This window comes from Nonomuraea sp. NPDC051191 (assembly GCF_044455665.1).
Taxonomy (GTDB): Bacteria; Actinomycetota; Actinomycetes; order Streptosporangiales; family Streptosporangiaceae; genus Nonomuraea.
Window position 1 is genome coordinate 111702 of record NZ_JBITEZ010000005.1, and the last position, 54962, is coordinate 166663.

54 protein-coding genes (1 of these 54 only partly in view) are annotated in these 54962 nt (G+C 73.0%); 25 read left to right on the top strand and 29 right to left on the bottom strand.

The features are described 5' to 3' along the window. Positions 1-388 precede the first annotated feature (388 nt). From ACIA8R_RS15360 to ACIA8R_RS15375, 4 genes are all read left to right on the top strand, one after another. Positions 389-1672, top strand: coding sequence for a helix-turn-helix transcriptional regulator (locus tag ACIA8R_RS15360; RefSeq protein ID WP_364104342.1), 1284 nt, complete (start codon positions 389-391; stop codon positions 1670-1672). Between the two features lie 44 nt (positions 1673-1716). Beyond that, on the top strand, positions 1717-2316 hold the full coding sequence (locus ACIA8R_RS15365; protein ID WP_397038810.1) for a copper resistance protein CopC: 600 nt from the start codon (positions 1717-1719) through the stop codon (positions 2314-2316). After that, on the top strand, positions 2313-4289 hold the full coding sequence (locus tag ACIA8R_RS15370; protein WP_357700812.1) for a cytochrome c oxidase assembly protein: 1977 nt from the start codon (positions 2313-2315) through the stop codon (positions 4287-4289). Before ACIA8R_RS15365 ends, ACIA8R_RS15370 begins: the two co-directional genes overlap by 4 nt. 205 nt (positions 4290-4494) lie before the next feature. Beyond that, positions 4495-4884 (top strand): sensor histidine kinase, encoded by a 390-nt coding sequence (locus ACIA8R_RS15375; RefSeq protein ID WP_397038812.1) that lies wholly within the window; start codon positions 4495-4497, stop codon positions 4882-4884. A gap of 33 nt (positions 4885-4917) precedes the next feature. Here the strand turns inward: ACIA8R_RS15375 and map are convergent, their stop codons facing one another. Then, complete coding sequence (gene map, locus ACIA8R_RS15380) at positions 4918-5766, bottom strand: type I methionyl aminopeptidase (RefSeq protein ID WP_397038814.1); 849 nt, start codon at positions 5764-5766, stop codon at positions 4918-4920. A 32-nt stretch (positions 5767-5798) separates the two neighbouring features. Between map and ACIA8R_RS15385 the strand changes: the two genes are divergently transcribed. Then, a complete protein-coding gene (locus tag ACIA8R_RS15385; protein ID WP_357700991.1) occupies positions 5799-5975 on the top strand; it encodes a hypothetical protein in 177 nt (58 codons plus the stop codon). Positions 5976-5982: 7 nt separating this feature from the next. On the opposite strand, the gene ACIA8R_RS15390 is transcribed toward ACIA8R_RS15385, so the two are convergent. Together ACIA8R_RS15390 and ACIA8R_RS15395 are read right to left on the bottom strand one after the other, a co-directional pair. Then, positions 5983-6630 (bottom strand): cyclase family protein, encoded by a 648-nt coding sequence (locus ACIA8R_RS15390; protein ID WP_364104330.1) that lies wholly within the window; start codon positions 6628-6630, stop codon positions 5983-5985. After that, a complete protein-coding gene (locus ACIA8R_RS15395; RefSeq protein WP_357700804.1) occupies positions 6627-6878 on the bottom strand; it encodes a hypothetical protein in 252 nt (83 codons plus the stop codon). Before ACIA8R_RS15395 ends, ACIA8R_RS15390 begins: the two co-directional genes overlap by 4 nt. A 73-nt stretch (positions 6879-6951) precedes the next feature. On the opposite strand from ACIA8R_RS15395, the gene ACIA8R_RS15400 reads away from it, so the two are divergent. After that, on the top strand, positions 6952-7725 hold the full coding sequence (locus tag ACIA8R_RS15400; RefSeq protein ID WP_397038817.1) for a LysR family transcriptional regulator: 774 nt from the start codon (positions 6952-6954) through the stop codon (positions 7723-7725). Beyond that, a complete protein-coding gene (locus ACIA8R_RS15405) occupies positions 7677-7892 on the top strand; it encodes a hypothetical protein (protein ID WP_397038819.1) in 216 nt (71 codons plus the stop codon). The genes ACIA8R_RS15400 and ACIA8R_RS15405 overlap by 49 nt, the downstream gene beginning before the upstream one ends. 46 nt (positions 7893-7938) lie before the next feature. On the opposite strand, the gene ACIA8R_RS15410 is transcribed toward ACIA8R_RS15405, so the two are convergent. Continuing rightward, positions 7939-8517 carry a hypothetical protein gene (locus tag ACIA8R_RS15410; RefSeq protein ID WP_357700800.1) on the bottom strand — a complete coding sequence of 193 codons (579 nt, stop codon included), beginning with the start codon at positions 8515-8517 and terminating at the stop codon, positions 7939-7941. Between the two features lie 111 nt (positions 8518-8628). Here ACIA8R_RS15410 and npdG point away from each other — a divergent pair, with 111 nt between their 5' ends. Continuing rightward, entirely contained in the window at positions 8629-9282 is a 654-nt protein-coding gene (npdG, locus tag ACIA8R_RS15415) for an NADPH-dependent F420 reductase (protein ID WP_221761998.1), read from the top strand. On the opposite strand, the gene ACIA8R_RS15420 is transcribed toward npdG, so the two are convergent. Genes ACIA8R_RS15420 through ACIA8R_RS15445 form a run of 6 tightly spaced genes read right to left on the bottom strand, consistent with a single transcriptional unit; the run spans position 9279 to position 14819 of the window. Continuing rightward, the gene (locus ACIA8R_RS15420; RefSeq protein ID WP_357700798.1) at positions 9279-9884 is read right to left on the bottom strand and encodes a response regulator transcription factor; all 606 of its coding nucleotides are present in this window, start codon (positions 9882-9884) and stop codon (positions 9279-9281) included. The two genes, npdG and ACIA8R_RS15420, sit on opposite strands and share 4 nt — an antisense overlap. Before the next feature lie 43 nt (positions 9885-9927). Continuing rightward, complete coding sequence (locus ACIA8R_RS15425) at positions 9928-10980, bottom strand: sensor histidine kinase (RefSeq protein WP_397038822.1); 1053 nt, start codon at positions 10978-10980, stop codon at positions 9928-9930. Between the two features lie 55 nt (positions 10981-11035). After that, on the bottom strand, positions 11036-11755 hold the full coding sequence (locus ACIA8R_RS15430) for an ABC transporter permease (protein WP_357700794.1): 720 nt from the start codon (positions 11753-11755) through the stop codon (positions 11036-11038). After that, positions 11752-12633, bottom strand: a complete 882-nt coding sequence (locus ACIA8R_RS15435) for an ABC transporter ATP-binding protein (RefSeq protein ID WP_397038824.1) — start codon at positions 12631-12633, stop codon at positions 11752-11754. The genes ACIA8R_RS15430 and ACIA8R_RS15435 overlap by 4 nt, the downstream gene beginning before the upstream one ends. Before the next feature lie 46 nt (positions 12634-12679). Further along, positions 12680-13369: an alpha/beta hydrolase gene (locus ACIA8R_RS15440; protein ID WP_357700790.1), complete on the bottom strand. Its 690-nt coding sequence runs from the start codon at positions 13367-13369 to the stop codon at positions 12680-12682. 13 nt (positions 13370-13382) lie between these two features. Further along, positions 13383-14819, bottom strand: a complete 1437-nt coding sequence (locus ACIA8R_RS15445; RefSeq protein ID WP_397038826.1) for a PLP-dependent aminotransferase family protein — start codon at positions 14817-14819, stop codon at positions 13383-13385. A 60-nt stretch (positions 14820-14879) separates the two neighbouring features. On the opposite strand from ACIA8R_RS15445, the gene ACIA8R_RS15450 reads away from it, so the two are divergent. Together ACIA8R_RS15450 and ACIA8R_RS15455 are read left to right on the top strand one after the other, a co-directional pair. Next, a complete protein-coding gene (locus ACIA8R_RS15450; protein ID WP_397038828.1) occupies positions 14880-16052 on the top strand; it encodes a trans-sulfuration enzyme family protein in 1173 nt (390 codons plus the stop codon). 47 nt (positions 16053-16099) lie between these two features. Continuing rightward, the gene (locus ACIA8R_RS15455) at positions 16100-17035 is read left to right on the top strand and encodes a serine/threonine dehydratase (protein WP_397038830.1); all 936 of its coding nucleotides are present in this window, start codon (positions 16100-16102) and stop codon (positions 17033-17035) included. Between the two features lie 13 nt (positions 17036-17048). Here the strand turns inward: ACIA8R_RS15455 and panB are convergent, their stop codons facing one another. After that, positions 17049-17876: a 3-methyl-2-oxobutanoate hydroxymethyltransferase gene (panB, locus tag ACIA8R_RS15460; RefSeq protein ID WP_357700782.1), complete on the bottom strand. Its 828-nt coding sequence runs from the start codon at positions 17874-17876 to the stop codon at positions 17049-17051. A gap of 133 nt (positions 17877-18009) precedes the next feature. Between panB and ACIA8R_RS15465 the strand changes: the two genes are divergently transcribed. The 3 genes from ACIA8R_RS15465 (at position 18010) to ACIA8R_RS15475 (ending at position 21656) form a co-directional block, all read left to right on the top strand. After that, positions 18010-19236 carry an MFS transporter gene (locus tag ACIA8R_RS15465; protein ID WP_397038832.1) on the top strand — a complete coding sequence of 409 codons (1227 nt, stop codon included), beginning with the start codon at positions 18010-18012 and terminating at the stop codon, positions 19234-19236. A 253-nt stretch (positions 19237-19489) separates the two neighbouring features. Beyond that, positions 19490-21031: an MFS transporter gene (locus tag ACIA8R_RS15470; RefSeq protein WP_364091474.1), complete on the top strand. Its 1542-nt coding sequence runs from the start codon at positions 19490-19492 to the stop codon at positions 21029-21031. Positions 21032-21038: 7 nt separating this feature from the next. Continuing rightward, positions 21039-21656, top strand: coding sequence for a TetR/AcrR family transcriptional regulator (locus tag ACIA8R_RS15475; RefSeq protein ID WP_397038835.1), 618 nt, complete (start codon positions 21039-21041; stop codon positions 21654-21656). Between the two features lie 37 nt (positions 21657-21693). On the opposite strand, the gene ACIA8R_RS15480 is transcribed toward ACIA8R_RS15475, so the two are convergent. The 5 genes from ACIA8R_RS15480 to ACIA8R_RS15500 all read right to left on the bottom strand — a co-directional run bounded on the left by ACIA8R_RS15480 (position 21694) and on the right by ACIA8R_RS15500 (position 29394). Further along, positions 21694-22803 carry a DNA alkylation repair protein gene (locus tag ACIA8R_RS15480; RefSeq protein WP_397038837.1) on the bottom strand — a complete coding sequence of 370 codons (1110 nt, stop codon included), beginning with the start codon at positions 22801-22803 and terminating at the stop codon, positions 21694-21696. An 84-nt stretch (positions 22804-22887) separates the two neighbouring features. Then, a complete protein-coding gene (locus ACIA8R_RS15485) occupies positions 22888-24657 on the bottom strand; it encodes an NAD+ synthase (protein ID WP_397038839.1) in 1770 nt (589 codons plus the stop codon). 32 nt (positions 24658-24689) lie between these two features. Further along, positions 24690-26156 carry a BTAD domain-containing putative transcriptional regulator gene (locus ACIA8R_RS15490; RefSeq protein ID WP_357700770.1) on the bottom strand — a complete coding sequence of 489 codons (1467 nt, stop codon included), beginning with the start codon at positions 26154-26156 and terminating at the stop codon, positions 24690-24692. Positions 26157-26205: 49 nt separating this feature from the next. After that, positions 26206-28086, bottom strand: coding sequence for an ATP-binding protein (locus tag ACIA8R_RS15495; protein ID WP_397038841.1), 1881 nt, complete (start codon positions 28084-28086; stop codon positions 26206-26208). A 105-nt stretch (positions 28087-28191) separates the two neighbouring features. Further along, positions 28192-29394, bottom strand: a complete 1203-nt coding sequence (locus ACIA8R_RS15500; RefSeq protein WP_397038843.1) for an MDR family MFS transporter — start codon at positions 29392-29394, stop codon at positions 28192-28194. A 58-nt stretch (positions 29395-29452) separates the two neighbouring features. On the opposite strand from ACIA8R_RS15500, the gene ACIA8R_RS15505 reads away from it, so the two are divergent. After that, the gene (locus ACIA8R_RS15505; RefSeq protein WP_364091462.1) at positions 29453-30418 is read left to right on the top strand and encodes a DUF5937 family protein; all 966 of its coding nucleotides are present in this window, start codon (positions 29453-29455) and stop codon (positions 30416-30418) included. A 16-nt stretch (positions 30419-30434) separates the two neighbouring features. On the opposite strand, the gene ACIA8R_RS15510 is transcribed toward ACIA8R_RS15505, so the two are convergent. Continuing rightward, positions 30435-31415, bottom strand: a complete 981-nt coding sequence (locus ACIA8R_RS15510) for a terpene synthase family protein (protein ID WP_397038845.1) — start codon at positions 31413-31415, stop codon at positions 30435-30437. Positions 31416-31423: 8 nt separating this feature from the next. After that, a complete protein-coding gene (locus ACIA8R_RS15515; RefSeq protein WP_364091460.1) occupies positions 31424-31969 on the bottom strand; it encodes a hypothetical protein in 546 nt (181 codons plus the stop codon). Positions 31970-32121: 152 nt separating this feature from the next. On the opposite strand from ACIA8R_RS15515, the gene ACIA8R_RS15520 reads away from it, so the two are divergent. Continuing rightward, complete coding sequence (locus ACIA8R_RS15520) at positions 32122-33483, top strand: glutamine synthetase family protein (RefSeq protein WP_357700758.1); 1362 nt, start codon at positions 32122-32124, stop codon at positions 33481-33483. A gap of 23 nt (positions 33484-33506) precedes the next feature. On the opposite strand, the gene ACIA8R_RS15525 is transcribed toward ACIA8R_RS15520, so the two are convergent. After that, positions 33507-33851, bottom strand: a complete 345-nt coding sequence (locus ACIA8R_RS15525) for a YciI family protein (RefSeq protein WP_357700756.1) — start codon at positions 33849-33851, stop codon at positions 33507-33509. A gap of 74 nt (positions 33852-33925) precedes the next feature. Continuing rightward, positions 33926-34519, bottom strand: a complete 594-nt coding sequence (locus ACIA8R_RS15530; RefSeq protein WP_397038848.1) for an AAA family ATPase — start codon at positions 34517-34519, stop codon at positions 33926-33928. Between the two features lie 464 nt (positions 34520-34983). Between ACIA8R_RS15530 and ACIA8R_RS15535 the strand changes: the two genes are divergently transcribed. Further along, positions 34984-35697 (top strand): hypothetical protein, encoded by a 714-nt coding sequence (locus ACIA8R_RS15535; RefSeq protein ID WP_364091454.1) that lies wholly within the window; start codon positions 34984-34986, stop codon positions 35695-35697. 82 nt (positions 35698-35779) lie between these two features. Here the strand turns inward: ACIA8R_RS15535 and ACIA8R_RS15540 are convergent, their stop codons facing one another. Further along, positions 35780-36628, bottom strand: a complete 849-nt coding sequence (locus tag ACIA8R_RS15540; protein WP_397038850.1) for an alpha/beta fold hydrolase — start codon at positions 36626-36628, stop codon at positions 35780-35782. A gap of 106 nt (positions 36629-36734) precedes the next feature. On the opposite strand from ACIA8R_RS15540, the gene ACIA8R_RS15545 reads away from it, so the two are divergent. After that, positions 36735-37421, top strand: coding sequence for a type 1 glutamine amidotransferase (locus tag ACIA8R_RS15545; protein WP_397038852.1), 687 nt, complete (start codon positions 36735-36737; stop codon positions 37419-37421). Positions 37422-37516: 95 nt separating this feature from the next. Here ACIA8R_RS15545 and ACIA8R_RS15550 read toward each other — a convergent pair whose 3' ends face one another. Further along, complete coding sequence (locus ACIA8R_RS15550) at positions 37517-38095, bottom strand: HXXEE domain-containing protein (RefSeq protein WP_397038854.1); 579 nt, start codon at positions 38093-38095, stop codon at positions 37517-37519. Positions 38096-38177: 82 nt separating this feature from the next. Between ACIA8R_RS15550 and ACIA8R_RS15555 the strand changes: the two genes are divergently transcribed. Further along, positions 38178-41099 carry a bifunctional [glutamine synthetase] adenylyltransferase/[glutamine synthetase]-adenylyl-L-tyrosine phosphorylase gene (locus ACIA8R_RS15555; protein WP_397038856.1) on the top strand — a complete coding sequence of 974 codons (2922 nt, stop codon included), beginning with the start codon at positions 38178-38180 and terminating at the stop codon, positions 41097-41099. A gap of 33 nt (positions 41100-41132) precedes the next feature. Next, a complete protein-coding gene (locus ACIA8R_RS15560) occupies positions 41133-42176 on the top strand; it encodes a hypothetical protein (RefSeq protein ID WP_397038858.1) in 1044 nt (347 codons plus the stop codon). Between the two features lie 13 nt (positions 42177-42189). On the opposite strand, the gene ACIA8R_RS15565 is transcribed toward ACIA8R_RS15560, so the two are convergent. Further along, on the bottom strand, positions 42190-43017 hold the full coding sequence (locus ACIA8R_RS15565) for a LysR family transcriptional regulator (protein WP_364091445.1): 828 nt from the start codon (positions 43015-43017) through the stop codon (positions 42190-42192). Between the two features lie 83 nt (positions 43018-43100). On the opposite strand from ACIA8R_RS15565, the gene ACIA8R_RS15570 reads away from it, so the two are divergent. Then, positions 43101-44375 (top strand): MFS transporter, encoded by a 1275-nt coding sequence (locus tag ACIA8R_RS15570; RefSeq protein ID WP_397038860.1) that lies wholly within the window; start codon positions 43101-43103, stop codon positions 44373-44375. 43 nt (positions 44376-44418) lie between these two features. Continuing rightward, entirely contained in the window at positions 44419-45105 is a 687-nt protein-coding gene (locus ACIA8R_RS15575; RefSeq protein WP_397038862.1) for a B3/4 domain-containing protein, read from the top strand. A gap of 30 nt (positions 45106-45135) precedes the next feature. Here the strand turns inward: ACIA8R_RS15575 and ACIA8R_RS15580 are convergent, their stop codons facing one another. The 3 genes from ACIA8R_RS15580 to ACIA8R_RS15590 all read right to left on the bottom strand — a co-directional run bounded on the left by ACIA8R_RS15580 (position 45136) and on the right by ACIA8R_RS15590 (position 48087). Then, the gene (locus ACIA8R_RS15580; RefSeq protein WP_357700734.1) at positions 45136-45369 is read right to left on the bottom strand and encodes a hypothetical protein; all 234 of its coding nucleotides are present in this window, start codon (positions 45367-45369) and stop codon (positions 45136-45138) included. Positions 45370-45550: 181 nt separating this feature from the next. Then, positions 45551-46975: a type I glutamate--ammonia ligase gene (glnA, locus tag ACIA8R_RS15585; RefSeq protein ID WP_357700733.1), complete on the bottom strand. Its 1425-nt coding sequence runs from the start codon at positions 46973-46975 to the stop codon at positions 45551-45553. A 95-nt stretch (positions 46976-47070) separates the two neighbouring features. After that, on the bottom strand, positions 47071-48087 hold the full coding sequence (locus ACIA8R_RS15590) for a hypothetical protein (protein WP_397038864.1): 1017 nt from the start codon (positions 48085-48087) through the stop codon (positions 47071-47073). A 77-nt stretch (positions 48088-48164) separates the two neighbouring features. On the opposite strand from ACIA8R_RS15590, the gene ACIA8R_RS15595 reads away from it, so the two are divergent. Genes ACIA8R_RS15595 through ACIA8R_RS15610 form a run of 4 tightly spaced genes read left to right on the top strand, consistent with a single transcriptional unit; the run spans position 48165 to position 51408 of the window. Next, a complete protein-coding gene (locus ACIA8R_RS15595) occupies positions 48165-48626 on the top strand; it encodes an RDD family protein (protein WP_357700729.1) in 462 nt (153 codons plus the stop codon). After that, positions 48623-49798 carry an MFS transporter gene (locus ACIA8R_RS15600; protein WP_397038866.1) on the top strand — a complete coding sequence of 392 codons (1176 nt, stop codon included), beginning with the start codon at positions 48623-48625 and terminating at the stop codon, positions 49796-49798. The genes ACIA8R_RS15595 and ACIA8R_RS15600 overlap by 4 nt, the downstream gene beginning before the upstream one ends. Positions 49799-49846: 48 nt before the next feature. Continuing rightward, complete coding sequence (locus ACIA8R_RS15605) at positions 49847-50473, top strand: TetR/AcrR family transcriptional regulator (RefSeq protein ID WP_397038868.1); 627 nt, start codon at positions 49847-49849, stop codon at positions 50471-50473. After that, positions 50470-51408 (top strand): hypothetical protein, encoded by a 939-nt coding sequence (locus tag ACIA8R_RS15610; RefSeq protein ID WP_397038870.1) that lies wholly within the window; start codon positions 50470-50472, stop codon positions 51406-51408. Before ACIA8R_RS15605 ends, ACIA8R_RS15610 begins: the two co-directional genes overlap by 4 nt. Here ACIA8R_RS15610 and ACIA8R_RS15615 read toward each other — a convergent pair. The 3 genes in view from ACIA8R_RS15615 to ACIA8R_RS15625 are tightly spaced (at most 57 nt apart) and all read right to left on the bottom strand, a layout consistent with a single transcriptional unit that may run on beyond the window. Further along, positions 51389-52153 (bottom strand): class I SAM-dependent methyltransferase, encoded by a 765-nt coding sequence (locus tag ACIA8R_RS15615; protein ID WP_397038872.1) that lies wholly within the window; start codon positions 52151-52153, stop codon positions 51389-51391. The two genes, ACIA8R_RS15610 and ACIA8R_RS15615, sit on opposite strands and share 20 nt — an antisense overlap. Then, positions 52153-52833: a DUF4191 domain-containing protein gene (locus tag ACIA8R_RS15620; RefSeq protein WP_352323051.1), complete on the bottom strand. Its 681-nt coding sequence runs from the start codon at positions 52831-52833 to the stop codon at positions 52153-52155. The genes ACIA8R_RS15615 and ACIA8R_RS15620 overlap by 1 nt, the downstream gene beginning before the upstream one ends. Before the next feature lie 57 nt (positions 52834-52890). Continuing rightward, positions 52891-54962 carry the 3' portion of a glycoside hydrolase family 3 protein gene (locus tag ACIA8R_RS15625; protein WP_397038874.1) on the bottom strand. 271 nt of this gene lie beyond the right edge of the window, so 2072 of the gene's 2343 nt are visible here — the last part of the coding sequence; its start codon lies off the right edge, out of view; the stop codon is at positions 52891-52893.

Consider the following 54962-nt stretch of genomic DNA (forward strand, 5'->3'; position numbering starts at 1 on the left):
GTAAAGCGGATGGGCGACTGTAGATCAAATGTAGACGGCGTCCGGTAGGCTCGCCGCCAGATGCCGGAAGAGGGGGCACATCCAGGAGTTTCGGGGGCCGGGTTGCCCCCTGTTTGCCGGTGAGTACACGCCTACGGGCCAGGTGCGGTTCTGAGCCCAGACGTACCCTGTACCCCCTCTTGCGGATTGTGTCAGCAGCAGTCCTGGTCGTCCTGGAACGAAGTGAGGGCAGACGTCGAAGCCTGTGCGGCCGTAACATTGCCTCCAACAGTCACCAAGGCGACAACCACGGTGACTAGCGCCGACAGGGCAATACGCATGCGCATGGGGGGTTCTCCCTCGCCTATGTGGGGTTGCTCGGACCTCATCCTCTCAGGGAGCAACGACTGTGACCACTTCTGACCTGGTCGGACTCCGCATCAAGACCGTTCGGCGGCAACGTGGCCTGTCCCAGGCCCAGTTGGCGCACCCAGAGTTGTCGGACAGCTACGTCTCCTTGATCGAGAGTGGCAAGCGTACCCCGACCCCTGCGGTCCTGGAGCTGCTGGCGCAGAAACTGGACTGCTCGCTGTCCTATCTGATCAACGGCGTGACCGCCGAGCAGATGGAGGACATCGAGCTGGCCCTCGGCTACGCGCGCCTGGCGCTGGAGAACGGTGAGATCTCCGAGGCCCGCACCCGCTACACCGAGCTGCTGGCGAACAACAACCTGACAGGCTTGACGGCCCTCCGTCAAGAGACCGAGTTCGGGCTCGCGTTCGCCACCCACGCCAGCGGCGACTTCGACGGCGCGATCGCCATCCTGCTCCGGCTGTCGGAGGAGGAGGTGTCCTCCGACCGCCGCATCGAGATCGCCACGAGCCTGTGCCGGGCCTACCGGGAGAGCGAGCGGCTCACCGAGGCGGTCGAGGTCGCCGAGCAGATGCTGAGCAGCAGCACCCGGCCCGCGTGGAACGATCTGCTGGTCGAGCTGGGCGCCGGGTTGCTCGCGGCGTACCGGGAGCGCGGCGACCTGCTGCGCGCCCGGCAGTTCGCCGCGGAGCTGCTCAACGCCGCCGACGCCCTCGGCACCCCCCGCTCCGTCGTGGCGGCCAACTGGCAGGCCTCCAACACCGCCTCCGCCACCGGGCACGCCGAGGAGGCGCTGTCCTTCGCCGAGCGGGCCATGGCCGTGCAGCTGGAGACCGGGCAGCCGGGCAGCGTCGCCAGGATGCGGCTCGCGCTGGCCCGCAAGCGGCTGCTGGCCCGTCCCGAAGAGGCCGCGGCCGTGCGCGACGTGCTGCGCGGAGCGGTCGTGGAGTTCGAGCAGACCGCCACCAGCACCGTCGAACGGGCGCGGGTCCTCGTGGAGCTGGCCCGTGCCGAGTGCGTGACCGGCGACCTCGGCGACTCCGTGGAGCACGCGAGCAGGGGCCGGGCGCTGCTGCCCAACACCGGCATGGCGCTCAGGGCCGAGGCGGACCTCCTGCTCGGCTGGGTCTACGGCTCGGTCGGCCGGATGGACCAGGCCGAACGGCACCTGTCCTCCGTACGGGAGTCGCTGGCGCCGTTGCCCGAGTCGCGCCGGTCGGCCTCCACCTGGTACGCCACCGCCGAGACGATGGAGAAACTGGGCGACTCCGACGGCGCCGTCGACGCCTACCAGCGGGCACTCGCCTGCGCGGGTCTATAGCGAGGTCAGGACCGGGCGGTGGCGTCGGTAGCCTTGGTGATGCCATGAAGAGTTCCCCGCTCGCGGCACTCACCGCGATTCTCGCCGCCCTGTTCGTGCTCGGCACCGCCACGCCGGCGCTGGCCCACGACTCACTCAAGACCAGCGACCCGGCCAAGGGCGCCAAGGTCGAGGCTCTCGACGAGGTCAGGCTGGAGTTCACCGCCAAGGTGCGCATGCCGTTCGTCATCGTCCGGGGCGCGGGCGAGGCCGTCTTCCAGGAGGGCAAGCCGGAGCTCGACGGCGCGGTGGTGCGGCAGGCGGTCAAGGGGCCGCTGCCGGACGGGAAGTACACCATCGCCTACCGGGTCGTCTCCTCCGACGGGCACCCGCTGGAGGGCGAGATCCCCTTCACGGTCGAGGGGGCCCCGGCGCCCTCCCCGAGCGCGTCGGCCACCGATTCGAGCACCGATTCGAGTACGGCCGCGCCCTCCACCGCCGCCCCCGCGCCCTCCACCGCCGCGGCGGCCGCACCGGCGGCCGAGGCCGACCAGGCGGCGGCCACGCAGCAGGGCGGCTTCCCGACCTGGCTGGTCATTGTGATCGGCGCACTGGTCGGCATCGGCATCGGGTTCCTGTTCAGCGCGCGGAAGAAGAAGCCATGAGCAGAACGGCGCGTCTCGCGCTCGCGGGTGCGGTCGCCGCGGTCGCCGCCCTGGTGATCGGCATGATCGCCGGAGGCCGGGCCTTCCCCCGGATCATCCCCGGGCTGCCCGACGCCGGGGCGGTGGTCAGATGGGGCCTGCCGCTGTCCAAGCTGCTGATGGACGTCACCGGCGTGCTCACCGTCGGCCTGCTGCTGACGGCCGCCCTGCTGCTGCCCAACGACAAGGGCATGCTCGGCAAGCCGGGCCTCCTCTACGTCAAGGCCGCGTCCTGGACGGCGCTCGCCTGGGCCGGGTCGGCGTTCCTGGCCATCGTGTTCTCCACGGCCGACTCCTGGGGCCGTACGGTCCCGCAGATCCTCAACAGGGAATACCTGACCAGCACCGCCACCCAGACCACCCAGGGCGTGGCGCTCACGCTGGTGGTGCTGTTCGGGGTGGCCATCGCGCTGTTCTCGCGCGGCGCGATCACCGCCGGGGCCGCGGCCGGCCTGCTGGTGTTCGCGCTGGTGACGATGTTGCCTGCGCCGCTGACCGGCCACACCTCCTCCTCGCCCAACCACGACCTGGCCACCTCGGCGGTGTCGCTGCACCTGCTCGCGCTCGCCCTGTGGGTGGGCGGCCTGGTCGTGCTGGCCGCGCACGCGGTGCGCGGGCAGCCGCAGCTCACCGTGGCCGCCGCCCGGTTCTCCGCGATGGCGCTGTGGTGCTTCGTCGCGGTCGGCCTGTCCGGCGTGTTCAGCCTGGTCGCCCGGCTCGGCGCGGTGTCCGACTTGTGGACCACCCAGTACGGCCTGCTGGCCCTCGCCAAGATCGTCGCCTTCGTGCTGCTCGGCTACGTCGGCTACTGGCACCGGCAGCGCACGCTCGTCGACCTGGAGGCCGGCCGGCCCAGGGCGTTCACCCGGCTGGCCGGCGGCGAGACGCTGCTCATGCTGGCCACCGTCGGGCTGGCCGTCGCGCTGTCGCGCACGCCGCCCCCCGAGTTCAGCGTGCCCGCCGACCGGGCCTTCGATCTGCTCGGCTTCCCCCTCCCGCCGGAGCTCACGCTCGCGAACGTGTTCTCGCTGTGGTGGTTCGACCTGTTCTTCGCGGCGGTGGCCGCCGTGCTCGCCGGGCTCTACGGCGCCGGCGTCTACCGGCTGATGCGGCGGGGAGACTCCTGGCCGTGGGGGCGCACGGCCGCCTGGTTCATCGGCATCGCGCTGCTGGTGTTCGCCACGCAGAGCGGCCTGGCCCGCTACGCCAAGGTCCTGTTCGACGTCCACATGATCGAGCACATGACGCTCTCCATGATCGTGCCGATCTTCCTGGTCCTCGGCGGCCCGGTCACGCTGGCGCTGCGGGCGATCAAGCCGGCGGCCAAGCGGGGCGACAGGGGGCCCCGGGAGTGGATCACGACCATCCTGCACAGCCGGGTGGTCAAGGTCCTGTCCCATCCGGTCGTGGCGACGGCCATCTTCGTCGCCTCCACGTACGCCCTCTACTTCACGCCGCTGTTCGAGTCGGCCATGCAAGAGCATCTGGGGCACATCTGGATGACGCTCCACTTCCTGCTCAGCGGCTCCCTGTTCTTCTGGGTGATCATCGGCGTCGACCCGGGGCCGAGCAGGCTCCCGTACGTCGGCCGGCTGCTGATGCTCTTCGTCACCATGCCCTTCCACGCCTTCTTCGGCGTCGCGCTGATGATGACCGGCTCGGTGATCGCCTCCGGCTGGTACGAGCAGCTCGGCCGTACGTGGGGCGACAACCTCCTGCAGACCCAGCAGGACGGCGGGGCCATCGCGTGGGGCTTCGGCGAGATCCCGACGTTGCTCGTGCTGCTGGCCATCGCCGCGCAGTGGTACCGCGACGACGAGCGGCAGGCCCGGCGCACCGACCGCAAGGCCGACCGGGGCGGCGCGGGCGACACCGAACTCGACTCCTACAACGCCTATCTCGCCCGCCTCAACCGCGCTGACAAGGGCGAGTAGCGGTTCGGCCACGGCACCCTATCCTCCCACCACGGGTCTCAGGACCGCCAGGTAGCCTGTCTCACAGGGGAGATGGGCATAACCTCATCAGCTAGCGTGCGCAGCCTTGAGGGGGGATTGCGCGACGCGTGCGGGGCGCCGGAGTGGGGACCGGCGCGGGCCCGGGGTGCCGAGGAAGGCGAAACCATTGGCGGAAGAGACACGCATGCGCGGGGGGCAGAGCCTGGCCGAGGCGCTCGAAAGCCTTCTGGCGCAGTGGTCGGAGCGGACCGGGATCGCCGTCGAGACCTGGGCGCTGCCCGGGACGGACGTGCCGTCGCGGGTGTCGTCCGGCGTCATGGAGACGATGCGGGAGGCGTTGTCCAACGTCGAGCGCCACAGCCGGGCCCGCACGGTCGCGGTGGCGGTGACCACGGGCCCGAGCGGCCTGCGCCTGACCGTCAGCGACGACGGCCAGGGCTTTCCCGAGGGCGGCGCGGGGCGCGGGATCGCCCGGATGCGGGCCGCGTTCGCCGAGCTCGGCGGCAGCCTGTCGGTCAACGCCGTGCCCGGCGAGGGCACGACGGTGAGCGGGGCGATCCCCCGGCGGCCCTGACCGGCGGGAGCCGTCCAGGCAGGTCAGGGCAGGTCAGGGCAGGGTCAGGATCTCGCTGCCCGTCTCGGTGACCATGATGGTGTGCTCGAACTGGGCCGTGCGCTTGCGGTCCTTGGTCACCGCGGTCCACTTGTCGGGCCAGATGTCGTAGTCGATCGTGCCCAGCGTGAGCATCGGCTCGATGGTGAACGTCATGCCCGGCACCAGCTCCACCCGCAGCGACGGGTCGTCGTAGTGGGGGACCATGAGGCCGGAGTGGAAGCTCGTGCCGATGCCGTGGCCGGTGAAGTCGCGCACGACGCCGTAGCCGAAGCGCTTGGCGTACGCCTCGATGACGCGGCCGACGACGTTGAGCTGGCGGCCGGGGGCGACCGCCCTGATGGCCCGCATCATCGCCTCGCGGGTGCGCTCGACCAGCAGGCGTGACTCCTCGTCGACCTCGCCCACCAGGTAGGTGGCGTCGGTGTCGCCGTGGACGCCGCCGATGTAGGCGGTGATGTCGACGTTGACGATGTCGCCGTCGCGCAGCACGGTGTCGTCGGGGATGCCGTGGCAGATGACCTCGTTGATCGAGGTGCACAGCGACTTCGGGTAGCCCTTGTAGCCCAGCGTGCTGGGGTAGGCGCCGTGGTCGATCAGGAACTCGTGGCCGATGCGGTCGAGCTCGTCGGTGGTGACGCCGGGGGCGATGTGCCGGCCGACCTCCTCCAGGGCCTGCGCGGCGATGCGGCCGGCCACCCGCATGCGCTCGATGATCTCGGGGGTCTTCACGTCGGACTCGCCGGTCGTGGGGCGCTTCTTGCCGACGTACTCCGGCCGCTCGATGTGGGCGGGGACCTTCCGGACGGGCGAGACTCGCCCGGGCTGGAGCAGTGTCGTCATGAAACACGAGTCTACGGGGCAGAATTGACCCCGTGAGCGAAGGCCAGTGGTGGTTCTGTCTCAAGCACATGCGGGTCGAGCCCGAGCAGGGCTGCCCCAACAAGGACCGGATGGGTCCCTACGCCTCGGAGCAGGAGGCGGCGGGCGCGTTGCAGCGCGCCGCCGACCGCAACAAGGCGTGGGACGAAGCCGAGCAGGAGGACGAGTGACGCCCGCCTACGGCACCACGGCGTAGGCGCGTACCGGGAAGGTGCCCATGCCCGCGATCATCGGGGGCGCGGCATGGAACCTGAAACCCTCCGCGGGCAGCGCCGACAGGCCCGTCAGGTGTTCGACCAGCGGGATCCCCGCTCCCAGCAGGATCGTGTGTGCGGGGCGTTCGCCGTGCGGCGGGGTGTCGTCGATGTTGAGCGAGTCGATGCCGACCAGTGCCGCTCCCTGCTCGGCCAGCCAGGCCGCCGACTCCGGCGCCAGGTACGGGTGGTCGCGGACGTAGGCGTCCGTGCCGAAGTGGCGGTCCCAGCCCGTGTGGATCAGCACGGCCCGGCCGCGTACGTCGAACGCGGTGTCGAGCACCACCTCCCGGCCTCCTCCCGCGGCGGGCACCAGCAGGCCGGGCAGGTCGGCCAGCCTGCTCAACGGCACCTGCGACAGGTCCTGGCCGCCCGCGTAGCGGTGGTGCGGCGTGTCGAGGTAGGTGCCGGTGTTGGCGGCCAGCGTGATGACGCCGATCTCGAACTCGGTGCCCGGGGCGTACACCTCGCGTGAGTCCTCCCTGCTCAGGTGCGTGCCCAGCGTCGGCCCCGGAACGCCGGGATAGGTGGTCATGCCCTCGGTGATGCGGTGGCTGAGTTCGACGATCATTTGGCGGCTCCCACCCGGGCGAGTTTGACGAGGGCGACCGTCCCGATGGCGGCCCAGACAAGATTCAGCCCGGTGGAGGGCCAGGCGGCGTTGTAGGCGCTGTTGACCATGAGCCCGAGCGCCCCGAGAAGGTTGATCAGCTGGTACGTCGCGCCGTCGCCGGACAGCCGTGCGGACGATACCAGGGCGTACCCGGCCAGCAGCAGGGCGGCTCCGGCCCAGCCGACGGCGTCGAGGAGGAGATCCATGGCCGATATTGTCTGGATTTTTGGGCGTAAAGCACAAATAAAGAAAGCTAAAGGTGGACGTAAGCTGACCTGCATGGATATTGATCCTCGGCGCCTGCGTGTCCTGCACGAGGTCGCCCGGCGCGGCGGCGTGATGCGCGCGGCCGAGGCCCTGTACCTGACCCCCTCCGCGGTCTCCCAGCAGCTCGCCCAGCTCGAACGCGAGGTCGGGCTGGCGCTCATCGACCGCTCCCAGCGCCGTGTCTCGCTCACCCCGGCGGGCCGCGTCCTGGCCGGATACGCCGAGCGGGTGGAGGAGGAGCTCAGCGAGGCCAGGAAGGAGCTGACCAGGTTCACCGAACGCCTGGCCGGGCCGGTGCGGATCGCCGCCTTCCCCACGGCCATCAAGCACATGCTGGTGCCCGCGATGCGCGCCCTGGCCGAGCGCCATCCCCGGATCACGCCGGTCATCCACGAGGTCTACGGGCAACCCGCGCTCCAGGAACTGCGCCTCGGCGCGGTGGACCTGCTCATCACCGAGCAGGACATGAGCCTGCCGGTCCCCGCGCAGCCGTCGCTGACCGTCCGGCCGCTGCACGTGGACGAGTTCCGGGTCGTGCTGCCGCCGGACTGGCCCGAGCCGGAGTCGACGGCCGACCTGATGCGCCTGCCCTGGGTGGCCGGCGAGCCGGACCAGGCGTGCGGGCAGGCGCTCGACCGGCTGGCCGGGATCCACGGGGTCGAGCCGCGCAAGACGCACGTCGTCACCGACTTCGCGCCGGTGCTCGCGCTGGTGGCCGCCGGCACGGGGTGGCGATCGTGCCCGCGCTCGCCCTGCTCGACGTGCCGGAGGGCGGGGTGCGGGTGAGCGAGGTGCGGGAGGTGGGGGCGCGCCGGCTGGACGCGGTCACGCGGGTGAGCAGGACGCGGTCGGGCGAGCCGGACCCGGTGCAGGCGGTGGTGATCGGCGCGATCGAGGAGGCCACCGAGAGCCTGCGGGCGGCCCTGGGCCCCCGCCTCGCCGCCCACCCCTGACCTCTGCGGCCCCGGGCTCCGCCGCCCAGCCCTGACCCCGACGTGCCTATTCCGACAGGCGGGGGCCGCTGACCTTCTCCAGCAGGCGGGCCAGGCGCTCGCGCAGCCCAGCGCGCCGCTCGATCTCCCCGGCCGCCGCGCTGACCAGGTGCTGGGCGCCGTCGAAGGTGATCAGCCCGGTGGACGGCACGGCGATCGCGTCGTGGGCCAGCCCGCTCAGCTCGGAGTCGGCGCCCTCGATCGCCAGGATGGTCGCCCCCGTGCGGCGGGCGTCGTCCACGCGTTCCAGCAGCGGGACGGGCGCCGCCTGCTCCGACAGCACGAACAGGGTCTCGCCGCGGCCCGCCCGCTCCAGGCGGTCGAGGCCGACGCGCAGGTGGGCGGGGGCGTCGGCGGGCGGCGACCAGCGGATCAGGGTGGGGGAGAGCTGCGGCAGGCCGGAGAACTTCGCCTCGTCGCTGAGGTGGGCGGTGACGTGCCAGGGCTCGTCGTCCGGAGGGCCCACGAGCAGCAGGCCGCCGGGTGAGCGGGTGGTGCGCAGGGCCAGGCCGAGCTCGCGGGTGCGTTCGAGCCAGCCCGTCGTGGCCAGGAGCTCGCGCAGGAATGCCACCGAACCTGAGTCCATGCCTCCATGGTGCACGAGGAGCGACGAGGAGCGCGGACGAAGTGGCTGATTCGCCGCGGGTGCCCGCCCCGGCCCGCCGTACGGAAGGCCGGGGCTGGCATGATCTGAGCCATGACAGATGTGAACGGGCTTTCCATCGCGATCCTCGGCGGCACCGGTGACCAGGGGAAGGGGCTGGCGCGGCGGTTCGCGCTGGCGGGGCACACCGTGCTGATCGGCTCGCGCAGTGCCGAGCGGGCCCAGGAGGCGGCCGGCTCGATCGGCTCCGGCGCGCGGGGCGGGGCCAACGCCGACGTGGCGGCCGAGGCCGACGTGGTGATCGTGGCGGTGCCGTACGAGGGGCACAAGGCGCTGCTGGAGTCGCTGCGCGCCGAGCTGGCCGGGAAGATCGTGGTCGACTGCGTCAACCCGCTCGGCTTCGACAAGCAGGGCGCCTACGCGCTGCCGGTGGAGGAGGGCAGCGCCGCCCAGCAGGCCGCGGCGGTGCTGACCGAGAGCCGGGTCGTGGCGGCCTTCCACCACGTGTCGGCCGTGCTGCTGATGGACCCGGCCGTGGAGAAGGTCGACCTCGACGTGCTGGTGCTCGGTGACGACCGCGAGGCCACCGACACCGTGCAGGCGCTGGCCGAGCTGATCCCGGGGGTGCGCGGCGTCTACGGCGGCCGGCTGCGCAACGCCCACCAGGTCGAGGCGCTGACCGCCAACCTCATCTCGATCAACCGCCGCTACAAGGCCCACGCCGGGCTGCGGGTCACCGACGTCTAGAGCCAGCCCGCGTCCTCGGCGACGCGGACGGCGTCGATCTTGTTGCGGGCGCCCGTCTTGGTGATCGCCGCGGTCAGGTAGTTGCGCACCGTGCCGGGGGACAGGTGCAGGCGGGCGGCGATCTCCTCGGCGGTCGCGCCCCTGGCCGCCTGCCTCAGTACGGTGGTCTCGCGGGGGGTGAGCGGGCTCTCGCCGTACTCCATGGCCGAGGAGACCAGCTCGCTCTCCAGCACGCGCAGCCCGGCCGCGGTGCGCCTGATGGCCTCGGCCAGGCGCTCGCCCGGCGCGTCCTTGACCAGGAACGCCTCGATGCCCGCGGCCAGCGCCCGGCGCAGGTGGCCGGGCTGCCCCATGGCCGTGAGCACCAGGATCCGGCAGGACGGCAGCCGTTCGCGCAGCTCGGCGGCGGCGGTGATGCCGTCGGTGACCGGCAGGTCGATGTCCACGACCGCCACGTCGGGCCGGACGTCGAGCGCCACCGGCACGATCTCGTCGCCGCGGACGACCTCCGCCACGACCTCGATGTCCGGCTCCAGCCGGAGCAGGGCGGTGAGCGCGGCGCGGATCATGTGCATGTCCTCGGCCAGCAGCACCCGGATCACGCCGGAGCCTCGATGCCCGGCAGCGCCGTCAGCGGCATCCGGATCACGCCGGAACCTCCATGGTCAGCAGGAAGCCGCCGCCGTCCGTGGGGACGGCCGTGCAGGTGCCGCCCGCCTGGGAGGCCCGTTCGGCCAGGCCCGTCAGGCCGGCGCCCGGCTCGGCCGTCGCGCCCGGCGCGCCGTCGTTGGCCACCTCCAGGCGGACCGTGCCCTCCCGCAGCGACGTGGTGATCGTGCAGGTGGTGGCCCTGCTGTGGCGCAGGACGTTGGTGACCGCCTCGCGCACCCCCCAGGCCAGCGCCTCCTCGGCCCGCCGGGGCAGCGTCACCTCGGCCAGGTGCGCCTGGCAGCTCACGCCCGACGACTCCAGCAGCGCGGCCGCGCGGTGGGTCTCGCCGGTCAGCGACATCGCGCGGTAGCCGCGGGCCACGTGGCGGACGTCCTGGGCGGCCTCGCGGGCGACGCGTACCAGCTCGCCCACCTCGCCGCGGGCGGAGGCGGGATCGCGGTCCATCAGGCGGGCGGCCAGGTCGCCCTTGAGCGCGATGGCGGTGAGGCTGCGGCCGAGGCCGTCGTGCAGGTCACGGGAGATGCGCAGGCGTTCCTTGAGCACGGCCGCGTCGGCCAGCTCGGCTCTGGCCTCCTCCAGGTCGGCGGCGACGCGGACGAGCCGCACCAGGACGTAGATCATCGAGCCGGTGATGGGGATGGCGATCACGTAGAACAGGGTGATCACGGCGTAATAGGGGCCGATCCACATGGTGGCGCCCTCGTACACCATCATGAGGACGACCAGCGGCACGGCCCAGCGCAGCGCGAGGAACACCAGCAGGGTCCCGGCCAGCAGCGGGGCGGCGATCGACGACCACCCGCTCGGCAGCAGGTGGTCGCCCGCGTAGGTGACGACGGCCTGGAGCGCCAGCGTGGCGGGGAACAGGGGCGGGCGCCCGCCGCGCAGGGCGGCCCGCATGTTGACGTAGTGGGTGGAGACGACGGCGACCATCACGGCCGCCGCGAGCAGCCCGATCGCCGGGCCGCCCATGAAGTAGACCAGCCCGATGAGCGAGTAGACGACCGAGACGCCCGTGATGAGCACGCGCGCGAGCCTCTGCGCAGAGGACGAGACCACCACAGCTGCGATTATGGCCGAGTCAGGACCGGCGCGGTTCCCAGCGGAACCACAGCCGGATCGCGCCGGCGCCGATCACCGCCCAACCGGCCAGGACGAGCGCCGGCACGAGCGCCTCCCCGGTCCTCACCGCGTGCACCACGGCCGAGGTGGGCAGCAGGTCCAGCACCGGGATCAGCCACGAGGGCAGCGGGATCGGCCCCATCGCGCCCGCCGACACCGCGGCGACCAGGAACACCGGCATGGTGAACGCCCCGGCCAGCTCGCTGCGCGGGATCACCGCCGTGTACGCCGTCCCCAGCAGCGCCATGACGGCCGAGCCCGCGGCCGTCATGGCGGCGAACAGCAGCGGGTCGTCCGGCAGCGGCACCCCGGCCGCGAACCGCACGGCCACCGCGCACAGCACGATCACCAGGAAGGTCTGCGTGGCCGTGCTCGCGACCTGGCCGGCCAGGATCTGCGCGTCGGTCAGCAGCCCGGCCCGCAGCCGCTTGAGCACGAGCTGGTCGCGCCGGTTGGTCAGGGCCACCGCGATGTTCATGAACGCGGTCAGCGCCAGCACGATCGCCAGCGAGCTCTGGAACGCCGCAGTGGCGAACGGGACCCCGCCCGAGGTGACCTGGCGCATCAGGGCGGGCATGCCGACGGTCAGCCCGACCGGGGTGATCACCGAGGCGACCAGCATGGCCCTGTCGCGCCAGAACAGGCGGGTGCCGAGACGGTAGGTGGCGGTCAGGCTCATCGGGCGCTCCTGGGCAGGTCGAGGAAGAGGTCTTCGAGGGTGGCCGCGCGGACCTCCAGGCCGGTCAGCCGCAGCCCGCGCCCTGCCGCCCACGTCAGCAGCGTCTGCGCGGCCAGGTCGGGGTCCTCGGCCCGGCAGACGGCGGTGCCGCCGTCCAGCGTGACCGGCAGCGGCAGGTCGTCCGCGGCGACCCCGGCGGGCAGCCGGAACGTCACCCGTCCGCCCTGCGCGGCCAGCGTCTCGGCCATCCCGCCGGCCGCGACGATCCCGCCCCGGTCCAGGATCGCCATGGACGAGGCCAGGCGCTGGGCCTCCTCCAGGTAGTGGGTGGTGAGCAGGATCGTGGTGCCGCGCGCGGCCAGGCCGGACACGACCTCCCACGTGTTCGCGCGGGCCTCGGGGTCCATGCCGGTCGTGGGCTCGTCGAGGAACAGCACGTCGGGGCGGCCGAGCAGGGCCAGCGCCAGGTCGAGCCGGCGCTTCTCGCCGCCGGACAGCTGGCGCACCCTGGTCCCGGCCTTGTCCGTCAGGCCGGCCAGGTCGAGCGCCTCCCCGGCCGGACGCGGCGCGGGGGTGAAGTCGCGCCACACCGCGACCGTCCGGGCCACCGTCAGGTCGGGGAAGAACCCGGCCTCCTGGAGCATGACGCCGACGCGCTGCCGTACGGCCGCGCGGTCGGACCAGGGGTCGAGGCCGGCCACCCGTACGGTGCCGCCGTCCGGCCGCTGGAAGCCGGCCAGCACCTCGACCGTGGTGGTCTTGCCCGCGCCGTTCCTGCCGAGGAGGGCGAAGATCTCGCCCTCGCCCACCCGGAACGAGATCCCCTTCACCGCCTCGAACGTCCCGTGGTTCTTCCTGAGCTCGTTCACCTCGATCATGTGTCCGACTATGGCCGGACGGGTCAGGGGGCCGACAGTGAAGAATTCACGACTTCCTGGAGAGCTTCAGCAGCGCGTCCGTGACGCCCTCGGGGTCGATCACCTGGTGCAGGTGGAGGCCGGGCAGCCGGGTCACCGGCCAGCCGCGCCCGGCCGCGTCCTCGGCCACCTGCTCGTACGGCGGCCCGAACCACAGGCACGAGCACCTGACCGCGTCCCAGCCCGCGGGCACGGGGACGGGCTGCGTGTAGTAGTCGAGGGGCAGCCGCGGCTGCTCGCCCGCCACCAGCACCCGCTGGGCCGGGTCGGGGAGCATGGCCACGATGTCCTCCTCGTCCCACCAGTCGGTCCAGCGCGGCAGCACGCCGTCGGGGCCCGCCAGGCCGCGCAGGAACGGCAGGAACCCCTCCTCGGCGGTCCTGACCAGCCCCTGAGGCGGCGGCACGTGCGCGTCGGCGAACACGCAGGCCACCACCTGGTCGCCCAGCCCCTCCTTGATCACCGGCACGAAGAACCCGGCGTTGCTGTGCGCCACCAGCACGAGCGGCCCCTCGGAGGGGACGGCCGCGCGCACCGCCGCGACCACGCGCGGCCAGTACGGCGCCCCGCCGGCGGACACGCCGGTCAGGTCGGGGACGACGGCCGCCCGGCCGCGCCGCCCCAAAGCCTCGGCCACCGGAGCCCACGTCGAGGGCCCGACGGACGGACTGTGCACCAGTACGAAGGTCGTTTCCATGGCCCCCACCCTGTCAGACGACGAGGGCGTGCCGGGAGACGGGTTTCCCGGTGCCGTCGTAGGCCGCCCAGGCCGCCGCGAGGTCGATCACCGCCCGCGACAGCTCCTCCTCGGGGAACAGGAAGTGCAGGCGCAGGTGGTCGGCGTGGCCGCCCAGCGGGTCGAAGGAGCCGCCCGGCGGCACCGCGACGCCGTGCCGGAGGGCGACCTGGGCGAAGGAGCCGGCGTCGCCGCGCGGCAGTCGCGCCCAGACGGTCTGGCCGCCGCGGGCGGGCTCGAACGTCCAGGACGGCAGGCGGGCGCGCAGTTCGGCGCACAGGTGGTCGTGCCGCCGGCGCAGGGCGCGTACGCGGGCCTCGCGCACCTCGTCGAGGCGGCGCAGCAGCGCGACGGCGGCGAGCTGGCTGAAGACCTCGCCGCCGAGATCGTGCACGGCCCGCAGCCTGGCCAGCCGCGAGACCAGCGGCGCCGCCGCGCGGATCCAGCCCACTCGCAGCCCGCCCCAGACCAGCTTGCTCAGCGAGCCGACGGTGACCACGTGCTCGCCCCCGCCGAACACGGCCACCGGCGGGGGCGTCCCGCCCGAGAAGCACAGCTCGGCGCAGACCTCGTCGTCGATCAGCGGCACGCCGTGCTCGGCGGCCAGGGCGGCCAGCCGCCTGCGGGCCGCGTCGTCCATGATCGCGCCGTCGGGGTTGCGCGCGGTGGGCACGCAGTAGACCAGCGCCGGCCGCTCGCGCACCGCCCGCGACGCCCGGTCGTCGTCCAGGCCGCCGGGCTTGACGACGGCCCCCGCGTGCCGGAACGCCTCCAGCGCCCCCGGGTACGTCGGCGACTCGGTCAGCACGGTGTCGCCCGGCGCGACCAGCAGCCCGGCCAGCAGCGTGAGCGCCTGCTGCGCGCCCGTCGTCACCATGATCTGGTCCGCCGTGGTGCGCAGGCCGCGCGCGCTGTAGTAGGCCGCCAGCGCCTCCCGGAGCGAGGGGTCGCCGGCCGGCTGGTAGCCCAGGTCGCGCAGGCCCGCCACCCGCGCCCCCGCCTCCTGGTACGCCTCGAACAGCGCCTGGGGCGGGTCGTCCGGCGCCGCGCAGGTCAGCAGCCGGACGCCGTCGGGCGCGTGCAGGAGGTGCAGCATCAGCGGGTTGGCCGCCACGCCCTCGGCGGTCCTGGCGGCCGGCGGGTCGCCCGACGCGACGCGGGTGCCGCTGCCCTGGCGGCGCGTCACCCGGCCCTCCTGCTGGAGCAGGTCGTAGGCGGCGACGACCGTGCCGCGGCCGACCGCGAGCCGGGCGGCCAGCACCCGGTCGGGCGGCAGCGACTGGCCGGGCGGGAGCACGCCGTCGTCGATGAGCGCCCGCAGCCGGGCGGTGAGCAGCAGGTAGAGCGGCCCGCGTCCGGAGGCCCACCGGCCCAGCAGGTGGACGAGGTCATCGGGATTGGCTCTATTCATGGACCAATTCTTCCGTATTGGCTCTGCTGTTGGAGACCAATGCGGGGGATATTTGATGACATGAGTGATTTTCGCCCTGAAACGCGTGCCGTACACCTGCCTCAGCCCGCGGTCGAGGGCAGCCGGCCGCTCGGCATGCCCCTCTACCAGAGCGCCGGATTCGCCTTCGACGACCCGGAGGTCATGGGCGCGGCCATGGGCAGCCCCGACGGCGCCTTCGTCTACGGCCGCTACACCAACCCGACCGTGCGCGCGCTGGAGCTGGCGGTGTCCGGGCTGGAGGGCGGCGCCGCTGCGCTGGCCGCGGCCTCCGGCATGGGCGCGATCAACACCGTCCTGCTCGCCCTGCTCAAGCCCGGCGACCACCTGATCGCCCAGCGTTCCCTGTACGGCGGCACCGCCACGATGCTCAACGACCTGGTCGCCAGGTTCGGCATGACCGTCACCCATGTGCCCGAGAACGACCCCGACGCGCTGCGCGCCGCCGTGCGGCCCGGGACGCGGCTGGTCTACCTGGAGACCATCAGCAACCCGATGGCGCTGGTGGCCGACCTGCCCGCGATGTGCGCCACGGCCCGTGAGCTGGGCATCCTGTCGGTGGTGGACAACACCTTCGCCACGCCCGTGCTCTGCCGTCCCCTGGAGCACGGCGCCGACGTCGTCGTGCACTCCACCACCAAGTACCTGTCGGGGCACAGCGACGTGATCGGCGGCATCGCGGTCTTCGCCGACCCCGGTCTGCACGGGAAGGTCTGGCACTTCTCCACCGAGCTGGGGGCCGCGGCCGAGCCGTTCACGGCGTGGCTGACGCTGCGCGGGCTCCAGACGCTGCCGCTGCGCATGGAGCGCCACTGCGCCAACGCCGACCTCCTGGCCCGCCGGCTCGCCGAGCACCCCGCCGTGGCGGCCGTCCACTGGCCGGGGCTGCCCTCGCATCCGTCGTACGAGCTCGCCGGCAAGCTGCTGCCGGCCTTCGGCGGCGTGTTCTCCTTCGACCTGACCGGCGGGCGGGCGGCGGGGGAGGCGTTCATGAAGTCCGTACGGCTGGCGCAGCTCGCGCCCTCGCTCGGCGGCGTCGAGACCCGCGTCATGCACCCCGCCACCACCTCACACCGCTCGCTCGGCGCCGAGGAGCTGGCCAGGCACGGGGTGGGCGAGGGCATGGTGCGCATCGCCGTGGGCATCGAGCATCCCGAGGACCTCTGGGCGGACGTGGCACAGGCGCTCGGATAGCGTCGGATCATGCTCGCCGACCGCGGGCGTACGACCAAGGGAGAACCGTGACCGCCGTCACATATCAGGACGTCCTCGACGCGGCCCGCCGGATCGAAGGGCACGTGCTGCGCACGCCCGTCCTGGAGATCTCGCCGGGCCTGTTCCTGAAGCTGGAACTGCTGCAGCACTCCGGGTCCTTCAAGGTGCGGGGGGCGTTCAACCGCATCCTGTCGGCCGGCGCGCTGCCCGCCGCCGGGGTCATCGCCGCCAGCGGCGGCAACCACGGGCTGGCCGTCGCCCACGCCGCCAAGGCGCTGGGCGTGCGGGCCGAGATCTTCGTCCCGGAGGTGACGAGCCCGGTCAAGGTGGCCGGGCTCAAGGCGCTCGGCGCGCACACCACGCAGACCGGGGCCATCTACTCCGAGGCCGCGGACGCCGCCGCCAAGCGCGCCGCCGAGACGGGCGCGCTGCCCGTGCACGCCTACGACCAGCCCGAGGTGCTGGCCGGGCAGGGCACGACCGGGCTGGAGATCATGGAGCAGACCGGGGGCGTGGACACGGTGGTGGTGGCCGTGGGCGGCGGCGGGCTCGCGGGCGGGATCACCCTGGGGGCCCGCGCCGGGGGTGACGCGCCGCGGATCGTGGCGGTGGAGCCGTACGCCATCCCGACGCTGCACGAGGCCCTGCGCGCGGGCCGTCCGGTGCCGGTGCAGGTGGGGGGCGTGGCGGCCGACGCGCTCGGCGCCACGCAGCTCGGCGCGCTGGCGTACGAGGTGCTGTCGGGGAGCGGTGTGGAGAGCGTCCTGGTGGAGGACGACGCGATCGTCGCGGCCCGCCGGACGTTGTGGGAGCGGCACCGGCTGGTGGCCGAGCCCGCCGGCGCGGCGGCGTACGCGGCGCTGCTGTCGGGCGCCTACCGGCCGTCGGAGGGGGAGCGGGTGGCCGTCGTGGTCTGCGGCTCCAACACCGACCCCGCCACGCTCTTCGGCGCGGCGGGGTGAATCGGTCCCGGGGTCAGCTGTAGGTGTGCTCGGGTGCCGGGAAGGCGCCCGAGGTCACCTCGTCGGCGAAGGCCCGCACCGCGCGGTCCATCTCCGAGGCCAGGTCGGAGTACTGCTTGACGAACTTGGCCGGACGCGGCGTCAGCCCCATCAGGTCCTGCCACACCAGCACCTGCGCGTCCGTGGACGGCCCGGCCCCGATGCCGACCGTGGGGACCGACAGCGACGTGGTCACCCGATGCGCCAGATCGGCCGGCACGCACTCCAGCACCACCGCGAACGCCCCCGCCCGCTCCAGGTCCTTGGCGTCGGCCATCAGCTCGTCGCCCGACTGGCCGCGCCCCTGCACCCGGTAGCCGCCGAACGCGTTGACCGACTGCGGCGTGAGCCCGAGGTGGGCCATGACCGGCACGCCCGCCGAGACCAGCGCCTCGACCTGCGGCAGCACCCGCCGCCCGCCCTCCAGCTTGACCGCGTGCGCCCCCGCCTCCTTCATGAACCTGGCCGCCGACTCCAGCGCCTGCTGCGGCGACCCCTGGTACGACCCGAACGGCAGGTCGGCCACCACGAGCGCCCGCGACGACCCCCGCACCACGGCCGCGGTGAGCGGGACGAGGTGGTCGAGGGTGACCGGCAGAGTGGAGTCGAAGCCGTAGACGACCATGGCCGCGGAGTCGCCGACCAGCAGGACGGGCACGCCCGCCTGGTCGAACACCCTGGCCGTCATGGCGTCGTAGGCGGTGACCATGGGCCACCGCTCCCCGCGCTCCTTGGCCGCCGCGAGGTCGCGGACGGTGACCCTGCGCCCTGATGCGCCGCCGTACAGCGTGGTCGAAGACATGGACACCTCCAGAAACGTCTCGAGGCGTCCCAGTGACGTCCCCGGACTCCTTCGATGATGTCATGGAGGGAAATCCAGTGGCGAAACTGTCGGTGCCTCTTGACACAATCGACGCGGAGGTAAACGACACACCATGGCTCTCGACCAATACCGCCGGCTCTTCCGGCTCCCAGGCGTCCGCACCCTGCTCCTGGTGGGGATGCTCGCGCGCGTCCCGGCCACCGCCATGGGGATGGCGCTCACCCTGCACGTGGTCTTCGGGCTGCGCCTGGGCTACGTCGAGGCGGGCGTGGTGACGATGGCCAGCACGGTCGGCATGGCGATCGGCTCGCCGTTGTCGGGCCGGTTCGTCGACCGCCACGGGGTGCGTCCCGTGCTCGTCGTCACCACCCTGGCCCAGGCGGTGTTCTGGTCGTGCGCCTGGGCGCTGCCGCTGCCCGCGCTGGCCGTCGCGGCGGCGGTCGCGGGCCTGCTCAACCTGCCGGTGTTCAGCCTGACCCGGCAGTCGCTGGCCGCGCTGGTCCCGCCGGAGCAGCGGCGCACCGGGTTCACGCTCGACTCGATGCTGGTCGAGCTGTCGTACATGACCGGTCCCGCGCTCGCCGCGGCCGGCATCACCACGCTGGGCAGCACGACCACGCTCGTCGTCATCGGCGTCGGCATCACGGCGGCGGGCATCGGCCTGATCGTCTTCAACCCGCCCACCCGGTCGGCGGTCGAGCTGGAGGAGCCGGTGGTGAAGGTGCCGCGCCGGCAGTGGCTCACGCCGGGGTTCGTCGCGCTGCTCGGCACGACGGCGGCGGCCACGTTCATCCTCACCGCGACCGAGCTGGGGCTGGTGGCCACCATCAACACCGCGGGCGAGACGCAGTGGGTCGGCCTCGCCGTGGCGATCTGGTGCCTCTACTCGCTGGTCGGCGGCTTCGTCTACGGCGGGCTGTCGCGTGGTTTCTCGCCCCTGGTGCTCATCGCGGGCATGGGCCTGCTGACCATCCCCGTGGGCCTGGCCGGGGCCGACTGGCGGTGGCTGATCCTGGCGATGCTGCCGGCCGGCCTGCTGTGCGCCCCGGCCCTGTCGTCCACGGTCGACGTGCTCAGCCGCTGGGTGCCCGCCGCGGCCAGGGGCGAGGCGATGGGCCTCCACGGCACCGCCCTGCTCATCGGCGGGGCCGCGTCCTCGCCCATCGCGGGGGCGATCATCGACGGCAGCGGGCCCACGTGGGCGTTCGTGGTGGCGGGGCTGGTCGGGGTGGTCATGGTGGTGGTCGCGCTGCCGATGTGGCGGCGGCGTCCGCCGGTCGCGGTCCTGCCGGCCCCGGTCGAGGAGCACGCCGTGCCTCCGGCGGTGACCAAGAGCTGACCCGGGGGGTTCGAGCCTGTCGGCCTGAGGCCGGCGGGTCTGGTCAGCAGTGCCCGCGGCGGCCGTTCGCGGGGTCTGTCAGCAAGGTTCGCGAGGGCCTGTGCACGGGGTGCATCGGGGTTTCCCCGCTGTTTCCCTCCGCGCACTCCCTCCGTCAGGCGGAAGTTACGAAACGGGACCGTTGCGTATCGGAATCTCTTGCGATACGGTGTCGTTGCGAAACTCAGGCGTATCGAAATTAAGGACGATTTCCATGGACCCGAACGCAGGGCATCCACGCAGGTGGGGGATCCTGGGAGTGCTGGTGTTCAGCCTCCTGGCGGTCGTGCTGGACAACACGATCCTCAACGTGGCGATGAAGACCATCGCCGACCCCCGTGTCGGATTGGGCGCGACGCAGGGCCAGCTGGAGTGGGCGATCAACTCCTACACGCTGGTGTTCGCCGGGCTGTTGTTCACCTTCGGCGTGATCGGCGACCGTACCGGTCGCAAGCGCATGTTGTTCATCGGCATGGCGCTGTTCGGCCTGGCCTCGCTGGCCAGTGCCTACTCCCAGGACCCGATGCAGCTGATCTTCGCGCGGGCGGCGATGGGCATCGGCGGCGCGGCGATCATGCCGGCCACGCTGGCGATCATCTCCAACGTGTTCCCGCCCGGTGAGCGTGGCAAGGCGATCGGCATCTGGGCCGGTGGCGTGGGGCTCGCCGTGGCGATCGGCCCGATCACCGGCGGCCTGCTCATCGAGCACTTCTGGTGGGGCTCGGTCTTCCTGGTCAACGTGCCGATCGTGGTGATCAGCATGATCCTCATCGGCGTCGTCGTGCCCGAGTCGCGTGACCCGAAGCCGTCCAAGCTCGACCCGGTGGGCGTGGTGCTGTCGATCATCGGTCTGGTGGCGCTCGTCTACGGCATCATCCGCGGCGGCGACCTGGGCACCCTGGCGAGCGCGGAAGTGATCGTCCCGACGCTGCTCGGCCTGGTCGTGCTGGGCGTGTTCGTGTGGTGGGAGCGGCGCATCGACAACCCGGTGTTCGACGTGCGCAACTTCAGCAACGTACGGTTCAGCTCGGCCATCGGCATGATGGGCATCGTCTTCTTCGCGATGATGGGCGGGATGTTCTTCCTGACCTTCTACCTGCAGATCGTGCTGGGCTTCAGCCCGATCCAGGCGGGGGCCCTGATGATCCCGTTCGCCGCCGCGCAGCTCATCTTCGCGCCGCTCAGCCAGCGGGTGCACCAGCTCTTCGGCGCCAAGCTGTCGGCCACGGTCAGCATGCTCGTGGTGACCGCCGCGCTGGGCAGCTACGCCCTGATGGACGTGGACACGCCCGTGGTGCTGATCGAGATCATCTTCTTCGTCCAGGGAGCGGCGATGGCGAACATCATGCCGCCCGCGACCACCGCCATCATGGAGGCGCTGCCCAGGGAGAAGGCCGGTGTCGGCTCGGCCATGAGCAACACCGTCCGCCAGGTCGCCGGCGCGCTCGGCGTGGCCGTGCTCGGCTCGGTCCTGTCGAGCAGCTACCGCGGCGAGATCGCCTCGGCGCTGCCGGCCGGCGCCCCGCACGCCGCCGGTGAGTCCATCATGGCGACGATGGCCTTCGCCAGGCAGCTCGGCGAGCACGGCCAGGCGCTGATCAAGCCCGCCTTCACCGCGTTCGTCGACGGCATGCACGTCACGGCGATGGTCTCGGCCGTGATCGCCCTGGTGGGCGTCGCGGTGGTGGCCAAGTGGATGCCGGGCAAGGCGCGCCCGGTCCAGCAGGCGGAACAGAAGGAACCAGCGGTAGTGTGAGGCCGCGATGACGATCCAGGATTCAGGGACTGCCCGCCCGGCGGGCCGTCCGCGCAGCGAGAAGGCCGAGAAGGCGATCATCGACGCGACCCTCGACCTGATCGGTGAGGGCATGGGGGTGTCGGAGCTGTCGATCGAGGCCATCGCGTCGAGGGCGGGCGTCGGGAAGACCACCATCTACCGGCGCTGGTCCAACAAGGAGGACCTGGTCGTCGACGCGCTCTCCACGCTGAAGGCGCCGCTCCCGCCGCTGTCCGGCACCTCCGTGCGCGACGACCTGATCTCCCTGCTCGACGCGATGCGCAGGGAGGCGGGCCAGGCCCGCACCCGCTGCGTGATGAACATCGCGATGAGCGAGGCCGATCGTTATCCGCGACTGATGGAACGCTTCGTGAAGCGGGCCGTCGAGCCGCGCAGGCAGGCACTGCGCTCGGTGATCGAGCGCGGCGTCGCCACCGGCGAGCTCAGGCCCGACCTCGACGTCGAGCTGGCGATGGCCCTGTTCTCCGGCACGATGATATGGCAGTCGAAGTGGGGGCCGGCCGGAGACCTCCCGGCCGACCTGGCCGAACGCGTGGTCGACACGGTCCTGCTCGGACTGGCCGGAGACCGCGTCAGGCGCTGAGACGTCCGGGGTCTCCGGTCTTCGTACCGGTGGTCCGCTACCCGATCGGCGAGGTGACCCCGCCGGGGGCGGCGGTCAGGGTGAAGGGCACGGTGGCCGCCACCCGGCCGTTGACGATGACGTCGAGCTCGCGTGGCCCGGGCGGCTCGTTGCGGGTGGTGACCGGGCGGAAGGAATGGCTCTTGCGCAGCGTGAACGCCGCCCCCTCGGCGGCGGCCACGCGCTCGCCCAGGTGGAAGACGCGACGCGAGCCCGCCCGGCGGACGGCGTACTTGAGCAGCAGCGGGCCCGGCGCGCCCGCCGTGACCGTGACGGTGAACGTCAGCCTGCCACCGACGGCGACCGTGTCGGCCTCCAGGACGAGGGCCCGCGCCGAGCCGTTGCCCGGGGTGGCGCCCAGCAGCTCCAGCGCCTCGGGGTGCCCGGCACGCAGCAGCCCGCGGGCCGCGTGGCGCACGACCCGCTCGACGTGCGAGCCGCCGCCCGCGCGCCAGCGGGCCAGCACCGCGAGCGCCGTGTCGGGGTGGTCCTTGGCCAGGTCGTTGACGTGGTTGGCGACCGAGCGGCGGACGTATTCGCTCGGGTCGTCGCGCAGCAGGTCGAGCAGGGGCAGGGTGGGGCCGGGCGTCATCAGCCAGCCGACCCGGGAGGCCCACGGCAGGCGCGGCCGGGTGCCTTCCGAGGCCAGGCGGCGCAGGTGCTCGTCGGGGGACTCCGCCCAGCCGTACATGATCTTGAGGGCGTCGTCGCGGTGGCGGTCGAGAAGGGGGCGTACGGCGAACTCGCCCGTCGAGTACGGCGTGAGCGCCGCCAGCGTGGCCATCGCCGCCTCCAGATGGTCGAGCCCGTGGACGGCGGTGTGGTCGGTGACCGGCCAGCCGCTCCACAGGTCGAGCTCCCCGCGCGCGGCGCAGGCCCGCACCAGCTCGGCGGCCTGGGGGTAGGGCATCGGGAGGGCATGCTGGAAGGCGTCGTGGAGGGCGGCGGAGACGTGCCTGACGCGGTCCTTCAGCTCCAGCGGGGCGAGCCCGGCCAGGGCGCGCTCGGTGAACCGGGCCTGCGGGAACGAGGGCCACACGGCGGCCAGGCCGTCGGCGAGCACCGACACGGACCGGGCGTTGATCAGGTCTTTCAGCGGTTGTGCCACGGCCCCACCCTGCCAGCCGCCACCGACAATCCCACCGCCAGGCGCGACCCGCCCCCCTCGCGATGAGAGGGGCGGCCGGACGGGTCAGGTCGTCTCGCGCCAGCGGTTGGTGATGGGGAGGCGGCGGTCGCGGCCGAAGTTCTTCGGCGTGATCTTGGGGCCCGGCGGGTACTGGCGGCGCTTGTACTCCGCCAGGTCCACCAGCCGGATCACCCGCGTGACCAGCGCGGGGTCGTGCCCGGCCGCGATGAGCTCCTGCGAGCCCATGTCCTTCTCCACATAGTCGTCCAGCAGCCGGTCCAGCACCTCGTACGGCGGCAGCGAGTCGGTGTCGCGCTGGTCGGGGCGCAGCTCGGCGCTGGGCTCCTTGGTGATCGAGTTCTCCGGGATCGGCCGCTCGACGGACATGAGGAAGCCCTCGCAGGTGTGCGCGTTGCGCCACCTGGACAGCTCCCACACCATCGTCTTGGGCACGTCCTTGATCGGGGCGAAGCCGCCGGCGGAGTCGCCGTAGAGGGTGGAGTAGCCGGTGGCCAGCTCGCTCTTGTTCCCGGTGGTGAGCACCAGGTGGCCGTTCTGGTTCGACAGGCCCATGAGGATCATGCCGCGCACCCTGGCCTGGAGGTTCTCCGCGGCCAGGCCGGACAGCTCGATCTCCTTCTCGAAGGCCGTGACGATCTCGGCGATCGGCGCGATCCTGGAGTTGATGCCCTGCCTGGCCACCAGGTCCTCGGCGTCGGCCAGCGAGTGGTCGGAGGAGTGGCGCGAGGGCATGAGCACGACGTTCACCCGGGACGGGCCGATCGCGTCGGAGGCGATGGCCGCCGTCAGGGCCGAGTCGATGCCGCCCGACAGGCCCAGGATGACCGACTGGAAGCCGTTCTTGGCCACGTAGTCGCGTACCGCCAGCACCAGGGCCGAGTACACCTCGGCGTGCAGGTCGAGCCGCTCGGCGACGGGGGCGGGCTGCGCCGGGTAGGGCTCGACGGGCTCCTGCGACAGGACCCGGCGCTCGACGGTGATCGTGGTGCCGTCGAGCGCGTCGTGGGGGAACGTGCCGGGCTCGGCGTCGGAGACCGGCAGGTCGAGGTCGGCGACCAGCAGCTCCTCGCGGAACTGGCCGGCCCGCGCCACCAGCTCGCCCGAGGCGTCCACGATGATCGAGTCGCCGTCGAAGACCAGCTCGTCCTGCCCGCCGACCTGGTTGACGTAGGCGAGCGCGCAGCCGGCCTCGCGCGCCCTGTGGGCGACCAGCTCCAGCCGTACGTCGTCCTTCTCCTTCTCGTACGGCGAGGCGTTCGGCACGACCAGCAGCCCGGCGCCCGCCTGGCCGACGACGGACACCGGCCCGCCCTCCTGCCAGAGGTCCTCGCAGACCGCGATCGCCACGTCCACGCCGTGCAGCCGGACGATCGGCAGCCGGTCGCCGCGCACGAAGTAGCGGTACTCGTCGAACACGCCGTAGTTGGGCAGGTGGTGCTTGGCCGTGCGGACGACGACCTCGCCCTTGTGCAGCAGCGCGGCCGCGTCCAGCGGCGCGCCCTTGGGCTGGCCCACCCGGGGCGCCAGACCGGCGCGGTCGACGTAGCCGACGACCACAGGGAGGTCGCCCAGTCCCTCGCGGTCGAGCCTGCGCGCCACCTCCTCCAGGGTCCTGATGCTCGCGTCCACGAAGGACGTGCGCAGCACCAGGTCCTCGACGGGGTAGCCGGTGAGGAACATCTCGGTGAAGACGACCAGGTGAGCGCCGCGCTCGGCGGCGTCACGGGTCCACGCGACCAGCCGCTCGGCGTTGGCGGCCAGGTCGCCGACGGTCGGGTTCGTCTGTGCCAGGGCTATGCGCAGTTGTGCCACGTCATTAGCCTAGTACGACCCGATTTTTATCGTCAAAGCGACGAAAAGTGTCCCTTGTCCCCTGGAGTGACCAGACCGGACTCGTAGGCCGCCATGACGAGCTGCGCCCGGTCGAACAGCCCCAGGTGGTCCAGCAGCGACTTCACCAGCACCGACACCTCCTCCTCGGGCAGCGCCAGCGTCTGGCCGATCTGCCGGTTCGTCAGCCCGCGTGCGACGAGTTTGAGCACGTCGAGCCGGGCGTCGGAGAGTCCGGCCAGCGCCGGCGGCGAGGCCGGGTCGGTGCGGCCGGCGAACGCCGAGATCAGCCGGGTGGTGACCGCCGGGTCGATGAGCGCGTCCCCGACGGCGGCGGCCCTGATCGCGGCCAGGAACTGCTCGGGGGCCGAGGTCTTCAGCACGAAGCCGCTGACGCCCGCGCGCAGCGCCGCGTACAGGTTCTCGTCGCTGCCGAACGTGGTCATCATGACGACCTTGGGCGGGCGTTCCCCGGCCAGGATGCGGCGGGCGGCGGCCAGGCCGTCCAGGTGCGGCATCTGGATGTCGAGCAGCACGACGTCCGGACGGTGCTCGCGTACGCCCGCGATGGCCTCCTCGCCGTTGGCCGCCTCGCCGGCCAGCGCCACGCCGTCCTCGCTGTCGAGCATGGCGCGCAGCCCCGCCCGTACGAGCGCCTGGTCGTCGGCCACAAGCACGCGCAGCACCCGCTCCCCGGCGGCGGCCGGGGCGGGGGCGGCGGACGGCGGGGGCGGCGGCTCCTCCAGCCGCTGGGCCAGCATGTCGGCCTCCAGCCGGCGCAGCCCGGCCGACAGGTCGAGCCCCAGCTCGTCCCGCCACACCGCGCGGGCCCGGCGCAGCGCGGCCAGCGCGTCACCCTGGCGGCCCATCCGGTACAGGGCGAGGGCCAGCAGCCGCCACGCCTCCTCGCGCAGCGGGTGGGCCGAGGCGTGCGCCTCCAGGTCGGCCACCAGGGAGGTGGCCCGGCCCAGCGTGAGCCCGGCGTCGGCGCGCCGCTCGACGGCGATCAGCCGCAGCTCCTCCAGCCTGCCCGCCTCGGTCGCCGCCCAGGTCAGCTCGGCGAACTCGGCCAGCGCCGGCCCGCGCCACAGCCCCAGCGCGCTCTCCATGGCGGCCCACACCTGCGGAGGTGGGCCCTCGGTCTTCACCAGGCTCTCGAACCGCCACGAGTCGACCTGCTCGGTCGCGGCCCGCAGCGCGTAGCCGGGCGCGGCCGAGACCAGCACCTCGGCCTCCTCGCGCGGCGCGCGGCCGGGCTCCAGCGCGCGCCGCAGCCGCGAGACGTAGCCCTGGATGGTGGACAGGGCCTGCGCGGGCGGATCGCCCGGCCACAGCTCGTCGATGAGCGTGTGCACGGGCACGGCCCGGCCGCCCGCCACGAGCAGACGGGCGAGCACCGCCCGCTGCCGTTGGCCGCCGAGGTCGAGGGGGACGCCGTCGCTCCAGGCGTGGAACGGTCCCAGTGCGGTGAATGTCAGCATGTCAGGGGTAAGCGTAGAGGGATAACACGTCCGGGGATATGGCGAATTGTCACAGGGGGAGTTCGGCGTGGACAACCGTGCCACCTCCCGGTCCCGTTCGTACGACGCAGGTGCCCCCGAGTTCGGCCGCCCGTTCGCGCATCGAGCCCAGCCCGACGCCGGGCCGCGCGTCCGGCGGCAGGCCGATCCCGTCGTCGGCGACCGTGACGCGCAGGCGGTCGTCGCGGCGCAACGTCACCGTGATCCGCGAGGCGCGGGCGTGCTTGCGCGCGTTGGTGAGCGCCTCCTGCACGATGCGGTAGGCCGCGACCTCGACCGCGGCGGGCAGGCCGGTCAGCTCGCCCGACGTCCCGACCGGCGTCCCGGCCAGGTCCTCGATCGCGCCGGCCAGGCCCAGCTCGTCCAGGGCGGGCGGGCGCAGGCCGTAGACGAGCTGCCTGATGTCGCCGGTCACGGCGTCCATGCCGGCGCGCAGCCCGGCCAGCAGCCGGTCGGCCTGCTCGGGAGCGCTGTGCATGGTCAGCCGGGCGGCGTTGATCGACATGGCCATGCCGCTGAGCGACTGGCCGAGCCCGTCGTGCAGGTCGCGGCGCAGCCGCCGCCGTTCCTCCTCCCGCGCGGTCAGGATGCGCTCGCGTGAGCGTTGCAGCGCCGCCGTCAGCCGTACGGCGTGCGCGGCGTCGGCGATGTACGGCGTGATCGTGGCGATCACCCGCTCGTCGTGGGCCGCGGGGAACCTGCGCCGGTCCGTCGGCCCGATCAGCAGCAGCCCGACCGGTTCGCCGTGCCACACCAGCGGGACGGTCCTGGCCGCCGCGCCCACCACGCCGGACGTGGTGACCGCGCCGTCGGCCTCGACCGCGACGCCGGTCACCGACAGGCCCTCGCGCAGCACGTCGAGCGTGGCCAGCAGGCCGTGCACGGGGTCGGTGTGCTGGAGCCGGTGCCGCAGCCGCCGGGCCAGCGTGCCGGGCACGCCGGTGCTGCCGTACAGCAGGCGGTCCACGCCGCGTTGCAGGCCGCGGCGCATCGGCTGGAAGAACGCCCCGGCGAACAGGGCCGCGGGGATGCCGGCGATCCGGTCCACCTCCGACAGGAACACGCTGAGGGCCGCGCTGACCGCGACGTACACGAGGGTGATCACGATGGCCAGGCCGGTGCCCACCAGCGCCCTGCTGATCAGCGTGTCGATGCCGAACAGCCGGTAGCGCAGCACCGCCACGGCGATGGCCGCCGGGATCAGCGGGATGGCCAGCGAGGCCACCCACCAGACGTCCGCGCCGAGCATCCACGGCACCAGCAGGCCGGGCAGCGCCACCAGCAGCCACAGGAGCTGCCGCCGCTCGACCGCGTCGCCGCGCCGGAAACGCACGACCAGCGAGGCGAAGGCCAGCACCATGCTCGCCGAGAGCGTGGCGTGCCCGGCCTCCCGCAGTCCGGGCCGGTCGGCCAGCAGCCCGGCCCAGTCCAGCGCCTGCCCGGCCACGGCCAGCGCGATCACCGGCCGCCAGCGCCGCGACGGCAGCCTGCCCACCGGGTACAGCAGGGGCAGCAGGACGCCGAGGGTCAGCTCGCAGACGTTCCAGGTCAGGTTGACGATCGGCCAGCGCGGGCCCGGCCCGCCGTCGAGCAGCTGGTAGAGGTTGGCCGACAGGATGTTGGCCGCCGCGCTCGTCCCGCCGAGGCACAGCAGCCAGCCGATGACCAGCCGCGGCCTGCTGTGCACGAGGATCGCGCCGAAGACGGGGAACGCCGTGCCCGCCATGTCCTCGGGCGCGAACGGCAGCGGCGTGTACGGCGACGGCGGCAACTGCGCGGTCACCCAGATGTCGGCCAGCTCCAGCACGACGGCGAACGTGGCGATCCCGATCGCGACGCGGGGCGTGGCCAGCCTCGTGCACGCCCGGCGCGCCCATCCTGCGTGGCGCATCCCACCATTTCCTTCCGTGATCGGCAGGAAATTATCGGGAATCAGCCAACATCCGATCAAAATTCTCTCAACGGCGGCGGATTCCGTGGACCGCCGCCCGCGACCTCAGGCCGCCGCCCGCCGCCGGATCGCCGGGCCGAGGGCCAGCATGCCCGCCGCCGAGACCAGCGCGACGCCGCCCACGCTGAACCACAACGTCTGCGACCCGGCCGCGAGCAGCGGCCCGCCCATCAGTGGCGCCAGCACCGAGGCCAGCGACCAGGCGAACCCGAACAGCCCCGAGTACCGCCCCCGCAGGTGCTCGGGGGCCAGCGCGGCCACGATCGTCCCGGAGATGCCCGCGGTGATGATCTCGCCCACGGTCCACACCCCGATCGTGACGGCCAGCCAGAACGTGGTGGTGACGAAGGCCGTCATCGCGAACCCGGCCCCCATGACCGCCAGGCCGAGCGCGAACGTGCGGGAGGCGTCCCTGCGTCCGAGCCAGCCGGAGACCAGCGGCTGCACGACGACGATGAGCACCCCGTTCAGGGCCATGGCCAGGCCGAACTGCGCCGGCGTCAGCTTCACCACCGACGTCATCGCGACCGGCAGCATGGTCACGGTCTGCAGGTAGACCAGCGCGTTGCCGAGCACCACCAGCGTGAAGGCGACCATCACCCGGTCGCGCAGCACGACGCCGAACCCGCCGGACGACTCACGCGCCTGCGGCCTGGTCTCGGGCACCGCCCGCCACACCAGCGCGGCGAAGACCAGGCAGGAGACCGCGTCGATCCAGAACAGCCAGAGGAACCCGACGCTCGCCAGCCAGCCACCTGCCGTCATGCCGACCGCGTACCCCAGGTTGATCGCCCAGAACAGCAGCCCGTACGCGCGGGCCCGCTCCGCCGGGGACACCAGGTCGGCCACCAGGGCGCTGGACGCCGGCCGGTAGATGTCGATCACCAGCCCGAGCACGAACATGGACGCGACGATCGCCGGCAGCGAGCTGCTGTAGCCCAGCGCCAGCATGGTGGCGGCGGTGGCCAGCATGCCGCCCGACAGCGTGACCCGGCGGCCGACGCGGTCGGTGAGCACGCCCGCGAGGATCTGCGACAGCAGCGAGCCCGCGCCGTAGACGCCCATGACCAGGCCCACGGCGGTCACCGACATGCCGCGCGAGTGGGTCAGGTAGACGCCGGTGAACGGCATGACGAGGGTGCCCAGACGGTTGACCAGGGTGCCGCTCCACAGGGCCCAGAAGGGGCGCGGCAGTCCGCCGATCTGGGAACGGAGGAAGGAAGGCTTCTCAGCGACAGTGCTAGACACGGGTACAGGGTCAGGTCCCCGCGCTCGACGCGCCAACGATTTAGTGCACACTAAAAGCATGGCCGTCACCTGGGTCCTGAAGCCGGAGGACGTCGCACGCATCCGGTTCGCGTTCTCGCCCATGTGGGAGCTGGTCGCGAGCCTGCGCACCCTCCAGGACCCCTCCAGGCAGTCGATCCACCTGCCGTGGATCAAGGCCGTGCGTCCCCGGCTGGCCCGGCTCGACCTGGACGAGCTGTTCGCGCTGGTGCCGCCGTCCGGCTACCTGGCCGACTTCATCACCCCGCCCCCGGAGACGCCGCTGCCCGATTTCGCGGCCGAGCTGGCGCTGGTCCGCGGCACGCCCCCCGAACGCGCCCGCTCGGAGGTCGCGACCATCGCCGGCACCGACCGGGCGCTGCTCGACCGGTTCACGGCCGACCCGGCGGCGGGCGTGGCCCGGGTGGCCGACGCGCTGGAGACGTACTGGCGGGAGTGCTTCGAGGAGTTCTGGCCGCGCGTCTACGGGCTGCTCGAACGCGACGTGCTGCGCCGCTCCCGCCAGCTCGCCCAGGGCGGGGCCAGGGAGCTGTTCGCCGGGCTCGGCCCCGCCGTGGAGTGGACGGGGGAGCAGCTGCTCATCGACCGGCCGTGGTGCCATGCGGGCGGCCTGCACGGCGACGGGCTGCTGCTGGTGCCGAGCGCGTTCTACTGGCCGTCGGTGGCCGTGATGTCGGCTCCGTACCAGTCGATGCTCGTCTACCCGGTGCTCGGCGTGGGCACGTTGTGGGAGCAGGGCCCGCCGCCCGCCCCCGGCGCGCTGGCCGCGCTCATCGGGCGCAGCCGGGCGCAGATCCTGCTCGCGCTGGCCGAGCCGAGCACCACCTCGGCGCTGGCCGCCCGGATGTCGCTCACCCCGGGCGCGGTCAGCCAGCACCTCGGGGTGCTCAGCGACGGCGGGCTGACGGTGGGCCTGCGCCTCGGCAAGCAGGTCGTCTACCGCCGGACGGCGGCGGGCGACATGCTCGCCGCAGCCTCACCCTGATCGGCTCCTGGTCGGCTCACGTGTACCGGGACGTCTCCAGCAGCCAGTCCAGGTGGGCGCGGGGCGCGGCCAGGTAGGCGCAGGCGACCTTGCTGACGTCCCTGGCCACCTTGGGCGGCAGGTCGTCCAGCGGCAGCCGCCGGGCCGCCCGGTTCATGTCCTGACATCGTCCGACGATCCGGTCGAGCACCCACGCGACGGCCTCGCGCTCGCCCAGCCCGAGCTGCCGGACCGCCAGCACGACCAGGTTGTGCACGTCGCCGCGCTCCTTGGGCCGCGAGGCCACGTCGTTGCACCAGGCCGTGACGTCGTTGCAGGCGTCCACCAGCTCGCGCCACGGCTCGCACTCGACCATCCAGGCCGGCACCTCGACCCGCAGGCATGGCTCGACCAGGTCGTACAGGTAGGGGCCGACCGTCCCCCTGCGCAGCGCCGGGTACTCCTCCAGCGTCGGCATGCGCCCGGCGGCCCGGTTGTCGGCCTCGGTGCGGCACGCGTCCGCCTGGCGTCGCAGGTTGACCGCGAACCTGGCCCGCCAGTGGTCGCTCATCCGCGCGCTGGTCACCCGCCACAGGTCGGCGAAGGCCGCCTCCAGCGGGTGCCGGGACGCGCCCTGGAGCATGCCGCCGAAGATGTCCAGCGTGCACGACCCCTCGTCCAGCTCGTCGTCGAGGTGGAACAGCCAGGTCAGCCATTGCGCGAACAGCGCGGCGGCGGCCGCGTCGAACTCGGCGAAGGCGCGCCCGGCCATCCGGTGGAAGCCCACCCCGGCGTCGGCGCGCAGGCCCGTCCGCCTGGCCCAGTCGATGACCGCGGCCTCGATGGCGTACACGGCGGGGTGCATCCGGCAGGGCGCCCCCATCGCCGGCACCCGCTCGACCAGCGGCAGCAGCGCCAGCGCGGGCGAGCCGCCCTTGCGCGGCAGCGGCAGCATCGGCTTCCAGTGCAGGACCGAGCGGAGCGCGGTGCGCACCGTGGCGAACACGGTGGTGCTCACGGCGGTGTTCACAGCGGTCCGAAGAGCCAGTTGCCCGCGGCGTTCGGGTCTGAGCTGCGGTAGTAGTCCTCGGCCGCGAGGACCAGCCCCTCGACGGTGAGCGCGCCTCTGCCCTCGCGGTCGAGCCGGTCGAAGGCCTCGTCCACGTCGTCGTAGGCGGTGCCGAACGCGCTCAGCATCGTACGGAACTCGCCCGGCCCGATCAGGCCGTCGCCGTCGCCGTCGCAGAGCTGGGCCACGGCCAGCGTCGCCGGCCGGAACACCGGCTTGTAGCGGTCGCCCGTGACGAACGCGGCCGTCATCCCGCCGCGGAAGTCGGTGCGGGCGATGCCGGAGTCGCCGTCGCGGTCGAGCGCCCGTGACAACGTCGACCAGATGCCGTCGAAGCTGTCGACGAGCCGGTTGCCGGTGACCGAGGTGGGGGACTCCCCGAAACCCACCAGCAGGCGCGCGCCCAGCCCCAGCAGGTCCTCCCGCTCGACGACGCCGTTGCCGTTCGCGTCGATGTGGTCGAACGCCCGATCGAGCTTGTGATTGAGCAGGTCGATAGCCACCAATGCCTCCCCCGAGACTCACTGCGTGATCACAGTAGATCTGGGCGGCCCCTTTGTCAGTGAGGCTCGCACCGGCACCCCCTGTAACGTGTGCGAAACACGGGCACGGCATGCTGGTAGAAGACCCGCACTGTCTTCAACGAGGGGACACCTTGGACCGCCAGCAGGAGTTCGTGCTCCGCACGCTAGAGGAACGCGACATCCGGTTCATCCGGCTCTGGTTCACCGACGTCCTCGGCTTCCTCAAGTCCGTCGCGATCGCGCCCGCCGAGCTGGAAGGCGCCTTCGCCGAGGGCATCGGCTTCGACGGCTCGGCGATCGAGGGCTTCGCCCGCGTCTACGAGTCCGACATGCTGGCCAAGCCCGACCCCTCCACGTTCCAGATCCTGCCCTGGCGCAGCGAGACGCCGGGCGCGGCGCGCATCTTCTGCGACATCCTCATGCCCGACGGCACCCCCTCGCACGCCGACCCGCGCTGGGTGCTCAAGCGCACGCTCGCCAAGTGCGCCGACATGGGCTTCACCTTCTACACCCACCCCGAGATCGAGTTCTTCCTGCTGAAGAACCGTCCCGAGGCCGGTCAGAAGCCCGAGCCGATCGACTCCGGCGGCTACTTCGACCACACGCCCCACAGCTCCGGCCACGACTTCCGGCGCCAGGCGATCATGATGCTGGAGTCGATGGGCATCTCCGTCGAGTTCAGCCACCACGAGGGCGCCCCCGGCCAGCAGGAGATCGACCTGCGCTACGCCGACGCGCTCACCACGGCCGACAACATCATGACGTTCCGGCTGATCATGAAGGAGGTGGCCCTGGAGCAGGGCATCTGGGCCTCGTTCATGCCCAAGCCGTTCACCGAGCACCCGGGCTCGGGCATGCACACGCACATGTCGCTGTTCGAGGGCGACCGCAACGCCTTCCACGAGGCCGGCACCGACTACCGGCTGTCGAAGATCGGCCGCTCGTTCATCGCCGGCCTGCTGCGGCACGCCGCCGAGATCACCGCCATCACCAACCAGTGGGTCAACTCCTACAAGCGGCTGTGGGGCGGCGCCGAGGCCATCGCGGGGCAGGGCGGCGAGGCGCCCTCCTACGTGTGCTGGGGGCACAACAACCGCTCGGCGCTGGTCCGGGTGCCCATGTACAAGCCGCACAAGGGCGGCTCGACCCGCATCGAGTTCCGGTCGCTCGACTCGGCGTGCAACCCGTACCTGGCCTTCGCGCTGGTGCTGGCCGCCGGGCTCAAGGGCATCGAGGAGAGCTACGAGCTGCCCCCGGCCGCCGAGGACAACGTCTGGACCCTGACCAGCGCCGAGCGCCGGGCGCTGGGCATCCAGCCGCTGCCCGGCTCGCTCGACGAGGCCATCGCCGTCATGGAGCGCAGCGAGCTGGTCGCCGAGACGCTGGGCGAGCACGTCTTCGACTTCTTCCTGCGCAACAAGCGGGCCGAGTGGCGCGAATACCGCCGTACGGTCACCGAGTTCGAGCTGGGCCGCTACCTGCCGGTGCTGTGAGGCCGGCCGGGGGAGACCCTGGCTCAGCCCTTGAACTCGCGCACCTCGACCGGGAGCACGCCCACGGCGCGCGCGAGCCGGCGCCCCCACTCCAGCGCGCCGTCCAGGTCGGGCGCCCGGATGACGGTGAACCCGCCGACGTGCTCCTTGCCCTCGGTGTAGGGGCCGTCGGTGGTGAACGTCTCGCCGGCGCGCATCCGGACCACCGACGCCTGCTCCGCCGGTGCCAGGCCGCCGGAGAAGACCCACACCCCGGCCGCGCGCATCTCCGACTCGACCGCGCCGATGTCGCGCATGATCGGCTCCAGGACCTCGGGCTCGGGCGGCGGGCCGTCGGGCTCGAACAGGGTCAGCAGGTACTGCTTCATGGCGGGTCCTCCCTCGATGTCCCCTCGGTGTCCCCTTGGCGTCTCCGCGGTGTCCCCTCGGCGGGACGTCGTCGTCAGTCGGCGGGGGCGCGGTCGGCGCTGTCGAAGACGATGTGCTCCAGCAGGTCGGCCTCGGCGCGGGTGACGACGTGCGCGCTGACGGCCGGGGCCGGGTCGCCGCCGGCCACCCGGGCCAGCAGGCTGTCCCAGTTGCGGCGGTGGCGGGCGAACGTGCGGGGCGCGACCACCCGTCCCCTGGCGTGCTGGCCGGCGACCGCCGCCGCCGGAGGCGCGTCGAGCAGCAGCAGGTGGAAGCTCGCCCGCTGCCTGCGGGCCAGCCAGGCGAACCCCTTCAGCACGTACGCGGCGCAGCCCCGGTTGTGCGCGAGGACCGCCTGCCCCTTGGCCAGCGCCTGGCTGACCCGGCTCACGTGGGTGGCGAACACCACCGCGCGGCGGACCGGCCGGGGAGCCCAGGTGATGCGGCCGGCCCAGTGGAGCCGCGACTGCCCCGAGTCGATCACCACGACCGCGTCGGCGACGACGGGCGCGCTCTCGGAGCCGTGAAGGCCGTAGAGGCGGCGCAGCAGCGTGGTCTTGCCGGCGCCGGGCAGCCCGGTCAGCACGACCAGCGACCCGGGCGGAAAACGTAACGTCGCCCGCTGCACAGACCCACCCCGCCCGATCGGTTCGCTTCGACCCCTGTCGCGCCAGCATAGGGCGCGGGGGCGGGCAGTGGGTGGGCGGTGGGTGGGCGGTGGGCGGGCACAGCGGCCGGAACGGTCCGACGGGATTCACCGGGAATGGGCTCGGGGCGGGGAAATCACGGGATAAGGTACTGCCGACGCCTTGATCGGCCTCACCCCGGATACGCATCCGACTCCGGGTTGGGGCCGATTTTCGTTGTTCCTCACCCCCGAGTCACATCCGTGCCATGGACGGCGCCGACCCTGGGTGGGGATGGCGGGGGTAGCCGGGGAAGTTTCGGCCACGCCTGTGGCGTTATGGCATGAGTCGGTCGGCGCTCAGGGACCCCCAACATCGTGGTAATCCGGGAGTCCAGTAAAATCGGCCTACTCTTTACGATATTTCCGGACTTCTCGCCTGGTGGGGCGATATTGGAGGGTGTGGCATGACGACGGCTGCCCTGCAGACCGTGTTGACCGTTCCCGAGCGTTTCCGGGGCCCGGTGGGAGTCGCCAACGGCGGCTGGATCGCGGGCACCATGGCAGAGGCGCTGAACGGCGGCCGATCAGCGGTCGAGGTCACGCTGCACGCGCCCACGCCCCTGGAGACCGAGCTGCGCCTTGAGCACGTCGCCAACAGCGTCTCGCTGTCCGACGGCGACAAAGTCCTGGTCGAGGCCATCCCCGTCGCCGAGACCCTGACCGGGCCCGGCTTCGTGCCGTTCACCGACGCCGCCCGCGCCGAGGCCGGGTTCGTCGGCCTGAAGGCCCACCCGTTCGCCGAGTGCTTCGCCTGCGGCCTGCGCGAGCCGGGCGACGGCCTGCGCATCTTCCCCGGCCCGGTGGAGGGCTCCGACCTGGTGGCCGCCGGGTGGCGGGTGCCGTTCACGGTGAGCGGCGAGGACGGCGTCCCCGCCTCGATCGTGGGCGCGGTGCTCGACTGCATCACCGGCTGGGCGCACTTCGGCCCCGGTGAGTCGGCCCTGCTCGGCCGTCTGGTCGTGCAGATCAACGGCCCGGTGCTGCCGGGTGGCCGCTACTCCGTCGTGGCCCGTCCGACCGGCCGCGAGGGCCGCAAGATGTACGGCGAGAGCGGCATCTACGAGGGCGACGGCACCCTGGTGGCCGCCGCCCGCGCCACGTGGATCGCTCCACGCTGACCTGTGCCGACGACGGCCCTCCGAGCTCGCCTCGGGGGGCCGTTTCTCGTCCGAGGCGAAGACGGACGGCTCGCCGCAGCGGTCAGGACCCGGTGATCCGGGCCAGGACGGTCGTCACCGGCTCCGCGTCGAACAGGATCGTGTAGTGGTTGCAGTCGGGCACCAGCTCGTCGCGCAGGCCGGGCACGCGGGCCGTCCACGTCCGGGCGACCTCGTCGGGCAGCATGCCGGTGTCCTGGTCGAGCAGGCCGCGCGGCGCCCTGAGCAGGTGCAGCGGCGCCTTGATCGCGGTCAGCGCGGCGCCGATCTCGGCCGTCTCGGTGCGCATCCAGCGCCCGTCCGCCATCACGGCCTCGCCGACGGCCCGTGAGCGCATCGCGCCCTCGGGGCCGGTGAGGTCGTAGCGCACGTACGCCTCGACGTCCGGGCTCCAGTGGGCGGCGAAGGCCGGATGGGCCTTGAAGAAGTCCACGTACTCCTGGGGGGAGGCGAACGTCCGGCGCAGGCGGGCGAGCGCGGGCCCGAGCGTGGCCTCCAGGGCGGCGTCGGGGTCGACGCCCTCGGGCAGCGGGAGCGGGAGGCCGCCGTCCACCAGGACGACCCGGGCGAAGTCGCGGGCGGCCCCGGCCAGCACGGCCACGTACGCGCCCATCGAGTGGCCGGCCAGCACCGCGTCCGGGCCCGCGCCGACGTGCTCGGCGACGCGCAGGACGTCCTCGGCGTGCCGGGGCAGCCCGTACGGGCCGGGCAGGGAGGCGCTGTGCCCGCGGCCGCGCAGGTCCATCGCGATCAGTGACCACTCCTCGGGCAGCCGCCGCCCGACCGCGCCCCAGGCCATGAGCGAGGCGCTGATGCCGTGGACCGCGATGACCTTGCGGGGGCCGGTGCCGAACGTGGCGACGCGCAGCCCGTCCACTTCGTCGAATCTCATAGCCGGATCCTAGGGACCCGCCCGGCGCCGGGCACCCACCGCCCGCGGCTGCCCCGGCAACGGACGGATAGCCGCTTTACGAAAAAAGGCGGATAAATTACCCGATATGCGCATCACCGTGATCGAGCACGAGGCCGGCGCCGGGCTCGGCCACCTGGCGGACTGGCTCGGCCCCACCTGCGACGTCGTCCGCCCCTACCTCGGCGACCCGGTCCCCGCACGGGCCGCCGACGGCTTGATCGTGCTCGGCGGCGCCGCGGCCGCCTGGGAGGACGAGCGCAGCCCCTGGCAGCCCGCCACCCGCGCCCTCCTGCGCCGCGCCGTGGACGAGGGCGCCCCCACGCTCGGCATCTGCCTCGGCGCGCAGCTTCTCACCATGGCACTCGGCGGCACGGTCGAGCGCGGCGGGAACGGCCTGGAGGTGGGGGCGTGCGAGGTGGTCGCGCTGCCCGCCGCCGCCTCCGACCCGCTGCTGTCCGGCGTCCCGGCCAGGGCCACCGCCGTCCAGTACCACCAGGACGCCATGACGCGGCTGCCCGCGGGCGCGGTGCCGCTGATGACCGGCGCCCAGTACCCGAACCAGGCCTACCGGGTCGGCGAGCGCGCCTGGGCGTTGCAGTTCCACCCCGAGGCCACCCCGGAGATCTTCACCGCCTGGACGGCGGAGTCGGACCTGGAGTCGGCCGAGGACCTGAACGCCGCCGTCAAGGCCGCCGAGCCCGCCCTCGTCGCGACCTGGCGACCGGTCGCGCAGGCGTTCGCCCAGGTGGTCGAAGCCTCCCGCCCGGCCTGACAGCCACCCCGGGACCCACCGCCCCCACCCTGGAGCCCCCCACGCGGCCTGGCCGCCCGGCGCGGCTCGGGCCGGGGGCGAGCCGCCGGTGCGGGTCAGAACCAGCGGTCGCGGCCGAGACCGTCCGTGGGCGAGGACTCAGTGGGCGAGGACTCGGCGGCCCGGTCGTGGCGGCGGGTGAGCAGGTGGGCGACCGCGTGCACGCCCCCCGCCGTCAGCGGCAGCGCCGCGAGCCCGTACGCGGCAGACCGCCCCGGCGCCGCCACCACCCCCGCCCGCCGCAACCGCCGCCACGCCCAGGCCGAGAACGGGATCACCACCAGCGGCGCCGTCACCACCCCCGGCGTGTACCCCCGCGTGGCGACGGCCTGCGCCACGTGGACGACCCCGTGCAGCCCGAACCCCGCCAGCACCGCCTGGAACGCCGGGCTGCGGCCCCCGCTGCGCGCCCCGAGCGCAGCGGCCCCCGCCACCACGCCGCCCATCAGCCCGATCGCCACGTTCACCCGCGCCTGCGACACCTCCAGCCGCTCCCACGGCACCCCCGGGTACAGCCGCTCCAGCCGGGGACGGGCCCGCCGCGCCCATCCGGCCATGGTCGCCAGCTCCTCCGCGTCGTGCACGGCCCAGGCCGCCAGCATCCCCCAGGTCACCGCCGCGGACATCCGGCTCATGTCATCACCTCTCCGACAAAACACAACGCTACGTTGCGTTGCACTCTACGGCTTCCGGGCCGCCACCTGTCAAGATGAGCAGGTGCCCAGGATCGAATCGACCGCCGCACGCCTCGCCAAGCTCGGCTTCGCCGACGGGGCCAGGGCCGCCCAGCTCCTCGACCGCACCCCGGCCGACCTCGACGACCTTCTGGTGTTCCTGGTCGCCGTGGCCGATCCCGACCTGGCCCTGGTCTCGCTGACCCGCCTGGCCGAGCGCGAGCCCGCCGTCCTCGACGCCGTGCGCGCCGACGACCGGCTCAGGGCGCGCCTGTTCGCCGTCCTCGGCGTCAGCGCCGCGCTCGGCGAGCACCTGGTGCGCCACCCCGGCCAGACGGCCCTGCTGGCCGAACCCGACCTGGGCGAGGCGCGGGCCGCGCTGCTGCGCGCCGTCGGCGCCGAGCCCGACGAGCCCGAGCCGCGCGCCGACGGCCCCAACCCGCTGGTGGCGCTGCGGGTGGCCTACCGGGGCCGCCTCATGCACCTGGCCGCCCGCGACCTCACCGGCCAGGCCACGCTCGCCGAGGTCATGGCCGAGCTGTCCGACCTGGCCGCCGCGGCGCTGGAGGCGGCCCTGGCGGTCGCCCGCGCCGAGGTCGACGACTCCGAGGCGCGCCTGGCGGTCATCGGCATGGGCAAGTGCGGCGCCCGGGAGCTCAACTACATCAGCGACGTCGACGTCGTCTTCGTCGCCGAGCCGCGCGAGGGCGCCGACGAGACCAAGGCGCTGCGCTCGGCCACCAGGCTGGCCCAGGCCATGATGCGGGCCTGCACGGCGGCCACCCAGGAGGGCCCGCTGTGGGAGGTCGACGCCGGCCTGCGCCCCGAGGGCCGGTCCGGCCCGCTGGTCCGCACCCTGGGCAGCCACCTGGCCTACTACCGCCGCTGGGCCAAGACCTGGGAGTTCCAGGCGCTGCTCAAGGCCAGGCCGGTGGCGGGCGACCCGGAGCTCGGCGAGTCCTACGTCCAGGCGGTCAACGACCTCGTCTGGACGGCCGCCACCCGCGAGCACTTCGTGGAGGACGTGCAGGCCATGCGCCGGCGCGTCGAGTCGCACGTGCGCGCCGAGGGGGAGCGGCAGCTCAAGCTGGGGCCCGGCGGGCTGCGCGACATCGAGTTCGCCGTCCAGCTGCTGCAACTCGTGCACGGCAGGCTCGACCCGCTGCTGCGCCGCCGGGCGACCCTCCCGGCCCTGGCCGCGCTCTCCCGCGGCGGCTACGTGGGCCGCGACGACTCACGCGGCCTCGCCGAGGCGTACACGTTCCTGCGCCAGGTCGAGCACCTGTTGCAGCTCCACCGGCTGCGGCGTACGCACCTGCTGCCCACCGACGAGGCCGACCTGCGCAGGCTCGGCCGCGCGCTGGGCATGCAGACCGACCCGGTGGGGGAGTTCACCGCCCGGTGGCGGCGGCACGCCATGGAGGCGCGGCGGCTGCACGAGAAGCTGTTCTACCGGCCGCTGCTCCAGGCCGTGGCCCGGCTGCCTGAGTCGGAGGCGCGGCTGTCCACGGCCGCGGCGGCGGCCCGGCTGGAGGCGCTGGGCTACGTCGATCCCAACGGCGCGCTGCGGCACATCGCGGCGCTGTCCACGGGCGTGTCCAGGCGCGCGGCCATCCAGCGCACGCTGCTGCCCGTCATGCTCGGCTGGTTCGCCGACACGCCCGACCCCGACGCGGCGCTGCTCGGCTTCCGGCAGGTCAGCGACAAGCTCGGCAGCACCCCGTGGTACCTGCGGCTGCTGCGCGACGAGACCGCGGTGGCCGCGCGGATGGCGCGGGTGCTCGGCACCGGCCGCTACGCCACCGGCCTGCTCATGCACGCCCCCGACGCGGTCGCGATGCTCGGCTCCGACCAGGAGCTGGCCGTCCGGCCGCCCGGGGCGCTGCGCGGCGAGGCGTCGGCGGCGGTGTCCCGGCACGCAGGAGAGCCGGAGACGGCGGTGGCGGCCGTGCGGGGGCTGCGCCGCAGGGAGCTGTTCCGCACCGCCGTCGCCGACATCTCGCAGCTCCTCGACATCGAGACCGTCGGCACGGCGCTGTCGTCGCTCAACGACGTGACCCTGCAGGCCGCGCTCGACGCCGCGCTGGCCAAGGCCCCGGACGTGACCCGGTTCGCGGTCATCGCCATGGGCCGGCTCGGCGGCATGGAGTGCTCGTACGCCAGCGACGCCGACGTGATGTTCGTGCACTCGCCGCTGCCCGGCGTCGAGGAGCGGGAGGCCACCGACGCCGCCTTCGCCGTGGCCAACGAGCTGCGCCGGCTGCTGTCGCTGCCCGCCCCCGACCCGCCGCTGCTCATCGACCCCGACCTGCGTCCGGAGGGCCGCCAGGGGCCGCTGGTGCGCACGCTGGCCTCCTACCGCGCCTACTACGCCCGCTGGTCGGCGCCGTGGGAGGCGCAGGCGCTGCTGCGTGCCCGCTTCTCGGCCGGCGACGCCGCGCTCGGCGACGCGTTCATCTCCATGATCGACGAGCTGCGCTACCCGTCCGAGGGGTTGCGCGAGGACGCGATCAGGGAGATCAGGCGGCTCAAGGCGCGCATGGAGGCCGAACGGCTGCCGCGCGGCGCCGACCCCGCCCTGCACACCAAGCTCGGCCCCGGCGGGTTGTCGGACGTGGAGTGGGTGGCCCAGCTCCTCCAGCTCTGCCACGCGGGCGGCGTGCCGGCCCTGCGCACCACCCGGACGATCGGGGCGCTGCGCGCGGCGGCGGCCGAGGGGCTGCTCGACCCGGCCGACGAGCTGGTGCTGGCCGAGGCGTGGCGCTTCGCCTCGCGCGTCCGCGACGCGATCATGCTGGTCAGGGGCAGGCCCGGCGACAGCGTGCCGGCCGACGCGGGGGAGCGCAGGCTCATCGCCCGTACGCTCGGCTACCCGCCGGACGGCTCGGAGGACTTCCTCGACGACTACCGCCGCGTCACCCGCCGCGCCCGCCGGGTCGTGGACCGCGTCTTCTACGGGGGTTGATCCCGGTCCTCGCCGGGGTGTATCAAGGCGCAGGTGTTATCCGTTTACGTGGACCTGGCCCTCGGCCTGGTGGTGTCGTTCCTGCTGCTTTCGCTGCTGGTGAGCGGGGTCAACGAGGCGTTCGTGCGCCTGCTCGCCATCCGCAGCAAGTTCCTGTGGGCCTACCTCAGGGACACCCTCGACGGCGCCGACGCGCAGGGCAGGTCGTGGCTGCCCGCCAAGCTGCGCGACGTGTTCGCCGCACTGCCGTTCACCCGCGATCCCCGGCCGGCCCACAGCGACCAGCCCGCGCCCGCCGAGCCCGGCACGCTGCCGGTCGCCGAGCCCAAGGCGCAGGACGCCATGATCAAGCTGCTGTACGAGCGCGTCCAGGAGATCGACCATCCGACCAAGGGCCGTACGAGCATCGCGAACATCCCGCCGGGGCGCTTCGCCGTCGCCCTGATGGAGATGGCGGCCGCCGAGCCCGAGGGCGTCGAGGGCCTCCTGGCCAAGCTCAAGGAGATGGGCAGCCCCCTGTACGGCCACCTGCGCGGCGTCTGGGAGACCGCGCAGCGCGACCTCGACCGGTTCAGGCAGGGCGTCGAGACCTGGTTCGACGGCGAGATGGAACGCCTGTCGATGTTGTACAAGCGCTACGTCAAGTGGGTGGTGGCCGTCCTCGGCCTCCTGGTGACCCTGCTGTTCACCATGGACGGCCTGGAGTACGGCAAGACGCTGCTGCGCGACAACGCCTTCCGCGCCTCGGTGACCGCCGTGGCCGAGGCGGGCCCGGCGGCGTACGACGAGCTCAAGGCCCGGTGCGGCCGGTCCGACCCGGTGCCGTGCATCACCGAGACGCTCAGCGAGCCCGCGATGGTCCAGATGCTCCAGCACGCGCTGGTCAGCATCGCCATCCCGGCCGAGGGCGACCCCACGCTCCACTGGAACGGCGCCGCCTGGTGGAACCGGCTCACCACCCCCAGCCACTGGCCCGGCTTCCTGCTGACGTACGTGGCCCTGTTGTTCGGCGCCCCCTTCTGGTGGGACGTGTTCCGCCGCATCACCGGCATCAGGTCCCGGCGCAAGGACCAGTGAGGGGAGCGACGGGTCAGGCGCTCATGGCGTACAGCACGTCGCGCAGGGACTCCTCGCGGCCGCGCAGCCAGACCAGGCGCAGGGCCAGCGCGGGCGCCCGGCAGTCGAGCTCGACCAGCGCGCCGGAGTCGAGGTCGGAGCCCAGGGCGAAGTCGGGCAGCAGCGCCTGCCCGAAGCCCTGCCTGGCCCACTCGCGGGCGGTGGCGATGCTGGTCAGCTCCCGGCGCGGCACGGCCGGGCCGAACGTCTGGTCGGCCGCGAGCCGGATCGAGCAGCCGGGCGGGCTCACCAGCAGCGGCTCGCGCTCGCCGTCGGGCGCGGCGACCAGCGACAGCGCGACCTCGCCGACGTCGAGGAAGTCCATGCCGGGCGGCGGGGTGAACCCGAGGCCGCCGATCCGGGGGCCGAGGTCCAGCAGCAGCGCCGCGTCCAGGTCGCCGGAGGCCACCTGGGCCAGCAGGTCGCGCCGCATCAGGGAGCGTACGTCCACGTCCAGGTCGGGGCGGCGTTCGGACAGGCGGCGCAGCACGGAGGGCAGCCGGGCGGCGGCCAGCATCTCCAGCGCGCCGACGCGCACCCGGCGGCGCCGGCCGGTGACCGCGCGGCGCACCTCCTCGGCGTGGTCGAGCAGGCCCTGCGCGCGGCCGAGCAGGGTGGCGCCGGCGTCGGTCAGCCGCATGCCCTGCGGTGTGCGCTCGAACAGCGCCACGCCGAGGCTGTCCTCCAGCCTGCGCACCTGCTCCGACACCGACGCGGGGGCCAGGCCGAGCGTGTTCGCCGCCCCGGTGACGGTGCCCGCGCCCGCCACCGCGACGAAGCCCCTCAACTGCCGCAAGTCCATATAAAGCAGCATAAGGTTTTCCCGAATGCCCCGTGCGGCGGCGCCTGTTGAGGGGAGAAGTCGCGTTTCAGCAGGCTGTGGGCATGCGAATGTTCGGCTTCTCCCTCGCCTACTTCCTGGTGATCCTCGACACGACCGTGCTGACGATCGCGCTGCCGGACCTGCGCGCCTCGCTCGGCGGCTCGCTGGCCGGGCAGCAGTGGGCGGTCAACGCCTACACCGTCGCCTTCGCCGCGTCGCTGCTCACCGGGGGCGCGGTGGCCGACCGGTTCGGCGCGGCCCGCGTCTTCAAGGCCGGGGTGGCGCTGTTCGGCGTGCTGTCGCTGCTCAGCGCGGCGGCGCCGGACCTGGGCGTGCTGGTCGCGCTGCGCGCCCTGCTCGGGGTGGCCGCGGCGCTGTGCACGGGCGGCTCGCTCGGCCTGCTCGCCGAGATGTACCCGGCGCCCGCCGTCCGCGCCCGCGCCACCGGCCTGTGGGCGGCGATCACCGGCTCGGCGCTCGCCGCCGGTCCCCTGCTCGGCGGTCTCCTGGTCGGCCTGTCCGGCTGGCGCGCCGTCTTCCTGGTCAACGTGCCCTTCGCCGTGACCAGCCTGCTGATCATGCGCGGCGTCGCCTCGCCGCGCGGCTCCCGCCGGATCGACTGGCAGGTCCAGGCGTTGGCCTGCGTGCTGCTCGGCCTGGTCGCCGAAGCCCTGATCGACTCCTCCGCGCTCGCCGCCGCGCTGGCCGTGGCCGTCCTGGTGGCCCTGGTGCTGGTGGAGCGCCGCAGCCACGCCCCCGCCCTGCCCGGCGGCCTGCTCGCCGCCACCTGGCCCGAGCTGCTGGCCGGTACGGCCGCCAACTTCGCCTTCTCCGGCGCGCTGTTCGTGCTCACCCTCCTCCTCCAGGACACCCGCCACCTGTCCCCGGTCGCCGCCGGGCTCGCCTTCCTGCCGCTCACGCTGCCCATGACGGTCAACCCGCTGCTCACCGGCCGCCTGGTGGCCCGCCACGGCCCGCGTCCGCCGATCCTGGGCGGCCTCGCCCTCCTCGCGACCGGCCTGGCCGGAGTCGCGCTCACCGACGTGTTGTGGCCCTGGCTGGTGGTCATGGGGTTCGGGCTGTCGTTCGTGCTCCCGGCGCTGATGGCGGGCATGGTGAACGCCGCCCCCGCGGGCACGGCGGGCACCGCGGGCGGCGTGCTGAACGCCTCCCGCCAGGTCGGCGCCACCCTCGGCGTCGCGGTGCTGGGCGTCGTCGGACGGCCCCTGCTCGTCGCGGCCGTCGTGACGGCGCTGGCGTTCGCCTGCTATGCCCTGGCCGCCGCCCGCGCCCGGCACGCCGCGAACGGGCGACGGGAGGCCGCCGCAGTATCGTGAGGCGCACCAGCGTGACGACCTGCGAGGTGACAGTGAGGTGACAGTGCGTTTCCAGCATTCCGACGACATCTGGCGGGACTTCCCCGACCTGGTGCCCTTCGCGCTCCACGTGGAGGGGGTCGACGCCGCCGCCCGCGTCGACGACCAGGTGGCCCGCTACTGCGACCTGGCCGCGCGGCGGGCCGGCCCCGAGAGCGAGCTGCCCGAGATCCAGGCGTGGCGGCGGGCGTTCACGCGGATGGGGCTCAAGCCGACGCAGTACCGGTGCGCGTCGGAGTCGCTGCTGCGCCGCTTCAGGAAGGAGGGCGCCCTGCCGCGCCTGCATCCCCTGATCGACCTGTGCAACGCGGTCTCGATCGCCTTCGCCGTCCCGGTGGCGGTGTTCGACGTCTCCCGGATCTCCGGCTTCGTGGAGGTGCGGTACGCCACGGGCGAGGAGACGTACCAGACCTTCTCCGGCGAGACGGAACAGCCGGCGCCCGGAGAAGTGATCTTCGCTGACGCGGACGGCCGGGCGCACGCGCGCCGCTGGACCAACCGGCAGAGCGGCCTGTCGGCGGTCGGCGACACCACCACCGACGTGCTCATCGTGGCCGAGGCCCTGCACGAGACGGCCCGCGCCGACGTCGAACGCCTGGCCGCGGCCCTCTACGACGAGCTGACCGCCCTGTGGCCGGTGTCGCCGAAGTCGGAGATCCTCACGCCGTCGGCGCCGCGCTTCGACTTCTGACCACCGCCGGCCACGGGCGGTCTCCCCGGATCAGCAGGGCGTGAAGTAGACCTTCTGGGTGCCCGACAGGATGCCCCACTCACCGGCGGGCTGGCCGCAGCCGAACCAGCGCTGGCCGACGAGCTGGTCGCCGCTGAAGTAGGCGAAGACGACGAGGAGGTCGCCGCCGGGCGGAGGCGGCGGAATGGCGTGAGCCGGGGTGGAACCGAGACAGAGCGCGCCGGCGGCCAGCACCGCGGCTAACACCCCTCGTGTGATCCTCATGACGGTCCTCCAGACCGTTCGGGCGCGTTCGGCCGATGGCCGGTTGCGTGATCTGGGATCAAGGTAACCGCGTTCGGGGACGGCCGCCAGAGCCCTCCTGGCGCCGCCCCGGCCCCCGCACACGGAACGGCCCGGCGTCGCGAACGATCGCGGCCGGGCCGTCTCCGTCAAGCCTTCGACGTCACACGTCGTAGTACAGCTCGAACTCGTGCGGGTGCGGCCGCAGGCGGATCGGGTCGACCTCGTTCTCCCGCTTGTACGACACCCACGTCTCGATCAGGTCGGGCGTGAACACGCCGCCTTCGAGCAGGTAGTCGTGGTCGGCCTCCAGCGCGGCGAGCACCTCGGGCAGCGAGCCGGGCACCTGCGGAACCTGGCGGGCCTCCTCCGGCGGCAGCTCGTAGAGGTCCTTGTCGACCGGCTCCGGCGGCTCGATCTTGTTGCGGATACCGTCGATCCCCGCCATCAGCATCGCCGCGAAGGCGAAGTACGGGTTGCACGACGGGTCGGGCACGCGGAACTCGATGCGCTTGGCCTTCGGGTTGGACCCCGTGATCGGGATGCGCACGCAGGCCGAGCGGTTGCGCTGGGAGTAGACCAGGTTGACCGGCGCCTCGTAGCCCGGGACCAGGCGGTGGTAGGAGTTGACCGTCGGGTTGGTGAAGGCGAGCAGCGACGGCGCGTGCCGCAGCAGGCCGCCGATGTAGTAGCGGGCGGTGTCGGACAGGCCCGCGTAGCCGACCTCGTCGTAGAACAGCGGCGAGCCGTCCTTCCACAGCGACTGGTGGCAGTGCATGCCGGAGCCGTTGTCACCGAAGATCGGCTTGGGCATGAACGTGACGGTGTGGCCGTACTCCAGGGCGGTGCTCTTGATGACGTACTTGTAGAGCATCAGGTTGTCGGCCGTCTTGAGCAGCGTGCCGAACTTGAAGTCGATCTCGGCCTGGCCCGCCGTGCCGACCTCGTGGTGCTGCATCTCGACGTCGATGCCGCACTCGATGAGGTTGCGCACCATCTCCGAGCGCAGGTCGGTGAAATGGTCCATCGGCGGGACCGGGAAGTAGCCGCCCTTGTAGCGCGGCTTGTAGCCCAGGTTGCCGCCCTCGGCCCGCTTGCCGGTGTTCCAGGCGCCCTCGATGGAGTCGATGTAGTAGTAGCCGGCGTTCGCCTTCGTCTCGAAGCGCACGTCGTCGAAGATGTAGAACTCGGCCTCCGGGCCGAAGTAGGCGGTGTCGGCGATGCCGGTGCCCTTGAGGTATTCCTCGGCCTTGCGCGCCACGTTGCGCGGGTCGCGGCTGTAGGCCTCGCCGGTCAGCGGGTCGTGCACGAAGAAGTTGAGGTTGAGCGTCTTGTGCTGGCGGAACGGGTCGAGCACCGCGCTGGACGGGTCGGGCAGCAGCAGCATGTCCGACTCGTGGATCGCCTGGAAGCCGCGGATGGACGAGCCGTCGAACATGAGCCCGTCGGTGAAGACGTTCGCGCCGAAGTTCTCAACCGGGAAGGTGAAGTGGTGCGTCGTCCCCGGCAGGTCGGTGAACCTGACATCGACGAACTGCACCCCTTCGTCACTGATGAACTTCAGGACGTCGTCGGCGGAGTTGAACACTCTCGAACCTCCCTGAGGGACTGGCCATCATGCCGACGCTAGGTCGCGGCCGTTTCCGTACGGTGTCTCGATTGTTTCGCATGTGTTACGCAGGGTCACGTCTCCTCGGACGTGTCGCAGCCCCCGTCGGAAACCGATCGTTCCTCCAGTTCGTAGGGGTCGGTGGCCGGGCCGCTCGGCGCGACGGAACCGGGCGGGTCGTCGTCGTAGACGGGATGGACGAAGCCGTCTTTGGTGCCGCACCTGGCCGGGGTGTGACTCATGCCCCACTCCACGTACGCGGCCGTCCGGCCCTCCGCGCGGTACAACCGCACCTCGCCGGTGAGGTGCGAGACCAGCCGCATGGTGGTGGACGGCTCGCCGGGACGGCGCACGGCGTAGACGGCCAGGTAGTTCACCGCGACCTTGACGCCGCGCAGGCCGTCCTCCCGGAAGGTGCCCAGGCGGGCGGTGCCGTTGACCTTGATCACGTCGCCGACCGGCTCGGCGCTGCCGGGGGCGAAGCTGTTGACCAGGTCGCGGCTGTCGTACTTCTTGCCGCCCAGCTCCTCGTAGAACCACTCGCGCTGGTCGGGGTCGAGCAGCCCGGCGAACGCCTTGGGCCTGCCTCCCAGCAGTGTCTCGCGGTCGAGGAGGGCCGCCGCGAGCAGGGCGCGGGTGCGTTTCAGCCCCTTGGCCACGTCCGCCTTCGACAGGCCGCCCAGCGCCTTGGCCTCCGGCATCACGAAGCCCGCGGCGCCGTCGGCGTAGCGCTCGGCGGGCGAGCCGGCGAAGGGGTTGTCGGTCCGTGCGGGATTCGCGAGGACCGGCAGGCCCTCCAGGCCCGGGTTCGCGCCGAGCCGGCCGGGGCGATAGATGATCATGAGGCCCGCGGCGCTCACGACCACGCCCAGCACGATCAGCGCGACCGACATGCGTCCGAGCCTGCGCGAACCGGGGCCGGCGGGTAAGCGCTCCGGCCGCGGCGGGCGTGGCGCGCGTTGTGGCGGGGCGCCCGCCCCGGCCTCCCTGGCCTGCCTGGCGGCCGACGAGCGCATCCTGCGGCGCTCGCCCTCGTCGATCTGCGCGACCACCTCGTTGAAGCGCGCGTCAAGGTCATCCCCGTGTGGCATGGCGACCATGATGGCGGGGGCAGGGCGCGGTTGGGTCACGACGCCGACCGGCCCGGGGGCCGGATACCGTTGAAGGCATGAGCAGCAATGAGCCTCGGTGGACGCAGACCTGGCTGGGCGGCGTCCGGTCCGCCGGGATCGACCTCGGATACCCGGGTGAGCGTCTCGGGCTGCCCGAGGAGGGCAGCGGATCGGTCGCCGGGTGGGGGCGCAGGATCGCCGCGCTCGCGATCGACTGGATGATCTGCACCTGGTTCGTCGTGCAGCTGCTGCTCAGGATGAACCCGGCCGAGTCCCCGTGGGCGCCCGTGGCGGTGTTCGCGCTGCAATACCTGCTGCTCGTCGGCTTCATGGGCCAGACGTTCGGCCACCGGCTGGCCGGCATCCGCGTCGCCGCCATGGACGGCGGCGCACCGCGCCTGCTGCCCGTGCTGGTGCGCACCGTGCTGCTGGGCCTGGCCCTGCCGGCCCTGATCTGGGACCGCGACCACCGCGGGGTGCACGACCGGGTGTCCAACACCGTGGTCGTCCGGATGTGACGACCTCCGGGGCGGGCCGGTGGTTCGGCCCGCTCATGGTGGCGGCGGTGTGCGTGCAGGCGGCGACGTTCGCGGCCCGTCCGATGGTGAGCTACCGGGCCATCGAGATCGGCGCCGGCAACCTCGGCATCGGGCTCGTCACCGCCGGTTTCTCGCTGCTCCCGCTCTTCGCGGCCGTCTCCGTGGGGCGCTGGGTGGACGCCTCCGGCGAGCGCGGCGCGGCCCTGCTGGGCGCCGCGCTGATCACCGGCAGCGCCCTGGCGCTGGCCGTGGCCCGTTCGCTGTGGGCGCTGGTGCTGCTCAACGCGGTGTTCGGGCTCGGGCACCTGCTGTCCGTCGTCGCCCAGCAGGCCGTCATCGCCAACCGGGTCGCCGCCGGAGGCCACGACCGCGCCTATGCGCGCTTCACCGTCTTCACCTCGCTCGGCCAGCTCGCCGGGCCGTCCGCCGCGGCCCTGGTGGCGGGCGGCACCGCTTCCGGGGGCGCGGCCCAGGTGGGGCCCGCCCTCGCCGTGGCGGCCGGGTTCGGGCTGGTGGCGGGGCTGGCGAGCCTGCGCACCGGCGGTCCCGGCCCGGCTCGGGGGCGGGCCGCCGTCCGGCGCTTCCCGCTGCGGGGCACGCTCGGCCAGGAGGGCATGTGGCAGGCCCTGATGACGAGCCTGGCCACCGTGTCCACGCTCGACCTGGTGCTGGCGTACCTGCCGGCCTGGGGGGAGAGCCGCGGCGCCGGGGTGGTCGCGGTCGGCGCGCTGCTGGCGCTGCGGGCCGCCGCCACCATGGCGAGCAGGCTCGCCATGGAACGCCTGGTCCTGCGGTACGGCCGCCGCGCCGTCCTGGTGACCAGCACCGTCGTGGCCGCGGTCACCGTCGCCGCGCTGCCCCTGTGCGGGCCGGCCGCCGCGGTGCCGGTCGTCGCGCTGATGGGGCTCGCGCTGGGGCTGGGCCAGCCGCTGACGTTGTCGTGGGTGGCCGGACGCGCGCGGGCGGGCGAGCGCGGCACGGCGCTCGCGCTGCGCCTGACCGGCAACCGGCTGGGCCAGGTGCTGGTGCCGGCCCTGGCGGGCGTGGTGGCGGGCGCGACCGGCGTGCTCGGCGTCTTCACGCTCAGCGCCGCCATGCTGGCCGCCACCGCCGGTCTGGCCGCCCGCGCGCCGATGAGCACCGCGGAGTAGAAACCATACCGGGTTGGAAAACGTACCGGGTATGGTTATGGTGGTCCCATGATGGCGGGGCTCAGGGAGCGCAAGAAGGAGCAGACCCGGCGGCGCATCACGGAGACGGCTCTGCGGCTGTTCGCCGAGCGCGGCTACGACGCGGTGACGGTCAACGAGATCGCCGAGGCGGCCGGGGTCGCGAAGGTCACGCTGTTCGCGTACTTCCCCAGCAAGGAGTGCCTGGCGCTCGACGGCGTGTCGGAGGACCCGGCCGCGATCGTGGCGGGCCGCGGGCCGGGCCGCTCGCCGCTCGGCGCGCTGCGCGAGCACTACCGGTCGATGGCCGCCCGGGGCGCCGGGGAGGTCGACGTGGAGGGGCTGCTGACCCGGGTCCGGGTGATCGCGGCCACCCCGGCGCTGCTGGCCGCCGTCCAGCAGGTGCACGCGGGGGAGCGGTACGAGCTGGCCGCGGCGCTGGCCGAGGCGGCGGGCGCGCCCGCGGACGACCTGACCGCCCGGCTCATGGCGGCCCAGATCACCGGCGCGATCACCACGTTGCAGGAGGCGTTCTTCCACCGGCTCGTCTCGGGGGCCTCGCTGGAGGAGGCGGGCCGGCTGCTGGCCGGTGACGTCGAGACGGCCTTCGACCTCCTCGAACACGGCTTTTCATCCACTAAAAGGGGAAAATCATGAAAAAAGGGATTAACTATGACACCGGGTTCTTGAACGGCCCCCAGCTCACCCGTCGCACCCTCGACCCCGACGTCGTCGCCCGCGAGATGCGGGTGATCGCCGACGAGCTCCACTGCACGGCCGTCCGCGTGTCCGGCGGCGACCCCGAACGGCTGTCCGTCGCGGCCGAGCGGGCGGCGGCGGCCGGCCTGGAGGTGTGGTTCGCGCCCTTCCCCGTCGACGCCACCCCGGAGGAGGCCGTCGCCCTCTACGCCGACTGCGCGGCCCGCGCCGAGGACCTGCGCCGCGGCGGCGCGGAGGTCGTGCTGGTCGCCGGGTGCGAGACCAGCGCCTTCTGCCACGGCTTCATCCCCGGGGCCACGTACGGCGAGCGCCTGGCGGCCATGACGACGGCCGACCTCGCCTGGTGGCAGTCGCTGGCCGAGATCGTGCCCCGCTTCAACGCCTTCCTGGCCGAGGCCGCCGCGACGGTCAGGGCCGGGTTCGGCGGCCGGCTCACGTACGCGTCGGGCCCCTGGGAGCTGATCGACTGGACGCCGTTCGACATCGTCGGCGTCGACGCCTACCGCGCCGCCTACAACGCCGCGGACTACCCCGCGGAGCTGCGCGCCCACTTCACCCACGGCAAGCCGGTGGCCGCCACCGAGTTCGGCACCTGCGCCTACAAGGGCGCGGGGGAGCGCGGCGGCTCGGCGTACATGGTGCCCGAGGGGGCCGTCCCGGACGAGGGCGAGCAGGTCCGCTACCTGACCGAGCTGCTCGACGTCTTCGAGGCCGAGGGCCTGGACGCCGCCTTCTGGTTCACCTTCGCCGCCTACCACCGGCGCGGCGCCGACGACCTCGGCTCCTACGGCGTGGTCAGGATGCTCGACGAGACCCGCTGGGAGCCCAAGGAGGTCTTCGCCGCGATGGCGGCTAGGTATTCGCGCACGTGAAGATGGCCGTGCCGGGCAGGTGACGGCCGCGCAGCGGGCTCCAGCCGCCCCACGCCCGCTCGTGACCCTGCGGCCACTCCGGCTCCAGCAGGCCGGTGAGGGTCAGCCCGGAGGCGGCCAGCAGGCCGATCCAGTCGCCCATCGTGCGGTGGTGCTCGACGTAGGAGGCGGAGCCGTCGTCGTCCCGCTCGACGTAGGGCGAGCGGTCGAAGTAGGAGCGGTCGGAGGTGAGCCCGCGCGGGCCGGGGTCGTCGGGGAAGGCCCACCGGATCGGGTGGCTCACCGAGAACACGAACCGGCCGCCCGGCCTCAGCACCCTGCGCACCTCGCGGAAGACCGCCAGCGGGTCGGCCACGAACGGCAGCGCCCCGTACGCCGAGCACGCCAGGTCGAAGGCGCCGGACGCGAACGGCAGCGACTCGGCGTCGGCCTGGGCCACGGGGACGCGCAGGCCGGTGTCGAGGTCGATGCGCTGGGAGTGGCGCAACTGCCGGTGGGAGATGTCGAAGGCGGCCACCCGTGCCCCCTGCGTCACCAGCCACCGCGCGCACTGCGCCGCGCCGCAGCCGATCTCCAGCACGTGCCGGCCGCGCACCTCGCCCAGGAGGTGCGCGTCGGCCTCGTCGACGCCCTCGGGACACCAGACGAACCCGGTGTCCCGCAGGAAGCCGCCGTGCTCGACCTGGTAGTCGTCGGCGTTGCCGTCCCACCAGAGGCGGTTGGCCCGCGAGGAGACCGACAGCACTAGCGCATCTTCGGGCCGCGCGGCATGCGGGCCCCCTTGGGCATCGGGCCCTTCGGCATCGGCAGGTTCTTCGGCAGCGAGCGCAGCCGGTCCTTGACCTCGTTGACCGAGGGCTTCTTCAGGTTGCGCGGCAGCTTCATGATGTGCCGCTGGAGCTTGGCGATCGGCACCTGGCCCTCGCCGTCGCCGCACTGGATGTCGTAGATCTCGACGCCCAGCACCACGCGCGCGACCCGCTTCTTCTCGGCCGCGAGCATCTTGGCCACCCGGTTGCCGGGGCCCTCGGAGACCAGCACGACCCCCGGGAAGCCGACGACGAGGTGGACCAGGTCCTGGTCACGGTTGACGGCGATGGCCGGGGTGACCTGCCAGTTGCCCCGCATGCCCTGCAGCACCGCGGCGGCGGCGCCGGTCTGGCCGTGCAGGATCGAGTACTGGGCCTTCTGGGCGAGCTGGCCGAAGACGACCAGCCCGACGGTGAGCGCGGCCAGGACGCCGATGAACACCGAATACCACAGGTAGTCCGTGACCAGGCCGATCACGACGACCACAGCCAGCGTGCCCACCGCCGAGAGGAAGACGATGGGCATCCCCTTGGGATTGGCCTGCTTGATGATCTGCGCGATCATGCGGAGCTGCTTGATGCGCCCCGGCTTCTCTGGATCCTCGGACTTTGCCATGCTCAGAAGGATACAAACCAACTGGTGCACTATGGAAAACGCGACCGGCCTTTGTCGCTAGATCTTCACCGTGATCGACAGCCTGGGGTCCGCGACGTGGTGCGACGCCTGGAGCGTGTACTCGCCCTCGACCGTGCGCCAGCCGTCCCGCCACACCTGGAAGGCGCGTTCGGGCAGGAAGACGGTCGTGATCACGGTCTCTCCCGGCCCGGCCTCGACCACGTCGAACCCGGCCAGACGGCGTTCGGCGCCCTGGCCGAGATAGATCTGCACGACCTCGCGGCCGAAGCGGTCGCCGGTGTTGGTCAGCGCGACGGTCACGGTGCCGCCCTCGGCGGCGATCGAGTCGTAGCTCCAGGTCGTGTAGCCGAGCCCGTGGCCGAACCAGAAGGCCGGAACCCGCCCTGACCGCTCCCAGGCCCGGTACCCGATGGACGTGCCCTCGTCGTAGGCCACAGCGCCGTCCACGGGGGTGACGTCGGTGACGGGGGCGTCCTGGAGCGTCCGCGGCCACGTGGTGGGCAGGCGTCCGCCGGGCTCGGCGTGGCCGGACAGCACGTCGGCCAGCGCCGACCCGGCCTCCTGCCCGGGGAACCAGGTCAGCAGCACGGCCGCGACCTCGTCCGCCCATGGCATCTCCACCGGTGAGCCCGCGTTGACCACGACCACCGTGCGCGGGTTGGCCGCGGCCACGGCGCGGATCAGCTCGTCCTGGCGGCCGGGGAGCGCGAGGTCCGTGCGGTCGAAGCCCTCGCTCTCGACCTCGGGCGTCGTCGAGGCCACGACCACCGCCACGTCACTGTCCGCCGCCAGCCGCACGGCCTCGGCGATCAGCTCGTCCGGGCCCGGCGCCGGGTCGGCGTGGCCCAGCGTGTACGCCACGAACGCCATGCCCCCGAAGGCCCCCGCCGGATGCGTCACGCTCAGCTCGTACGGCTCGCCCGCGGCCATCTCGACGGCGAACCGCCGCTCCGGCGGCGCCAGGAACGCGGCCGCCGGATCGCCGCCCTCCAGCTCGATCGCCGCGTCGAAGACGGTCTCGCCGTTCACCGTGACGGTGAAGTGGCCCACGCCCGCCACCGACAGCTCGTGCCGGCCCGACCTGCCCGGCGTGTACGCCGCCCGCAGCCGTACCGCCCCGAGCCGCTCGCCGTCCACGTCCGGCGGCAACTGGCCGATCCACCGCGCCTCGGCCGCCGCCAGCGGATGCTCGGCCAGCAGGCCGCCGTCGCCGTCGAGGAACTGCGCCACGACCGGGCAGGCCAGCGGGGCCAGCCGGATGCGCGGGTCGGTCCCGACGGCGTGGCGGACCTCGACGCCCTCCAGCGCGCCCAGCCCCGCCAGCGGGGAGACGACCCGGTCGGGGAAGATCTGGGCGCTGCCGCCGCCCATGACCCGGGCCTCGTCCGCGGCCGAGCCGATGAGCGCCAGCGTGCGCACGTCCCGCAGCGGCAGCACGCCGTCGTTGGTGAGCAGCGTGAACCCGCGCACGGCCACCTCGCGGGCCAGCGCGACGCCGTCGATCACGCCGGGCTCGGGCCGGTCGCCGCCGCCGAGCGCGCCGGTGCGCCGGGCGAGCCGCAGGATGCGCCGCACCTTGTCGTCGATCACCGACTCGGGCACCCGCCCCTCCCGTACGGCGGCCTCCAGCTTCTCCCCCCAAGGGCCGAACGGTCCGGGCATGGCCACGTCGGTCCCGCCCAGGGCGGCGGCCTCGGTGCTGCGCACGGCCGTCCAGTCGGACACGACGAGCCCGTCGAACCCCCACTCGTCCTTGAGCACGCCGTTGACCAGGTCGGAGTGCTCGGTCATGGTGGTGCCGTTCACCGAGTTGTAAGCCGTCATCAGCCCCCAGGCGCCGGCCCGCACGACCCGCTCGAACGGCTGCAGGTAGACCTCGCGCAACGCCTTCTCGCCGACCTCGACGTTCACGGTGAAGCGGTCGGTCTCGAAGTCGTTGGCCACGAAGTGCTTGGGCGTGGTGGCCACGCCGCCCTCCTGCACGCCCTCGACGTAGGCCGCGCCGATCTCGCCCGTCAGGTACGGGTCCTCCGAGAAGCACTCGAAGTGCCGGCCGCCCAGCGGGGAGCGGTGCAGGTTGATCGTGGGCGCGAGCAGCACGTGCACGC

What these genes read in the sequence shown, in the direction of transcription:
- ACIA8R_RS15365 (WP_397038810.1), top strand. Translation starts at nt 1,717, where the DNA reads ATGAAGAGTTCCCCGCTCGCGGCACTCACCGCGATTCTCGCCGCCCTG.
- ACIA8R_RS15370 (WP_357700812.1), top strand. Translation starts at nt 2,313, where the DNA reads ATGAGCAGAACGGCGCGTCTCGCGCTCGCGGGTGCGGTCGCCGCGGTC.
- ACIA8R_RS15375 (WP_397038812.1), top strand. Translation starts at nt 4,495, where the DNA reads ATGCGCGGGGGGCAGAGCCTGGCCGAGGCGCTCGAAAGCCTTCTGGCG.
- map (WP_397038814.1), bottom strand. Translation starts at nt 5,766, where the DNA reads ATGACGACACTGCTCCAGCCCGGGCGAGTCTCGCCCGTCCGGAAGGTC.
- ACIA8R_RS15390 (WP_364104330.1), bottom strand. Translation starts at nt 6,630, where the DNA reads ATGATCGTCGAACTCAGCCACCGCATCACCGAGGGCATGACCACCTAT.
- ACIA8R_RS15395 (WP_357700804.1), bottom strand. Translation starts at nt 6,878, where the DNA reads ATGGATCTCCTCCTCGACGCCGTCGGCTGGGCCGGAGCCGCCCTGCTG.
- ACIA8R_RS15400 (WP_397038817.1), top strand. Translation starts at nt 6,952, where the DNA reads ATGGATATTGATCCTCGGCGCCTGCGTGTCCTGCACGAGGTCGCCCGG.
- ACIA8R_RS15410 (WP_357700800.1), bottom strand. Translation starts at nt 8,517, where the DNA reads ATGGACTCAGGTTCGGTGGCATTCCTGCGCGAGCTCCTGGCCACGACG.
- npdG (WP_221761998.1), top strand. Translation starts at nt 8,629, where the DNA reads ATGACAGATGTGAACGGGCTTTCCATCGCGATCCTCGGCGGCACCGGT.
- ACIA8R_RS15430 (WP_357700794.1), bottom strand. Translation starts at nt 11,755, where the DNA reads ATGAGCCTGACCGCCACCTACCGTCTCGGCACCCGCCTGTTCTGGCGC.
- ACIA8R_RS15435 (WP_397038824.1), bottom strand. Translation starts at nt 12,633, where the DNA reads ATGATCGAGGTGAACGAGCTCAGGAAGAACCACGGGACGTTCGAGGCG.
- ACIA8R_RS15440 (WP_357700790.1), bottom strand. Translation starts at nt 13,369, where the DNA reads ATGGAAACGACCTTCGTACTGGTGCACAGTCCGTCCGTCGGGCCCTCG.
- ACIA8R_RS15445 (WP_397038826.1), bottom strand. Translation starts at nt 14,819, where the DNA reads ATGAATAGAGCCAATCCCGATGACCTCGTCCACCTGCTGGGCCGGTGG.
- ACIA8R_RS15450 (WP_397038828.1), top strand. Translation starts at nt 14,880, where the DNA reads ATGAGTGATTTTCGCCCTGAAACGCGTGCCGTACACCTGCCTCAGCCC.
- panB (WP_357700782.1), bottom strand. Translation starts at nt 17,876, where the DNA reads ATGTCTTCGACCACGCTGTACGGCGGCGCATCAGGGCGCAGGGTCACC.
- ACIA8R_RS15465 (WP_397038832.1), top strand. Translation starts at nt 18,010, where the DNA reads ATGGCTCTCGACCAATACCGCCGGCTCTTCCGGCTCCCAGGCGTCCGC.
- ACIA8R_RS15470 (WP_364091474.1), top strand. Translation starts at nt 19,490, where the DNA reads ATGGACCCGAACGCAGGGCATCCACGCAGGTGGGGGATCCTGGGAGTG.
- ACIA8R_RS15475 (WP_397038835.1), top strand. Translation starts at nt 21,039, where the DNA reads ATGACGATCCAGGATTCAGGGACTGCCCGCCCGGCGGGCCGTCCGCGC.
- ACIA8R_RS15490 (WP_357700770.1), bottom strand. Translation starts at nt 26,156, where the DNA reads ATGCTGACATTCACCGCACTGGGACCGTTCCACGCCTGGAGCGACGGC.
- ACIA8R_RS15495 (WP_397038841.1), bottom strand. Translation starts at nt 28,086, where the DNA reads ATGCGCCACGCAGGATGGGCGCGCCGGGCGTGCACGAGGCTGGCCACG.
- ACIA8R_RS15505 (WP_364091462.1), top strand. Translation starts at nt 29,453, where the DNA reads ATGGCCGTCACCTGGGTCCTGAAGCCGGAGGACGTCGCACGCATCCGG.
- ACIA8R_RS15525 (WP_357700756.1), bottom strand. Translation starts at nt 33,851, where the DNA reads ATGAAGCAGTACCTGCTGACCCTGTTCGAGCCCGACGGCCCGCCGCCC.
- ACIA8R_RS15535 (WP_364091454.1), top strand. Translation starts at nt 34,984, where the DNA reads ATGACGACGGCTGCCCTGCAGACCGTGTTGACCGTTCCCGAGCGTTTC.
- ACIA8R_RS15540 (WP_397038850.1), bottom strand. Translation starts at nt 36,628, where the DNA reads ATGAGATTCGACGAAGTGGACGGGCTGCGCGTCGCCACGTTCGGCACC.
- ACIA8R_RS15545 (WP_397038852.1), top strand. Translation starts at nt 36,735, where the DNA reads ATGCGCATCACCGTGATCGAGCACGAGGCCGGCGCCGGGCTCGGCCAC.
- ACIA8R_RS15550 (WP_397038854.1), bottom strand. Translation starts at nt 38,095, where the DNA reads ATGAGCCGGATGTCCGCGGCGGTGACCTGGGGGATGCTGGCGGCCTGG.
- ACIA8R_RS15565 (WP_364091445.1), bottom strand. Translation starts at nt 43,017, where the DNA reads ATGGACTTGCGGCAGTTGAGGGGCTTCGTCGCGGTGGCGGGCGCGGGC.
- ACIA8R_RS15570 (WP_397038860.1), top strand. Translation starts at nt 43,101, where the DNA reads ATGCGAATGTTCGGCTTCTCCCTCGCCTACTTCCTGGTGATCCTCGAC.
- ACIA8R_RS15580 (WP_357700734.1), bottom strand. Translation starts at nt 45,369, where the DNA reads ATGAGGATCACACGAGGGGTGTTAGCCGCGGTGCTGGCCGCCGGCGCG.
- ACIA8R_RS15590 (WP_397038864.1), bottom strand. Translation starts at nt 48,087, where the DNA reads ATGCCACACGGGGATGACCTTGACGCGCGCTTCAACGAGGTGGTCGCG.
- ACIA8R_RS15595 (WP_357700729.1), top strand. Translation starts at nt 48,165, where the DNA reads ATGAGCAGCAATGAGCCTCGGTGGACGCAGACCTGGCTGGGCGGCGTC.
- ACIA8R_RS15605 (WP_397038868.1), top strand. Translation starts at nt 49,847, where the DNA reads ATGATGGCGGGGCTCAGGGAGCGCAAGAAGGAGCAGACCCGGCGGCGC.
- ACIA8R_RS15610 (WP_397038870.1), top strand. Translation starts at nt 50,470, where the DNA reads ATGAAAAAAGGGATTAACTATGACACCGGGTTCTTGAACGGCCCCCAG.
- ACIA8R_RS15620 (WP_352323051.1), bottom strand. Translation starts at nt 52,833, where the DNA reads ATGGCAAAGTCCGAGGATCCAGAGAAGCCGGGGCGCATCAAGCAGCTC.